This window comes from Sphingomonas montana (assembly GCF_001956315.1).
In the GTDB taxonomy this organism is placed as follows: domain Bacteria; phylum Pseudomonadota; class Alphaproteobacteria; order Sphingomonadales; family Sphingomonadaceae; genus Sphingomonas_R; species Sphingomonas_R montana.
Genome location: NZ_KV887140.1, coordinates 1 through 55,884, shown reverse-complemented (window position 1 = coordinate 55,884; position 55,884 = coordinate 1). Strand labels below are relative to the sequence as shown.

At 68.4% G+C, this 55,884-nt stretch carries 52 protein-coding genes, 1 tRNA gene and 1 pseudogene (1 of these 54 only partly in view); 17 read left to right on the top strand and 37 right to left on the bottom strand.

The window, feature by feature from the left end:
- A protein-coding gene (locus tag BKY59_RS01755) for a YciE/YciF ferroxidase family protein (RefSeq protein WP_076068377.1) crosses the window boundary here: on the bottom strand, nt 1–256 show its beginning. It extends 260 nt beyond the left edge of the window; the window shows 256 of its 516 coding nt (coding positions 1–256); its start codon is at nt 254–256; its stop codon lies beyond the left edge, outside the window.
- Between the two features lie 229 nt (nt 257–485).
- Between BKY59_RS01755 and BKY59_RS01750 the strand changes: the two genes are divergently transcribed.
- Nucleotides 486–1,598, top strand: coding sequence for a glycerophosphodiester phosphodiesterase (locus BKY59_RS01750; protein ID WP_076068376.1), 1,113 nt, complete (start codon nt 486–488; stop codon nt 1,596–1,598).
- A 78-nt stretch (nt 1,599–1,676) separates the two neighbouring features.
- On the opposite strand, the gene BKY59_RS01745 is transcribed toward BKY59_RS01750, so the two are convergent.
- Both BKY59_RS01745 and mtgA read right to left on the bottom strand, forming a co-directional pair.
- Nucleotides 1,677–2,144: a PaaI family thioesterase gene (locus BKY59_RS01745; RefSeq protein ID WP_240499916.1), complete on the bottom strand. Its 468-nt coding sequence runs from the start codon at nt 2,142–2,144 to the stop codon at nt 1,677–1,679.
- A gap of 19 nt (nt 2,145–2,163) precedes the next feature.
- Complete coding sequence (mtgA, locus tag BKY59_RS01740) at nt 2,164–2,895, bottom strand: monofunctional biosynthetic peptidoglycan transglycosylase (protein ID WP_083671820.1); 732 nt, start codon at nt 2,893–2,895, stop codon at nt 2,164–2,166.
- Nucleotides 2,896–3,012: 117 nt separating this feature from the next.
- On the opposite strand from mtgA, the gene BKY59_RS01735 reads away from it, so the two are divergent.
- Complete coding sequence (locus BKY59_RS01735) at nt 3,013–3,852, top strand: transporter (protein ID WP_076068374.1); 840 nt, start codon at nt 3,013–3,015, stop codon at nt 3,850–3,852.
- A gap of 84 nt (nt 3,853–3,936) precedes the next feature.
- Here BKY59_RS01735 and BKY59_RS01730 read toward each other — a convergent pair whose 3' ends face one another.
- A complete protein-coding gene (locus BKY59_RS01730) occupies nt 3,937–4,467 on the bottom strand; it encodes a hypothetical protein (protein WP_076068373.1) in 531 nt (176 codons plus the stop codon).
- Between the two features lie 79 nt (nt 4,468–4,546).
- Between BKY59_RS01730 and BKY59_RS01725 the strand changes: the two genes are divergently transcribed.
- Nucleotides 4,547–4,623, top strand: a tRNA-Arg gene (locus BKY59_RS01725).
- 62 nt (nt 4,624–4,685) lie between these two features.
- Here the strand turns inward: BKY59_RS01725 and BKY59_RS01720 are convergent.
- From BKY59_RS01720 to BKY59_RS01690, 7 genes are all read right to left on the bottom strand, one after another.
- Nucleotides 4,686–5,639: a glycoside hydrolase family 43 protein gene (locus BKY59_RS01720; RefSeq protein WP_240499915.1), complete on the bottom strand. Its 954-nt coding sequence runs from the start codon at nt 5,637–5,639 to the stop codon at nt 4,686–4,688.
- Nucleotides 5,636–6,898, bottom strand: a complete 1,263-nt coding sequence (locus tag BKY59_RS01715) for an N-succinylarginine dihydrolase (RefSeq protein ID WP_076068430.1) — start codon at nt 6,896–6,898, stop codon at nt 5,636–5,638. The genes BKY59_RS01720 and BKY59_RS01715 overlap by 4 nt, the downstream gene beginning before the upstream one ends.
- Entirely contained in the window at nt 6,885–7,898 is a 1,014-nt protein-coding gene (locus BKY59_RS01710; RefSeq protein WP_076068372.1) for an arginine N-succinyltransferase, read from the bottom strand. Before BKY59_RS01710 ends, BKY59_RS01715 begins: the two co-directional genes overlap by 14 nt.
- Entirely contained in the window at nt 7,895–9,091 is a 1,197-nt protein-coding gene (locus tag BKY59_RS01705) for a hydrolase (protein WP_076068371.1), read from the bottom strand. The genes BKY59_RS01710 and BKY59_RS01705 overlap by 4 nt, the downstream gene beginning before the upstream one ends.
- Before the next feature lie 212 nt (nt 9,092–9,303).
- On the bottom strand, nt 9,304–10,326 hold the full coding sequence (locus tag BKY59_RS01700; RefSeq protein WP_083671819.1) for a DUF481 domain-containing protein: 1,023 nt from the start codon (nt 10,324–10,326) through the stop codon (nt 9,304–9,306).
- 7 nt (nt 10,327–10,333) lie between these two features.
- Nucleotides 10,334–10,813 carry an RNA pyrophosphohydrolase gene (locus BKY59_RS01695; RefSeq protein WP_076068370.1) on the bottom strand — a complete coding sequence of 160 codons (480 nt, stop codon included), beginning with the start codon at nt 10,811–10,813 and terminating at the stop codon, nt 10,334–10,336.
- Nucleotides 10,814–10,815: 2 nt separating this feature from the next.
- Nucleotides 10,816–11,829, bottom strand: a complete 1,014-nt coding sequence (locus BKY59_RS01690) for an alpha/beta hydrolase (protein ID WP_076068369.1) — start codon at nt 11,827–11,829, stop codon at nt 10,816–10,818.
- Between the two features lie 40 nt (nt 11,830–11,869).
- Here BKY59_RS01690 and BKY59_RS01685 point away from each other — a divergent pair, with 40 nt between their 5' ends.
- The 3 genes from BKY59_RS01685 (at nt 11,870) to BKY59_RS01675 (ending at nt 15,674) form a co-directional block, all read left to right on the top strand.
- Entirely contained in the window at nt 11,870–12,769 is a 900-nt protein-coding gene (locus tag BKY59_RS01685) for a histone deacetylase family protein (RefSeq protein WP_076068368.1), read from the top strand.
- An 84-nt stretch (nt 12,770–12,853) separates the two neighbouring features.
- A complete protein-coding gene (locus tag BKY59_RS01680) occupies nt 12,854–14,248 on the top strand; it encodes a cryptochrome/photolyase family protein (protein ID WP_076068367.1) in 1,395 nt (464 codons plus the stop codon).
- A 172-nt stretch (nt 14,249–14,420) separates the two neighbouring features.
- The gene (locus BKY59_RS01675) at nt 14,421–15,674 is read left to right on the top strand and encodes an SAM-dependent methyltransferase (RefSeq protein ID WP_076068366.1); all 1,254 of its coding nucleotides are present in this window, start codon (nt 14,421–14,423) and stop codon (nt 15,672–15,674) included.
- Nucleotides 15,675–15,938: 264 nt separating this feature from the next.
- Here the strand turns inward: BKY59_RS01675 and dcd are convergent, their stop codons facing one another.
- Genes dcd through BKY59_RS01660 form a run of 3 tightly spaced genes read right to left on the bottom strand, consistent with a single transcriptional unit; the run spans nt 15,939 to nt 17,488 of the window.
- Entirely contained in the window at nt 15,939–16,493 is a 555-nt protein-coding gene (gene dcd, locus BKY59_RS01670; protein WP_076068365.1) for a dCTP deaminase, read from the bottom strand.
- 52 nt (nt 16,494–16,545) lie between these two features.
- Nucleotides 16,546–16,998, bottom strand: a complete 453-nt coding sequence (locus BKY59_RS01665) for a cytidine deaminase (RefSeq protein ID WP_076068364.1) — start codon at nt 16,996–16,998, stop codon at nt 16,546–16,548.
- A 7-nt stretch (nt 16,999–17,005) separates the two neighbouring features.
- Entirely contained in the window at nt 17,006–17,488 is a 483-nt protein-coding gene (locus BKY59_RS01660) for a UPF0262 family protein (protein ID WP_076068363.1), read from the bottom strand.
- A 134-nt stretch (nt 17,489–17,622) separates the two neighbouring features.
- Here BKY59_RS01660 and BKY59_RS01655 point away from each other — a divergent pair, with 134 nt between their 5' ends.
- On the top strand, nt 17,623–19,137 hold the full coding sequence (locus BKY59_RS01655; RefSeq protein ID WP_076068362.1) for a replicative DNA helicase: 1,515 nt from the start codon (nt 17,623–17,625) through the stop codon (nt 19,135–19,137).
- A 119-nt stretch (nt 19,138–19,256) separates the two neighbouring features.
- Here the strand turns inward: BKY59_RS01655 and BKY59_RS01650 are convergent, their stop codons facing one another.
- The 5 genes from BKY59_RS01650 to cobA all read right to left on the bottom strand — a co-directional run bounded on the left by BKY59_RS01650 (nt 19,257) and on the right by cobA (nt 23,414).
- Nucleotides 19,257–20,027, bottom strand: a complete 771-nt coding sequence (locus tag BKY59_RS01650; protein WP_076068361.1) for a phosphoadenylyl-sulfate reductase — start codon at nt 20,025–20,027, stop codon at nt 19,257–19,259.
- Nucleotides 20,020–20,388, bottom strand: a complete 369-nt coding sequence (locus BKY59_RS01645) for a DUF934 domain-containing protein (RefSeq protein ID WP_076068428.1) — start codon at nt 20,386–20,388, stop codon at nt 20,020–20,022. Before BKY59_RS01645 ends, BKY59_RS01650 begins: the two co-directional genes overlap by 8 nt.
- A 263-nt stretch (nt 20,389–20,651) precedes the next feature.
- Nucleotides 20,652–22,286: a nitrite/sulfite reductase gene (locus tag BKY59_RS01640; protein ID WP_076068360.1), complete on the bottom strand. Its 1,635-nt coding sequence runs from the start codon at nt 22,284–22,286 to the stop codon at nt 20,652–20,654.
- Between the two features lies 1 nt (nt 22,287).
- Entirely contained in the window at nt 22,288–22,626 is a 339-nt protein-coding gene (locus BKY59_RS01635; protein WP_076068359.1) for a DUF2849 domain-containing protein, read from the bottom strand.
- Nucleotides 22,623–23,414: a uroporphyrinogen-III C-methyltransferase gene (cobA, locus tag BKY59_RS01630; RefSeq protein ID WP_076068358.1), complete on the bottom strand. Its 792-nt coding sequence runs from the start codon at nt 23,412–23,414 to the stop codon at nt 22,623–22,625. Before cobA ends, BKY59_RS01635 begins: the two co-directional genes overlap by 4 nt.
- 140 nt (nt 23,415–23,554) lie before the next feature.
- Here cobA and BKY59_RS01625 point away from each other — a divergent pair, with 140 nt between their 5' ends.
- The gene (locus BKY59_RS01625; RefSeq protein ID WP_076068357.1) at nt 23,555–23,971 is read left to right on the top strand and encodes a hypothetical protein; all 417 of its coding nucleotides are present in this window, start codon (nt 23,555–23,557) and stop codon (nt 23,969–23,971) included.
- A 26-nt stretch (nt 23,972–23,997) separates the two neighbouring features.
- Here BKY59_RS01625 and BKY59_RS01620 read toward each other — a convergent pair whose 3' ends face one another.
- From BKY59_RS01620 to BKY59_RS01610, 3 genes and pseudogenes are all read right to left on the bottom strand, one after another.
- Nucleotides 23,998–26,274, bottom strand: a complete 2,277-nt coding sequence (locus BKY59_RS01620) for an ATP-dependent helicase (protein ID WP_076068356.1) — start codon at nt 26,272–26,274, stop codon at nt 23,998–24,000.
- A 313-nt stretch (nt 26,275–26,587) separates the two neighbouring features.
- Nucleotides 26,588–27,124 (bottom strand): annotated as a pseudogene (gene rsmD / locus BKY59_RS01615) (16S rRNA (guanine(966)-N(2))-methyltransferase RsmD); the annotation flags it as partial.
- 304 nt (nt 27,125–27,428) lie between these two features.
- The gene (locus BKY59_RS01610; protein WP_083671818.1) at nt 27,429–28,304 is read right to left on the bottom strand and encodes a pseudouridine synthase; all 876 of its coding nucleotides are present in this window, start codon (nt 28,302–28,304) and stop codon (nt 27,429–27,431) included.
- Nucleotides 28,305–28,423: 119 nt separating this feature from the next.
- Here BKY59_RS01610 and BKY59_RS01605 point away from each other — a divergent pair, with 119 nt between their 5' ends.
- Both BKY59_RS01605 and BKY59_RS01600 read left to right on the top strand, forming a co-directional pair.
- Complete coding sequence (locus tag BKY59_RS01605; RefSeq protein ID WP_076068354.1) at nt 28,424–28,840, top strand: response regulator; 417 nt, start codon at nt 28,424–28,426, stop codon at nt 28,838–28,840.
- A 60-nt stretch (nt 28,841–28,900) separates the two neighbouring features.
- Complete coding sequence (locus tag BKY59_RS01600) at nt 28,901–30,256, top strand: AmpG family muropeptide MFS transporter (RefSeq protein ID WP_129586159.1); 1,356 nt, start codon at nt 28,901–28,903, stop codon at nt 30,254–30,256.
- A 215-nt stretch (nt 30,257–30,471) separates the two neighbouring features.
- Here the strand turns inward: BKY59_RS01600 and BKY59_RS01595 are convergent, their stop codons facing one another.
- From BKY59_RS01595 to BKY59_RS01555, 9 genes are all read right to left on the bottom strand, one after another.
- Nucleotides 30,472–30,927 carry a DUF6628 family protein gene (locus BKY59_RS01595; RefSeq protein ID WP_240499914.1) on the bottom strand — a complete coding sequence of 152 codons (456 nt, stop codon included), beginning with the start codon at nt 30,925–30,927 and terminating at the stop codon, nt 30,472–30,474.
- A 72-nt stretch (nt 30,928–30,999) separates the two neighbouring features.
- Nucleotides 31,000–32,328: a bifunctional folylpolyglutamate synthase/dihydrofolate synthase gene (locus BKY59_RS01590; RefSeq protein WP_076068353.1), complete on the bottom strand. Its 1,329-nt coding sequence runs from the start codon at nt 32,326–32,328 to the stop codon at nt 31,000–31,002.
- Between the two features lie 119 nt (nt 32,329–32,447).
- Nucleotides 32,448–33,299, bottom strand: a complete 852-nt coding sequence (gene accD / locus BKY59_RS01585) for an acetyl-CoA carboxylase, carboxyltransferase subunit beta (RefSeq protein WP_076068352.1) — start codon at nt 33,297–33,299, stop codon at nt 32,448–32,450.
- Nucleotides 33,296–34,120, bottom strand: a complete 825-nt coding sequence (trpA, locus tag BKY59_RS01580; protein WP_076068351.1) for a tryptophan synthase subunit alpha — start codon at nt 34,118–34,120, stop codon at nt 33,296–33,298. The genes accD and trpA overlap by 4 nt, the downstream gene beginning before the upstream one ends.
- A gap of 43 nt (nt 34,121–34,163) precedes the next feature.
- A complete protein-coding gene (gene trpB / locus BKY59_RS01575; protein WP_076068350.1) occupies nt 34,164–35,396 on the bottom strand; it encodes a tryptophan synthase subunit beta in 1,233 nt (410 codons plus the stop codon).
- Nucleotides 35,393–36,028: a phosphoribosylanthranilate isomerase gene (locus BKY59_RS01570; protein WP_076068349.1), complete on the bottom strand. Its 636-nt coding sequence runs from the start codon at nt 36,026–36,028 to the stop codon at nt 35,393–35,395. The genes trpB and BKY59_RS01570 overlap by 4 nt, the downstream gene beginning before the upstream one ends.
- Nucleotides 36,029–36,266: 238 nt before the next feature.
- Nucleotides 36,267–36,941, bottom strand: a complete 675-nt coding sequence (gene pyrF / locus BKY59_RS01565; protein ID WP_076068348.1) for an orotidine-5'-phosphate decarboxylase — start codon at nt 36,939–36,941, stop codon at nt 36,267–36,269.
- Nucleotides 36,938–37,285, bottom strand: a complete 348-nt coding sequence (locus tag BKY59_RS01560) for a LapA family protein (RefSeq protein ID WP_076068347.1) — start codon at nt 37,283–37,285, stop codon at nt 36,938–36,940. Before BKY59_RS01560 ends, pyrF begins: the two co-directional genes overlap by 4 nt.
- 68 nt (nt 37,286–37,353) lie before the next feature.
- Nucleotides 37,354–39,615 carry a patatin-like protein gene (locus tag BKY59_RS01555; RefSeq protein ID WP_076068346.1) on the bottom strand — a complete coding sequence of 754 codons (2,262 nt, stop codon included), beginning with the start codon at nt 39,613–39,615 and terminating at the stop codon, nt 37,354–37,356.
- 142 nt (nt 39,616–39,757) lie between these two features.
- On the opposite strand from BKY59_RS01555, the gene radA reads away from it, so the two are divergent.
- The 5 genes from radA to BKY59_RS01530 all read left to right on the top strand — a co-directional run bounded on the left by radA (nt 39,758) and on the right by BKY59_RS01530 (nt 44,453).
- Entirely contained in the window at nt 39,758–41,131 is a 1,374-nt protein-coding gene (gene radA / locus BKY59_RS01550; RefSeq protein WP_076068345.1) for a DNA repair protein RadA, read from the top strand.
- Between the two features lie 10 nt (nt 41,132–41,141).
- Complete coding sequence (locus tag BKY59_RS01545) at nt 41,142–41,678, top strand: CvpA family protein (protein ID WP_076068344.1); 537 nt, start codon at nt 41,142–41,144, stop codon at nt 41,676–41,678.
- Nucleotides 41,679–41,887: 209 nt separating this feature from the next.
- Nucleotides 41,888–42,340: an iron-sulfur cluster assembly scaffold protein gene (locus tag BKY59_RS01540; protein ID WP_076068343.1), complete on the top strand. Its 453-nt coding sequence runs from the start codon at nt 41,888–41,890 to the stop codon at nt 42,338–42,340.
- 44 nt (nt 42,341–42,384) lie between these two features.
- Entirely contained in the window at nt 42,385–44,118 is a 1,734-nt protein-coding gene (locus BKY59_RS01535) for a monovalent cation:proton antiporter-2 (CPA2) family protein (protein ID WP_076068424.1), read from the top strand.
- On the top strand, nt 44,115–44,453 hold the full coding sequence (locus tag BKY59_RS01530) for a DUF423 domain-containing protein (protein ID WP_076068342.1): 339 nt from the start codon (nt 44,115–44,117) through the stop codon (nt 44,451–44,453). The genes BKY59_RS01535 and BKY59_RS01530 overlap by 4 nt, the downstream gene beginning before the upstream one ends.
- Before the next feature lie 299 nt (nt 44,454–44,752).
- Here the strand turns inward: BKY59_RS01530 and BKY59_RS01525 are convergent, their stop codons facing one another.
- The 3 genes from BKY59_RS01525 to parE all read right to left on the bottom strand — a co-directional run bounded on the left by BKY59_RS01525 (nt 44,753) and on the right by parE (nt 48,110).
- Nucleotides 44,753–45,160: a hypothetical protein gene (locus tag BKY59_RS01525; RefSeq protein ID WP_076068341.1), complete on the bottom strand. Its 408-nt coding sequence runs from the start codon at nt 45,158–45,160 to the stop codon at nt 44,753–44,755.
- A 286-nt stretch (nt 45,161–45,446) separates the two neighbouring features.
- Nucleotides 45,447–46,061: a TetR/AcrR family transcriptional regulator gene (locus BKY59_RS01520; RefSeq protein WP_076068340.1), complete on the bottom strand. Its 615-nt coding sequence runs from the start codon at nt 46,059–46,061 to the stop codon at nt 45,447–45,449.
- A gap of 60 nt (nt 46,062–46,121) precedes the next feature.
- On the bottom strand, nt 46,122–48,110 hold the full coding sequence (gene parE / locus BKY59_RS01515) for a DNA topoisomerase IV subunit B (RefSeq protein WP_076068339.1): 1,989 nt from the start codon (nt 48,108–48,110) through the stop codon (nt 46,122–46,124).
- Between the two features lie 117 nt (nt 48,111–48,227).
- Between parE and BKY59_RS01510 the strand changes: the two genes are divergently transcribed.
- A complete protein-coding gene (locus BKY59_RS01510) occupies nt 48,228–49,886 on the top strand; it encodes a M28 family peptidase (RefSeq protein WP_076068338.1) in 1,659 nt (552 codons plus the stop codon).
- 150 nt (nt 49,887–50,036) lie between these two features.
- Complete coding sequence (locus tag BKY59_RS17005) at nt 50,037–52,325, top strand: EAL domain-containing protein (RefSeq protein WP_165374782.1); 2,289 nt, start codon at nt 50,037–50,039, stop codon at nt 52,323–52,325.
- A 322-nt stretch (nt 52,326–52,647) separates the two neighbouring features.
- Here the strand turns inward: BKY59_RS17005 and BKY59_RS01495 are convergent, their stop codons facing one another.
- Genes BKY59_RS01495 through BKY59_RS01485 form a run of 3 tightly spaced genes read right to left on the bottom strand, consistent with a single transcriptional unit; the run spans nt 52,648 to nt 55,781 of the window.
- Nucleotides 52,648–54,537 (bottom strand): AsmA family protein, encoded by a 1,890-nt coding sequence (locus BKY59_RS01495; RefSeq protein ID WP_076068337.1) that lies wholly within the window; start codon nt 54,535–54,537, stop codon nt 52,648–52,650.
- Nucleotides 54,538–54,573: 36 nt separating this feature from the next.
- Complete coding sequence (locus BKY59_RS01490; RefSeq protein ID WP_076068336.1) at nt 54,574–55,116, bottom strand: NUDIX hydrolase; 543 nt, start codon at nt 55,114–55,116, stop codon at nt 54,574–54,576.
- Nucleotides 55,113–55,781 carry a TPM domain-containing protein gene (locus tag BKY59_RS01485; protein WP_076068335.1) on the bottom strand — a complete coding sequence of 223 codons (669 nt, stop codon included), beginning with the start codon at nt 55,779–55,781 and terminating at the stop codon, nt 55,113–55,115. The genes BKY59_RS01490 and BKY59_RS01485 overlap by 4 nt, the downstream gene beginning before the upstream one ends.
- Nucleotides 55,782–55,884: the final 103 nt, after the last annotated feature.

Here is a 55,884-nt window from a genome sequence, read left to right as displayed (position 1 = left end):
TGATGCCGTCGATCGCGGGGCAGGTGACGGCCTTCGGCTTTTCATCGTGCAGTGCAAACACCTGCTCCAGCCGGGCGACCTGCGTCTCGGTTTCGGCCACATGGGCCTCGAACGCCTGTTTCAGGTCGGGCGAGGTCGCCTTGGCGATCAGCTTCGGCAGGGCTTTCAGGATCTGGTGTTCGGCATAATAGACGTCCTGCAACTGATGGATGAACAGGTCGTCGAACGTCTTGATGTCGCTGCTGAAGAGACCCATGGCGCATTCCTCGTCTGCCGATGCCGGTGCGGCGGTCGGTTCGGGGGGCACAACGGCTCGCGCGACCGGAGGTTTCCGATTTCCTGCGCGCCGACGCCGTGTCACCGAACGGTCTTGCGTTCGTCATGCGACCGACACGGACGCGGGCGAAGCGCCGGGGACTGCGTTTCAGGGGGCTTGCCATGACAGACCGATTTGCCGTCCGGCAGCCGCTCGGGTTGAGCAACCGATGATCGCGTCCGGGTTCACGCGACGTGGCGCGATCGGCTCCGTCGCCGCGGGCTGTGCGCTGGCGCTCTCCCCCCGCGCGACGGCGGCGACGGCGGTGCCGCTGGTGATCGCGCATCGCGGCGCATCCGCGCTGCGCCCCGAACATACGCTGGCGGCCTATGCCAAGGCGATCGCGGACGGCGCGGACTATATCGAACCGGATCTGGTCGTGACGCGCGACGGCCTGCTGGTGGCCCGCCACGAAAACAACATCGCCGAGACGACCGACGTGGCGGGCCGCCCCGAATTCGCCGGGCGGCGGACGCGCAAGACGGTGGACGGAACCGCACAGGACGGCTGGTTCTGCGAGGATTTCACGCTGGCGGAACTGAAGACGCTGCGCGCGGTCGAGCGGCTGGGCGGGATGCGTCCGGTCAGCGCCGGTTATGACGGCCAGTTCCAACTCGCGACGTTCGAGGAGATCGTCGATTTCACCGCGGCCGAGGCGGCGGCGCGCGGGCGCACGATCGGGCTGATCCCCGAACTGAAGCATGGCAGTTATTTCGCCGGGATCGGCCTGCCGCTGGAGGACCGGTTCCTTGGCGTGCTGGCCGCGCACGCCTATACGCGCCGCGCGCCGGTGGAGGTGCAGTCGTTCGAGATCGCCAACCTGCGCTACCTGCGCACGCGGCTGGGCCGGCCTGCGAACGTCCGGCTGGCGCAGCTGATCGATGCGGGCGACGTACGCCCGGCCGACGTGGCGAAGGCGGGTGGCGACACGACCTATGCCGCGATGGCGACCGCCGCCGGACTGCGCACGATCGCGACCTATGCCGATGTCGTGGCGCCGGGCACGCGCGCGATCATCCCATTGCGCGCCGACGGGCGGCTGGGTGCGCCGACCCGGCTGGTCGCGGATGCGCATGCGGCCGGGCTGCTGGTCCATCCCTGGACGTTCCGACCGGAGAATCGCTTCCTTGCGGCCGATTTCCGCGATGGGGCTGGGGAAAATGCACGCAACCCGGCCGGTTCGATCGCAGAGATCCGGCGGTATCTGGCCACCGGGATCGATGGATTCTTCACCGACGACCCGGCCCTTGGGCGGGCTGCGCTACTGCCGGTCGGCGCTTGATCGACTCGATCTAGCCACTCATCCGTCTGGTTCGAACCAAACGGAGCTGAGCAAATGCTCGACCGGTGCGGTCGGGGCCTAGCCGGCCGGCGGCACCGGCAGGTCGAAGACGAGCAGCGTCGAGGTCGCCGATGCGCAGAGCCGGCCGGCGGCATCGGTCAGCGTCGCCTCCGCAAAGGCGGCGCGGCGGCCGATCGACAGGATCCGCCCCTCGGCCCGGACCGGCCCGCTCGCGTCGTTCAGCGGGCGGTGATAGGCGACCTTCAGTTCCAGCGTAGTGTAGCCCTGTTGCGCGGTCAGCCGCGAATGGACGGCGCATCCGCACGCGCTGTCGAGCAGCGTCGCTGCATAGCCGCCATGGACCGACCCGATCGGGTTGTAGACGCTGCGGTCCGGATCGCCCTGGAACACCGCGCGACCGTCTTCGATCTCGATCAGCGTGAACCCCAGCGTCACGCCGATCGGCGGCGGCGTGCCAGCATCCATCAGCGCGCGCAGCTGGTCGATCCCGCTCAGCGCGGCCGCATTGTTCCTGATGACGTCCAAGCCCGTTACCCCTCTGCGGTCAGAGACAGCTATAATAGCCCGCGCGCTGCATGCGGGGCACGCGCCGCGCGATGTTGGTGCCGTAGCGTCGGGTGAAGCCGGTCGGGGCGATCGCCCCACGCTTCTTGGGCAGCGGCAAGACGGCGGCGATCCGTGCGGCCTCCGTCATGCTGAGCCGCGACGCATCGTGGTGGAAATAACGGATTGCGCCGGCATTGACGCCGTAGGTGCCGATGCCGGTTTCGGCGATGTTCAGATAGACTTCCATGATCCGCCGCTTGGGCCAGGTCGCCTCGATCAGCACGGTGAACCAGGCCTCCAGGCCCTTGCGGAAGAAGCCGCCGCCCTGCCACAGGAACGCGTTCTTTGCGACCTGCTGGCTGATCGTCGATCCGCCGCGGAGGCGACGCCCGGCTGCATTGGCACGCATCGCCTGTTCGATCGCCGTGACGTCGAAACCCCGGTGGCGACAGAAATTGCCGTCCTCCGCGGCGATCGCCGCGCGTGGCATATCCGGATCGATCCGGCCGATCGCCATCCAGTCCTTTTCGATCCCGCGCCCCGCCGCCAGATCGCCCAGCATCGTGGCGGTGACGGGCGGCGGCACGAAGCGGTACGCAAGCACCCACAGGACCGACAGGACGACGAACAGCAGCACGGCGCGCAGCAGGAACCGCATGATCCGCCGGCCGCGCGATCGTGGCCGGGCCGGGGCCGGCGGGGATGCGGAGCGGGACTGCGGCCAGGTCATCCCTGCGCCCTAGCCGATCGGCGGTGCGCCGTCATCCCGCCCGCGCCGCAACGGCCGATACGCGCCGACGCCGTCTGGCCGCTTGCGTGCGCGCGGGCGTTGGGAGATGTCCGGGACATGAAATCCATATATTTCCGTAACGTCGCCCCAGCGATCGTCCTGGCTTCGCTGGCGTTGGCCGCGACACCCGCCGCAGCGCAGGATGCGACCGGTTCCGCCGCTGCGCTGCGGCCCTATTGCCCGACCCGGCCCAGCCTGGGGGCGGGCGCATGCATCGTCGATATCGGCCACCCCATGCTGGAAATGGGCATCGGCGACTGGCAACGGACTGAGGGCGAGGGCATGCAGACCGATGTGTTCGTCACCGGCGATGCGCTGTTGCGCGTGGCGCTGGGCGGGACGACGGAGGTGCAGGTCGGCTGGACCGCGGTGGGGCGCGAACGGGCGCGCGATGCGGACGGAATGGTCGCCCGGCGGACGCGGATCGGCGACGTGGCGCTGCGGCTCCGCCAGAACATCGTTCACCCGGACGGCAGCGGCTTCAGCATCGCGGTACAGCCGTTCGTCACCCTGCCGATCGGGCGCGAACCGATCGGCGCGGGGACATGGGGCGGGGGGGTGACCGTGCCCATGGGGTATGAAGTAAACGATGTCGTCCAGCTGCAACTGACCGCGGAGCTGGACGCGACGCCGGACGAGGACGGGCGCGGGCGGCACCGCTTCGTCTCGGCGATCGGTGGCATCGCGCTGGCGCTGAGCGATGCTGTGTCGACGACGGTCGAACTGTCCGCCGCGCGCGACCGCGACCCGGACGGGTTCTCCACCATATTGCTCGCCGCGCTGTCGGGTGGCTATCAGGTCAGCGACAATGCCCAGGTGGATGCCGGCACCGCGATCGGGCTGAACGCCGACAGCCCGGACGTGCGGGTATTCGTCGGGTTTTCGCGGCGGTTCTGAGGGTGGTTGCGACGTGCCAAGTCGATATCACGCGGGGCTAACCAAAAGAAGTCGGGGATATCGATCGACGTCATTCCGCCCTGCTCAAGCCCCCGGGAGCGCCGTCGACAGGGTGGTGAAGGTCGCGTCCTGCGCCTTACCCTGGGCGACCGCGGCGGCGAGGGCGCGGTCGAGGCGGGCGGTATCGGCGGGGCGGGCGCTTTCGGCCTGGGCGACGCGCAGGCGATCGAGCGCTTCGGTTGTCGTGGCGGTCCGTTCGCGAATGACCTCCAGTCGCGAAACCTGCTGCTGGGCCGCGATCCAGGCGTTGCTGCCGACCGCCGCACCGCGCGCGCGACCGACCGCCCCGCGGGTGATCGCGGCGGCGGCGGACCAGTCGGACACGGCGCTGCGCAGGTCGGCTTCCAGCGCGGCGACGCGGGCGTCCAGCGCGGGATCGGCGGCGGGGGCCGGGGCCGTTTCCGTGCGTTCGGGCTGGCGCGCAATGGTTTCGATCGGCCGCGGGGCAAGCGACGGGAATGCAGTGTCGCCCGCGCAACCGCTGAGCAGCGCCAGCGCGGTGCAGGACAGGACGGCGAGGCTGCGACGGACGGCGGGGCGGGTGCGATATGTCATGCCGCCTTATGCAGCATCAATTTCCTGTCGCAACGGGGTTGCGCGATCCGGATACGGTGGCTAGAGACCCTCCCACGGCGCACCCATAGCTCAGCTGGATAGAGCATCAGACTACGAATCTGAGGGCCGGGCGTTCGAATCGCTCTGGGTGCACCAACTCCAATCCGCCGGAAACGGCAGGGCCGGTCTCTTCGGAGGCCGGCTTTTTTGTTGGCCGCCTACCGCAGATCCGCGAGCGCGCCGGCGGGGGCATGGACGACGGTGCCGTGGCGTGCGCTGCGCGGCATGACGATCCGATCCGACACATCCTGCCATGTCACCAGATCGCGCGAGCGGGCGGCACCCCAGCCGCCGTCGCGGTACCGGTCGTAATAGACATAGGTCCAGCCGCCGGTCCGGATCGCGGTCGGCCCTTCCACCCAGGCGGGGGTGAAGGCGGGGGACAGCGCGCCGAACGGCCCGGTGGGTGACGCGGCGCGCGCGATGCGGAGATGCTTGCGTTCCGGCGTCAACGTCTCGTCCTTGACGATCAGATGCAGTCCGCCGGCCCGATCGGTCGTGAACGTCGCGTCGATGACGCTGAACCCGGGATCCCAGAGCAGTTCGGGCGGCGAGATGGTCACGAAATCGCGCGTCGTCGCATACCAGAGGCGGTGATTATACGCGTCTTCCGACGTGCCGGCGGTTTCGGGGAAGCGGCCGGTGACCGTGCTGGACCAGAACAGCATGAAATGGCCGGCGCGTGCGTCCCAGATCATCTCCGGTGCCCAGACGTTGCGCGTGCCGGGGATGGTGGCCATCACCGGGATGGCGCGTTGCGGCGACCAGTGGATCAGGTCATGGCTGGTCGCATGGCCCAGCGTCACCCCGGTCCAGCCGGTGGTCCACAGCAGGTGCCACGGATCGCCGGACCGCGGCCCGGGGGTCAGGAACGGATCGCGCAGCAGTCGGCTTTCGCCCACGGTGGGCGACAGCAGGACGCGGCCGCCCAGCACCGGATCGAACCGCAGGCCGTCCGTGCTGCGCGCCAGGCGGAGCCCGGCAGGATCGCCGCGCACGCCGGAGAAATAGGCGAACAGCAACGTCGCATCGGCCGGAGCGGACACCCGGCGCGCGGCGGCGAGCGCAGCCCCGCCGATCAGCAGTGCGAGTGCGGACCGACGGTCCGTCACGCCAGTTCGGTCAGGTCGAGTTCGGCCAGCAGCGCCGACCGGGCAGTCCGGATGGCGGCATGCAGCGCCAAATCGGCCAGCGTATCGGGCGCGATGCTGACCGGCCAATGCCGTTCGACCACCGCGGCAATCCGGTCCAGCCGGGCGTCGTCGACCAGGAAGCGCGGATCGACGGTCGACGGATCGCAGACGACGCGCAGGCGGAGGCAGGCCGGCCCGCCCCCATTGGCCATCGATTCGCGGACATCGACATGGTGGACGGCGCGGATCGGCCCGTTGCCGGCGATCAGGTCCGTCACGAAACCACGGACGCTTTCCACCCCCTGCGCCTCCTGCGGCAGGATCAGCGTCGGCACGCCGCCGGGCGGTTTCACGAGCTGCGCGTTGAATAGGTAGCTGCGGATCGCATCGGCCAGCGGCACGCGGGCGGCGGGCACCTCGACGATTTCGACCATCGGCAGCAGCGCGCGCAGATCGCGATAGGCCGCCGCCGGGTCCGCGAACGCCAGTTCATGCGCGAACAGGACCGCGCCGTCCGCCACCGCGACGACATCGTTGTGGAACGCCCCGGCCGCGATCGCCGCATCCGATTGCCGCCAGAACAGCGTGCGGGCGGGGTTCAGCCCATGACGGCGCGCGACGGCGCGGCTGGCCTGTTCGGCCTGCCGGGCGGGGAATGCGCCGCCGGGTCGGCCGTAGACGAAGATCTCGACCCCCGGCGACCCGTCCGACGCGGCGAGTCTCATGTGGTTGGCCGCGCCCTCGTCCCCGAATGGCGTGGGAACCGGGCCGTGGACCGCGAACGCCGGGTGCGCGAAGGCGATCCGCAACTGGGCCAGCGTGGCTGGCCATTCATGCGCGCGGTGCGGCATGGTGAGCAGGTTCGCGACGCTCAGGTGGCAGCGCGCGTCGGCGGTGTCGACGGCGGGTGAGACGGTCGCGGCGTTGGCGGCCCACATTGCCGATGCGCTCATCGCGTTCGCGATCAGCAACGGATCCGCGCCGGCCGCATCGGTGCTAAGCGCCGCCAGCCAGTCGGTATCGGGGCGCGGATGGGGCAGCAGGATGCCCTGCGTCAGGCCGAGCGCGCGGGCGGCGCGCATCTTGGCGATCCCTTCCAGCGCGGCGGCACGCGGGTGCGCCACGCGCCCGGCATTGCCCTGCGCCGCCAGATTGCCGATGCTGAGGCCCGCATAATTGTGGCTCGGCCCGACGATGCCGTCGAAGTTGATTTCCACGACGGCCTCAGCGCGCGACATGGACGAAGCCCCCGCCGACCGGCAGTTCCAGCGCCGCCGCCGCCGCCGGGGCGACCGCCATGCCATCCGTAGTCGGCGCGATCCGGCCCCAGGCGGCGCGGAACCCATCGAACCGGCCGGTGGCCAGCAGCGCGACCATGCCGTCCGCCGCGTCGCCCGCGGCGCGGATCGCGTCCACGGCCCCGCCGATGGTGGCGATCCGGTCGGTCTGCGCGGTCATGGTCGGCCCGCCGTCGAAGATGTCGACATAGCCTTCATAGCCGAAGCCTTCCTTTTCCAGCATCCGCATCGCGGCCCGGCCGGTGGGGTGGGGCAGGCCCAGCACATGCCGCGCCGGCTCGCTCAGCATCGCCAGATAGACCGGATGCTTGGGCATCAGGTCCGCGATGAACTGCGTGCCGTGGGTGGCGTTGAATTCGTCCGCGTCCTGAAACCCCATGCCGAAGAACTTGGCGCCCAGCCCGTCCCAGAAGGGGGAGCCGCCCGCTTCGTCGATCACGCCGCGCAGTTCCGCGATCACCCGGTTCGCGAACCGCGCACGGTGCTGGCGGATGAACAGATAGCGGCTGCGGGCGAGCAGCAGGCCGAGCCCGCCGGCGCGTTCGCGCGGATGGAGGAACAGCCCGCCGACCTCCGATGCGCCTTCATAGTCGGTGGTGAGCGACAGCATCTCCGCCTTGAACGTGCGGCCGAGCTCGCGGCTCGTCTGGCTGAGCGTTCCAAGGCGGTAGCTGTAGAAGGGGCAGGTCATCCCGACGCAGGCGAAGATCTGCGCAGTGCCGGCCACGCGGCCGTCCTCCGCATTTTCCAGGATCAGGACGAACAGGTCGTCGCCGGTCGCATCGTCGGTGCGGGCGAAGGCGGCGGCGGACCGCGCCAGTTTCGCCGCCAGCGCGGGCCGGTCGGGCGGCAGGTTGGTGAAGCCGCCGCCGGTCAGCTTGGCCATTTCGTACAGCGCATCGATGTCGTCGACACCCGACGGACGGACGACGAATGTCATGGGCGGAAGCCTTCCGTGGCCAGCCGATGCAGCACCAGCGCGGACAGCCGGGCGCGTTCGGCCAGGCTGTCGATCAGCAGATATTCCGCATCGCTGTGGATCGCGCCGCCGCGCGCGCCCATCGTATCGACCACCGGCACGCCGCAGGCCGCGATATTGTTGCCGTCGCACACCCCGCCGGTCGCGCGCCAGCCGATGTCGAGGCCGAGTTCGGTGCCGCACGCCCGCACCAGCGCGAACAGCCGTTCGGCGGCGGGATCCAGCGGCTTGGGCGGCCGGCCGAAGCCGCCGTGCAGGTGGATCGTCACGTCGTGGGCCGCCGCCACCATCGCGATCGCGGCATCGAGGTAGGACCGCGCGCGGGCTTCGTCGTCGGGCGTGGCGGGGCGCATGTTGATGCGCAGGATGGCATGGTCGGGCACGACGTTGTTCGGCCCGCCGCCGTCGATCCGCGCCGGATTGACCGACAGCCGCGGGCCGGCCGCCTTCGCCATGCGCAGCGCCAGATCGGCCGCGGCGACCACCGCGTTGCGGCCGTCCTCCGGATTGCGGCCGGCATGCGCGCTACGCCCGGTGATGATGGCGGAGAAATTGCCGCTGCCGGGGCGGGCGCCGGCCAGCGTGCCGTCGGGCAGTGCCGGTTCGTAGGTGAGCGCCGCCGCCTTGCCCTGCGCCGCCGCCGCGATGAGCGCCGCGGACCCGCCGGAGCCGACCTCCTCGTCCGCGTTCAGCACGACTTCGTACCCCAGCCGGTCGCGCGCCGGATCCCTTTCGATCGCCACGAGTGCGGCGAGCATGATCGCGATCCCGCCCTTCATGTCCGCCACGCCCGGGCCGTTCAGCCGGTCGGGGGCGATGCGGTGCGTCGCCTGGAACGGATGGTCCGCCCCGAAGACGGTGTCCATATGGCCGGTCAGCAGGATCTGGACAGGCGCATCGGGCCGGACGCGCAGGTGCAGGTTATGGCCGTGCGGCTGTTCGGCGCGGGTCCCGTCGGGGTGGACCGCGTCGACCGGATCGGGCGGCAGCAGGGCGATCGGACCGGGAAGGACGGAAAATGCGTCGGCCAGCATGGCGGCGATCGTCGCGAGACCGGGCAGGTTGCGCGACCCGCTGTTGACCGCGGACCAGGCGAGGACCTGGTCAAGCATCGGGGCGGCGGCGGCACGGTCGAGCAGGGCGATATGGGTCATCGCACGGATAGTAGGGCGGGAGCGGGCAGAGTGGAACCTGCGATCCGCGCTATGGCGCAGGGGGGATCATGTCGGTGGGCGGGACCAACCGCGAACGCCCGTCCATCCCGAGCGCAGCCGAGGCCACAGCGCCCCTCGGCTGCGCTCGGGGAGGTGCCTCGACTGCGCTCGGCATGGGCGGAATCAGAGGGGTGGACGGGATGGTTAGCCCGTCAGAACCCGTAGACCAGCGTGGCGCGGCTCAGTGTATCGACGGATCGATTGCGGGTCGGCGCGGCGCTTTCATACTGGACGTTGTACGAGAAGCGCGCCTTCAGCGATCCGATGATCGTCGTGTCGAGTGCGGTGACCGACGTGGCGCTGCGCGCGTCGGGTTCCAGGTACAGCGCGGCATTCTGGGTCAGGACCAGCTTAGGAGCGATCGTCCACGTCATCGCCATCGATCCGCGTCCGGCGATGCCGGTTTCGCCGGGCAATCCGACATAGTCGGTGCGGCGCAGCGCCGGCCCGCCTTCGAGGTCCAGCCGGGCCGGGCCGGTGCGGAACACGCTATACCCCATGCCGCCGCCCGCGGTGAGGCGGGTGGTGTAGCCGAGCAGCCGGTCGCGCTCATACTGGCCCAGGCCGTAGACGTAGAGCTGGTCGTCGATCTTGTAGTTCGGCTGGTAGCTGGCGTTGGCGCGTTCCGTGCTGGTGATGCCGCGGGTGCGCTGATAGTCGATCCGCGCGGACAGCTTGTGCCGCCAGTCGATCCCTTCGCGGTTCGCGGCCGCCGCGACGTAGACGCCCAGCGCATCGGTGTTGCCGGTCGACCGCGACGCGCCGAGTTCGACCTGCCCCTTCCAATAGTCGAGCGGCCCGGCGAGCAGCAGCGCGTCGCGTTTCTCGCGTGCTTCGCGGGCCTTGCGGGCCGCGACGCGCGCCAGATACGCCTCGTTGATGCGATCGATCTGGATCGCGGTTTCGGGGTTGGTGATCTTGGCGAACCGCACCACCGCCGCGACGGCGGCCGGATCGCCGCTGCCGACCGCTGCGGTCACGACGGCGCGGATCTCCTCCGGCAGGACCGGCGGGGCATCGGCCGGGCGACGCGGCGTGAGCAGCGGCAGCGGATCCGGCGGCGGCGGCAGGAAGAACACCAGCACGGGGGGCACGGGCGGCGGCGGTGCCGCCGGGTCCAGCAGTTCGGCCGGCAGGACGAGGCCCTGCACGGCGATCAGGATCAACGGGGTCATCGGCTACTCAAGTGACGGGTGGCAGGTAATCTGCGAACTCGCTTAGCACGTTGCGGTAGAGTTCCGCCTTGAACGGCACGATCATGTCGGGAAGTTCGCGCGCTTCGGCCCATTTCCAGGCGCGGAATTCCGGGTGCGGTGTTTCAATGTCGATTTCGCCGTCCGTGCCGAGATAGCGCATCAGGAACCAGACCTGCCGCTGCCCCAGGAAGCGCCCGCGCCACAGCGTGTCGGCAAGGGCGGCCGGCAGGTCGTAGCGCAGTTCGCCGCGCGACCGGGCGACGATCTCGACCAGCCGGGCGGGGATGCCGGTCTCTTCCTCCAGTTCGCGCAGTGCGCCGGCTTGCGGATCCTCGCCCGGATCGAGCCCGCCCTGCGGCATCTGCCAGGCGTCGAGCGTGGTATCGAGGCGTTGTGCGACGAACACGCGGCCGTCGCGGTTGAGCAGCATGATGCCCGCGGCGGGACGGTAGCGGTCCTGGTCCATCGTCACGAGGCCTGCGCCATGACGCGCGTGGCCTCCGCCTCGGCGATCATCGGTTTCAGGACGGCCAGGCAGCCGGCCAGATCGCCGACCGACGACGGGATCGCCCGGCGCAGGTTGATGAACCCGTGAATGTTGCCCACCGCCTCGCGGTAGATCGTCGGCACGCCGGCCCGGATGGTGGCCGCCGCATAGGCGCGCCCCTGGTCGCGGAGCGGATCGAGCCCGGCGGTGACGACCAGCGTGGCCGGCATGCCGACCTGCGACGCGATCAGCGGCGAACCGCGCCAGTGGGCGACGTCCGGCGCATAGCTCTCGTGGAACCACGACATGCCTTCGCGGGTCAGGAAATAGCCGTCGGCATATTCGTCGAATGACGGATATTCGGTCGCCTTGTCGACCGCGGGATAGATCGGCCACTGCGCCACCATCGGCACCGCGGCCGGCCGATCGCGCAGCGCGAGCGCGGTGACGACGGTCAGCGTGCCGCCCGCGCTGTCGCCCGCCAGCACGAGCGACGTAATGCCGAAGCCGAGTTCGGCGGGGGCGGACGCGACCCAGCGAGCCGCCGTCTCGCAATCGTCGGGGGCGGCGGGCCAGGGATGTTCGGGCGCGAGCCGATAGTCGACGGCGACGACGGGTATGTCGAGCACGCGGGCGATTTCGGCGCAGGCCGGGTCGTGCGTATCGAGATCGCCGATCACGAAGCCGCCGCCGTGGAAGAAGACCATCACCGGCCCCGGTGCGCGCGCGGGCCGCGGATCGTACAGCCGCAGCGGAAGTGTGGAGCCGTCGGCGCGCGGGCAGGACAGGTCGCGCAGCACCGCCAGTTCGCCGGTATCCAGATCGACCAGCGGCCGCGAATCGCGCATCTGCAGGCGGGCGGCCGCAGCGCCGATCTCATGGCTGCGCGGGCCGGGCAGCGCGTTCAGATAATCGAGGAAGGCGCGCACGTCGGGACGGACGGAAGGCGGCGCGGCGGCGGGTGGGCGGGTATCGAGCAGGGTCGGGTCGGTCATGCACTTCTCTCCACCGGGGCGCGTGCCTACCTAGTCCGCGATGCTGCACGTCGTCCACCACCCAGCCTATGTTTCGCCCCCGCCGCCGGGATCGACCTTCACCTTCGACAAATATGGTCTGGTGATGGAATTGCTGGCGACCGGCGGGCATCCGCATATCGTCCATTCGCCGGACCCGATGCCGCGTGACTGGGTGGAGGCCGTGCACGACCCAGCCTATGTCGAGGAAGTGCTGTCCTGCACCGTGCCCGCGGACAAGAGCCGGCGGATCGGTTTTCCGGTGACCGAACGCGTCGCCCGACGTGCGCTGCTGTCGCCGGGCGGTACGTGGCTGGCGGCCAAACTGGCCATGACGCACGGCTATGCCGCCAATGCCGCGGGGGGCAGCCATCATGCGCTGTACGATACGGGTGCGGGCTATTGCGTGTTCAACGACCTGGTCATCGCGGCGAACCGGCTGATCGCGGAGCGGGACGCGGACCGCATCCTGATCCTGGACCTGGACGTGCATCAGGGGGACGGAACCGCGGCGCTGACCGCCGGACGCGACGATATCTTCACGCTGTCGATCCATGCGGCGAAGAATTTTCCGGTCCGCAAGGCCGTGTCGTCGCTCGACATCGCCCTGCCGGACGGTGTGGACGATGCCGCCTATCTGGCGATCCTGGACGAACATCTGCCACGCGTGATCGACGGGTTCGCGCCGGACCTGATCCTGTACCAGGCGGGGGTCGACCCGCACCGCGACGACCGGCTCGGCCGGCTGGCGCTGAGCGACGAGGGGCTGGCCGCGCGCGAACGCTATGTGATGCGGGCCGCCATGGCGCGCGGGTTGCCGGTCGCCAGCACGATGGGCGGCGGGTACGGGAACGACCGGCTGGCGGTGGCGGCCCGCCATGTCGCGGCGATGACGACGCTGGCGGCGGCGCGCGACGGATAGAAGGCGCGGGGGATAGAAAGCGCTGGGGGATAGAAAATGCGGCATGGGACGTTCCCACCGCCTGTCGATACGGAGCCTGTCCCCATGCCCACCCCATCCATCGTCTGGTTCCGTCAGGACCTGCGGCTGGCCGACCAGCCGGCGCTGGCCGCCGCGGCGGAAGCCGGGCCGGTGGTCGCGGTCTATGTGCTGGACGATGCGGCGGCGGGCGCATGGGCGATCGGCGGGGCACAACGCTGGTGGCTGCACCACAGCCTGACCGCGCTGGCGGCCGATCTGGCGAAGCACGGCGTTCCGCTGGTCCTGCGGCGTGGCGATGCGGTGGCGGAGATCATGGCGGTGGCCGAGGCGGTAGGCGCGGACATGGTCCACGCGGTCCATCACTACGAACCCTGGTGGAAGGATGCGGAGGCGGCGCTGGCGGAGAAGCTGACGGTGACCCTGCATGGCGGGATGCTGCTGGCCGATCCGGATACCATCCGGACGGGGTCCGGTGGGCGATACCGGATGTTCACGGCGTTCTGGAAGGCACTGCGCGAACGGATGCCGCCGCCGGCACCGCTGCCCGCGCCGAAGGGCATGAAGGGTTTTTCGGGGAAGGTCGCATCGGACACGCTGGCGGACTGGAAACTGTTGCCGACAGCACCCGACTGGTCGCCCGGATTTGCGGACTGGACGCCGGGCGAGGCCGGGGCACAGGCGGCGCTGAAAGCGTTCGTGCCCAAGGTCGCGGCCTATGACCATGCCCGCAACCTGCCGTCCGAAGAGGGGACGTCGCGGCTGTCGCCCCACCTGCATCATGGCGAGATATCGCCGGCCGCGGTGTGGCATGCGGTGGCCAAGGCGAAGGGCGACGCCGAACCCTATCTGCGCGAAGTGGGCTGGCGGGACTTCACGTCGAACGTGATCGATATTTTGCCGGAATATGCCGACGCCAACGGGCGGGCGGCCTATGATGCGCTGCCGTGGCGGACGGGCACGCAAGCGGACGCCGATTTCAGGGCTTGGACGGAGGGGCGGACCGGTTATCCGCTGGTCGATGCCGGTATGCGGCAGTTGTGGAAACATGGCTGGATGCACAACCGCGTCCGCATGGTCGCGGCCAGTTTCGTCATCAAGCATCTGCTGATCGACTGGCGGCGCGGGGAGGCGTGGTACTGGGATTGCCTGATCGATGCGGACTACGGCAACAACAGCGTCAACTGGCAATGGGTCGCGGGGACGGGGATCGACTCCAACCCGTTCGGGCGGATCATGGCGCCGCTGACCCAGTCGCCCAAGTTCGATGCCGCCGGCTATATCCGGACCTGGGTGCCCGAGCTTGCCAAGCTGTCCGATGGCGTGATCCACGATCCGGAGGAGGCGGGGTGCCGGCCGAAGGGGTATCCGGCCAAGATCGTCGGCCACCGCGAGGCAAGGGAGCGGGCCTTGCAGGCGGCCAAGGCGGTAACGGGCAAGAGTACGATTCCGGACGACTGACGGGCAATCGGACGTCATCCCGACGGATGTCGGAATCCAAAATCACGACGGTCCCAGACACCTGCGCGCGTAATGAGAAAGGATCCAGACTGTCGTCAGGATGACGGTGGCAGTCGGCAAACCTGCGCCACTTCCGCTTGCATCGCGTCGCATGCGCCGCCACTGAGCCGCGATGCATGCCGATACCCCGCGCCGGGGCGACCATCTCTTGCGGGCCGATCGCGGGTTCTGGACCGGGGGCGGGCGGGCGTCGCGGTGGCTGGCCCCGGCGTTCCACCGCGTGCTGGACAGCGTGGACCGCGGGCTGGCGGAAGGCGCGATCGAGGCGACGTTGCCCGATGGACGGCGGCGGCAGTTGGGCGGGCGGCGGCCGGGGCCGGTCGCGGTCGTTACGCTGCACGACTGGCGGCCGCTGATGCGATTGATGCTGTCGGGGTCGGTCGGCTGGTATCGCAGCTGGGCGGACGGCGAATGGTCCAGCCCTGATCCGGTGCCGCTGTTCGACCTGTTCATGCGTAACCGCGTGTCCCTGGGCGCGACCGCGCGCGCCCGCGGGCTGGGGCGGATCGTCAACCGGATCGCGCATGCGTGGCGGCGAAACGACGCGCGCGGCGCGCGGCGCAACATCGCGTTCCATTACGACCTGGGCAACGACTTCTACGCCGCCTGGCTGGACCCGGGCATGACCTATTCCAGTGCGCTGTTCGGCCATCCGGACGAACCGCTGGAACAGGCGCAGCGTCGCAAGATGCGGGCGCTGCTCGACCGGTTGGAGACGCGGCCGGGCGACAGCCTGCTGGAGATCGGCTGCGGCTGGGGCGGTCTGGCCGACCTGGCGGGGCGCGACTACGGCCTGTCCGTCACCGGGCTGACCCTGTCCGCCGAACAGAAGACGTGGGCCGATGCGCGCGTGCCGGACGGCGTCACGATCGCGTTGCGCGATTACCGGGCCGAGACCGGGACCTACGACGCGGTCGCCAGCGTGGAGATGGTCGAGGCGGTGGGCGCGGAATATTGGCCGACCTATATGCGCGCGATCGCCCAGGCGCTGCGGCCGGGCGGGCGGGCGGCGATCCAGTATATCGCGATCGACGATGCGGTGTTCGACAGTTACGCGGCCAGCGCGGACTTCATCCAGACCTATGTGTTTCCGGGCGGGATGCTGATTTCGGAAAGCCGGTTCCGTGCCGCGGCCGAGGCGGCGGGGCTGGAATGGCGGGACCGCACGGGGTTCGGGCCGGACTATGCCGAAACGCTGCGGCAATGGCGCGTGCGGTTCGATGCCGCCGTGGCCGGGGGGCGTCTGCCGCCGGGCTTCGACGACCGGTTCGTGCGGCTGTGGCGCTATTATCTGATGTACTGCGAAGGCGGGTTCCGCGGGGGCGGGATCGACGTGGCGCAGGTGACTTTGGTGAAGATGGGGTGAGCTGGTTACGAACCTGGTCATCCTGACGGACGTCAGGATCCATTATCATTACGCTGGGAGGTGTCTCAACCGGCGTGATAATGGATCCTGACTTTCGTCAGGATGACGTGATGCGATTTTCGCGTTCCTTCGTCGTCCCGGACTTGATCCAGGACCCAGAGTCATAAGCGCTGCGTCTTGCGTCCCTGGATCCCGGATCAAGTCCGGGATGACGGGGTTAGGGTCAGGAAGCGGTTCGGGCGTCGGGTTGCGATGCGTCAGCCACTACAGCTTCGGCAAGGTCACCCCGCGCTGGCCCATATATTTGCCCGCGCGGTCGGCGTAGCTGACTTCGCAGGGTTCGTTGCCTTTCAGGAACAGGAACTGGCAAGCACCCTCATTGGCGTAGACCTTGGCCGGCAACGGCGTGGTGTTGCTGAATTCCAGCGTCACATGGCCCTCCCAGCCCGGTTCTAGCGGGGTGACGTTCACGATGATGCCGCACCGCGCATAGGTCGATTTGCCGAGGCAGATGACCAGCACGTCGCGCGGCACGCGAAAATATTCGACCGTGCGCGCCAGCGCGAAGCTGTTCGGTGGGATGATGCAGCAGTCGGTCCGGCGATCGACGAAGCTGTCCGGATCGAACTTCTTCGGGTCGACCGTCACCGAATGGACGTTGGTGAAGATCTTGAACTCGTCCGCCACGCGCGCATCATAGCCGTAGGAGGACAGGCCGTAGCTGATGCAGCCGTCGCGCCGCTGCGCCTCGACGAACGGTTCGATCATGCCGTGGGCCTCCGCCTGTTCGCGGATCCAGCGGTCGGATTGGACGGTCATGGGTCTCTTTCTTACTTAGCCATCTCCCCGAAGGGAGAGGGGGCGGGTTGCGCTACACCACTATCCCCAGGTCCTTCGGCCCGAAGGCGTAGGGGATGAGGTCCGACAGATGATGCCGCTCGATCTCGTCACCCGTCGCCGATCCGCAATAGACCAGCAGGTCTCGCCCGCCGATCTGGGCTGCCTCGTTCAGTACCTGGCGGCAGCGCCCGCACGGCCGGATTGGGGCGGTGCCCTCGATCGCGCCGCCGCGGATCATGCCGCCGACGATGCCGATCGCCACGACGTCGCGAAACCGCCCGGCGACGTTCACCGCGGCCAGCGCGACCGTTTCGGCACAGAGCGACAGACCGTAGCTGGCGTTTTCGAAATTGGTGCCGGGCACGATGCTGCCGTCGGTCAGCAGGACGGCGGCCCCGACCGCGAAGTTGGAATAGGGCGCATGCGCGTTTGCCGCGGCGATCCGCGCGGCATCGATCAGCACCTGGCCGGCGATTTCGGCCATCGCGACCTCAACCACGGATGTGCAGCACGCAGATGAGCGTGAACAGGCGGCGTGCGGTGTCGAAGTCCACGTCGATCTTGCCCTCCAGTCGTTCTTTCAAAAGCTCGGCCGCGTCGTTGTGGATACCCCGCCGGGCCATGTCTACCGTCTCGATCTGTTGCGGCGTCGATGCGCGGATCGCCTGGAAATAGCTGTCGCAGATCGCGAAATAATCGCGGATTGGCCGGCGGAACCGGGCCATGCCCAGCACCAGCGTTTCGAGCCGTTCGCCATTCTCCGCCTTGATGTCGATCGCCAGGCGGCCCTCCTCGGTCGCCAGCGCGATGCGGAACGGGCCGGCATAATCCTCTGGATAGGGCCGGAGCGGGCGGAAGTGATTGCTTTCGAGCAGGTCGAAGATCGCGATCCGCCGTTCCTGCTCGACATCCGCGTTGCGCCACAGGATGGTCTTTTCGTCCAGGTCGACGGCGATGATGCGGGGATCGGACATGACAGCCCGTCCGCCTAGCCGAGCGCGCGGCGCGCCGCAATCGCGCCACGGCTTATCCACAGGCGGGCGATAAGCTGTGGGCGCATGGGACCAAGCCGGTTGAGGGCGGGGCCGAAAGCGCCGATGATGCGCGGATGGCCACCGCATTCCCCTATCCCGTCGCATCCCCCGCGCCCGAACAGACGCTGCCCCACAATGTCGAGGCGGAGGCGGCGCTGCTGGGCGCACTGATGATCGACAACCGGTTGATGGAGGATGTGCAGCTGAAACTGCGGCCCGACCATTTCTACGAGTCGCTGCACGGCCGGATATACGAAGCGATCATTCGGATGGTCGACAAGAACATGATCGCCAACCCGGTCACGCTGCGCCCGTTGTTCGACGCGGACAGCCAAATGCGCGAGCTGGGCGGGCCGGGTTATCTGGCGCAGTTAACGGGGTCCGGCGCGGCGCTGATCGGTGCGCGCGATTTCGCGGCGCAGATCTACGATCTGGCGCTGCTCCGCGCGCTGATCGGCGTCGGGCGCGAGATGGTCGAGACCGCGTTCGACACGAGCGAGTCGGTCGATCCGAAGAGCCAGATCGAAGAGGCGGAGACCGCGCTCTACAAAGTGGCGGAGGAAGGCGGCGAGCAGGGGTCGGTCAAGACGTTCGCACAGGCGACGCGGATGGCGGTGGAAACCGCGGAACGCGCGCTGCAATCGGGCGGGCACCTGTCGGGCATCACCACCGGACTGGACAGCGTGAACAGCAAGATGGGCGGTCTGCACCGGTCCGATCTCATCATCCTGGCCGGCCGTCCGGGCATGGGCAAGACGTCGCTGGCGACCAACATCGCGTTCAACGCGGCGATGCGGCTGGTACGTGATCGGCTGGACGGGATCGAGGATGCCAAGTCGGTCGGTGCCGCGGTCGCGTTCTTCTCGCTCGAAATGTCGTCGGACCAGCTTGCGACGCGCATCCTGTCCGAACAATCGGGGATCAGTTCGGAAAACCTGCGCATGGGCAAGATCAGCCAGCAGGATTTCCGCAACCTGGCGCGTGCGGCGGCGGAGCTGGAGAATCTGCCGCTCTATATCGACGACACGCCCGGCCTGACGATCGCGGCACTCCGCACCCGCGCGCGGCGTCTGAAGCGGCAGCGCGGCATCAACCTGATCGTGGTCGATTATCTCCAGCTGCTGCAGGGGTCGGGCAAGTCGAGCGACGGCAACCGGGTGCAGGAGATTTCAGAAATCAGCCGCGGTTTGAAGACCTTGGCGAAGGAACTTCATCTGCCTGTCATCGCGTTGTCGCAGCTCAGCCGCGCGGTCGAGAGCCGCGAGAACAAGCGGCCGATGCTGTCCGACCTGCGCGAGTCCGGCTCGATCGAGCAGGACGCCGACATGGTCTGGTTCGTGTATCGCGAGGAATATTACATCAACTTCGCCAAGCCCAAGGAAGCGAGCGCGGGCGAGGGCGACAGCCTGGCCTCGGTTGCCGATTTCGAGGACTGGCAGCGCAAGATGGCCGAGGCGCACGGCAAGGCCGAACTGGTGATCGCCAAGCAGCGCCACGGCGCAACCGGCACGGTGACGTTGAAGTTCGAGGCGAATATCACGCGATTCTCTGACCTTGCGGACGAGAGTTATCGGTCCTTGGAAGAGTAGGGTTCGCTCAACTCACGCAAAAGGTCGTCATCCCGGACTTGATCCGGGATCCAGAGTTACGGAGGGCAGCACCTGCGTCCCTGGATCCCGGATCAGGTCCGGGATGACGGGGAAGAGCCTCAGAACGCCGGTTCTTCGCCCGGCAGTTCGGTGACGTGGATACCGCATTCCATCTTGTCCCAACCGCGCCAGCGGCCGGCGCGGGGGTCCTCGCCGGGCCGGACCTTGCTGGTACAGGGCGCGCAGCCGATCGATAGATAACCCTGTTCGACCAGCGGATGCGGCGGCAGCCTGTGTTCGGCGAAATAGTCGTCGAGGTCGGCCTTGGTCCAGCTTGCCAGCGGATTGATCTTCAGCCGGCCATAACCGTCCGTCTCGTCATGTTCGAAGCGGGGGAGTGCGGTGCGGGTCTTTGCCTGGAAGCCCTTGCGGCCGCTGATCCACGCGTCGAACCCGGCCAGCGCGCGGGCAAGTGGTTCCACCTTGCGGATTTCACAGCAGCCGTCGGGATCGTAGGACCAGCGCAGGCCGGTCGCGTCGCGCGCCGCGATCAGCGCCGGGTCGGGCCGATAGACTCGCAGGTCGGTGAAGCCGAGCTGTTCGGCCAGCGCGTCGCGGTAGGCGAGCGTTTCGCCGAACATCTTCTGCGTATTGGTGAACACCAGCGGCACGGTGCGGTCGATGCCTGCGACCAGATGCAACAGCACGGCGGACTCCGCGCCGAACGAGGAGACGAGCGCGATCCGGCCGGCAAGGTCGCCGGTCAGCAGGTCGCGCAACATGTCCGCCGTCGATACGCCCTCATAATGCGCGTTCATCGCCGCGACGTCCGCCGCGGTGAAGGCGGGAGCGGTGTCGATCATGTCGATCCGCCGTGCGGGTTCACCCATGACGCAAGGCCCACACGGGGGGGCGGCCGTCGGCGGCCTTTTGATACACGTCGGGATAGCGATCGAGCGCGCGGGCGAGGGCCGTTTCGTCGAGCGGGACGTCCGGCACGAAACTGTCGAAGCCGCAGCGCCGCATCAGGGGCAACTGGTCGATCAGCACATCGCCCTGCGCGCGCAGTTCGCCGGTGTAGCCCGCTTCGCGCAGGATCCGCCCGGCACTAAACCCGCGGCCGTCGCGGAATTTCGGGAAGGCGACCTCGACCAGCGCGATCCGGTCGAGATGCGGCAACAGCGCGCGCGCGTCGTCGGTCGGTTCCAGCCGAACGGCGGTGGCGTTGCTCTGTCCGATGAACTCCGCCAGCGGGGTGGCNGTTCCAGCCGAACGGCGGTGGCGTTGCTCTGTCCGATGAACTCCGCCAGCGGGGTGGCGGGCGCGTCGTGCGGGGTGTCGGTGCGGAAACGGATCATGCGCGCTGGCCTGTTCTAAGCCCCTCCCCTTCAGGGGAGGGGTTGGGGTGGGGGCTACGGCTCCACAACCTTGATGTTGTTGGGTTGAAGCGGTCAGCCCCACCCCAACCCCTCCCCTTCAGGGGAGGGGCTTCTGACCTGTTCTGCTGGACAAGCTTACCCATAGATCGCGGCCTTGAACGGTTGCAGGCCGACGCGGCGATAGGTGTCGAGGAAGCGTTCGCCCGGCTCGCGCAGGCCGCGATAGGTTTCGACCGCCTTCTCGACCGCATCGACCACGCCGTCCTCGGAGAAGCCGGGGCCGATGATCTTGGCGATACTGGTGTCCTCGGCCGCCGATCCGCCGAACGAGAGCTGGTAATTCTCCTCGCCCTTCCGATCGACGCCCAGAATGCCGATGTGGCCGGCATGGTGGTGGCCGCAGGCGTTGATGCAGCCGCTGATCTTCAGTTTCAGTTCGCCGATGTCGCGTTGCCGGTCCGGATCGGCGAACCGTTCGGTGATCTTCTGCGCGACCGGGATCGAGCGCGCATTGGCCAGGCTGCAATAATCCAGCCCGGGGCAGGCGATGATGTCGGTCACCAGATCGAGGTTCGCGGTGGCGAGGCCGGCCGCGACCAGCGCATCCCAGATCGCGCGCAGGTCCTGCTGCTGGACATGCGGCAGCACGACGTTCTGACTGTGCGTGATGCGGATCTCGTCGAAGCTGTAGCGTTCGGCAAGGTCCGCGATCAGGTCGATCTGGTCCGCGGTGGCGTCGCCGGGAATGCCGCCGGTCGGCTTCAGGCTGACCGTCACGATCGCATAGCCCGCCGCCTTGTGCGCGGCTGTGTTCTGGTCGACCCAGTGCGCGAAGCCCGCGTCGCTGCGGTCGATTTCAGTCGGCAGGCCTTCCGCGAACGCGGGCGGGGCGAACTGCGCGGCGATCCGGTCATATTCGGCCTGCGGCGGATCGAGCCCGAGCGTCTTGACGTGCGCCCATTCCTCCTCGACCTGGCGCGCATATTCGGGCGCGCCGAGTTCGTGGACGAGGATCTTGATCCGTGCCTTGTAGATATTGTCGCGCCGGCCGTAGCGGTTGTAGACGCGTAGGCACGCCTCGACATAACTCAGCAGGTCCGCCGCCGGGATGAAGTCGCGGATCACCGAACCGATCATCGGCGTGCGGCCCATGCCGCCGCCCACCAGCACGCGGAAACCGAGTTCGCCAGCGTCGTCGCGGCGCATCTGGAGCCCGATGTCGTGCAGCTGGATCGCGGCGCGGTCCTGTTCCGCGCCGATGACGGCAATCTTGAACTTGCGCGGCAGGTAGCTGAACTCGGGGTGGAAGCTTGACCACTGGCGCAGCAGCTCCGCCCAGGGCCGCGGATCGCCGACCTCGTCGGCCGCCGCACCTGCATATTGATCGGACGAGATGTTGCGGATGCAGTTGCCCGAGGTCTGGATGGCATGCATCTCGACCGTCGCCAGCCTGGCGAGGATTTCAGGCGTATCCTCCAGCTTGATCCAGTTGAACTGAAGGTTCTGCCGCGTGGTGAAGTGGCCGTAGCCGCGGTCGTAGTCGCGCGCGATCGACCCCAGCATGCGCATCTGCCGGCTGTCGAGCGTTCCGTAGGGGATCGCGACGCGCAGCATATAGGCGTGGAGTTGCAGATAGAGCCCGTTCATCAGCCGGAGCGGCTTGAACTGGTCCTCGCTCATCTCGCCGGACAGGCGGCGCGCGACCTGATCCCCGAAATCGGCCACACGCGCGTCGACAAGGGCCTGATCGTAGGTGTCGTAACGATACATATCAGTTCGCCTTCACTTCGGACGGGGCGTCGGCGTTGGACTGGTGCCGCGCGGGCGTCTTCAGGATCGGAATTTCGGGATGGATCGCAAAGGCGGGATGCACGGTCGGGCCGGCGGCGCGGATGCGATCCTTGATGTGCGCCGGCATCGGTCCGTCCGCGGTCTGGACCGCGTCGATCACATAGGGGACGTTGACGCGCAGCGCCTTTTCCTCGGTCGCGGCGATGGCGGCACCCGTTTCGCCCACGTCGACCGCGTCGAACAGGTGCAGCGACCAGCCGGAGCCGGTCCACCAGACGACATCACCGGACGCCAGGTTCTGGCCGGTCAGGATCTTCATGCGAACGTCTCCGCGGCCCGCAATGCGATCCGGTGCAGCCGGTCCTGCGCGTCGGACAGCAACACGACCTGCCCCACCACGATGATCGCCGGGCTGGCGATCCGTTCGCGCACCGTCATGTCGCCAAGGTCGGCGAGCAATGTGCGGAGCGCGCGCGACCCGGGCAGGGTGCCGCGTTCGAGCACGGCCACCGGCATGCCGGGCGATACGCCGTCGGCCATCAGCTTGTCCGCGATCGCGGTCGCGTTGGCGATACCCATGTAGATCACCAGCGTGCGGCCTGCGCCCGCCAGGCCGGCCCAGTTCTGATCCGACAGCCCCTTGCACTGCCCCGCGACGAAGCTGACCGCGGACGACCAGTCGCGGTGCGTCAGCGGCAGCATCGCCTCCGCCGCACAGCCTAGCGCCGCCGACACGCCGGGCACCACGTCGACGCGCAGGCCGGCGGCACGGACGGCCTCGACCTCCTCGCCACCGCGGCCGAACACGAACGGATCGCCGCCCTTCAGCCGCACGACCACGCTGCCTGCGCGGACATGCGCCACGATCAGCGCGTTGATCCCGTCCTGCGGCACGGTATGGCGGCTGCGCTGTTTCGCGACGGAAATGCGCTGTGCCGACGGCGGCGCGTAATCGAGGACGCGTGGGTCGATCAGCCCGTCATGCACGACGACGTCGGCCGACCGCAGCGCCTCCACCGCACGCAGCGTGAGCAGGTCCGGATCGCCGGGCCCTGCGCCAACCAGAATGACGCGCCCGCGCGCGGAAGGATCGAGAAGACTTGCCATGGACCGGAGATGGCCCCGTACCGCGGGTGCTACAATCGGCGATTGCTTGGCGGCCACAAAGCTGCGCTTCCGAACGCGCCGGCCGCGTGCGGTTTCGGTTGCGGACGCCCATATCATCAGCGGAAGAAGAGGAGCCGGTGATGCGGAAGTTCATGTTGGTGTGCGGCGCTGTGATGACCCTGGCGACGAGCCCGGCCGTAGCCGGGCCGAACGAGACGGTGGCCGAACGCGGGAGGGCCGAACTGGCCACCGCGCTCAAGGGACTGGTGCCGGGCAAGCCGGTCCGCTGCCTGCCCTTCGCGTCGGTTCAGTCGACGCAGGTCATTCCCGGGGTCGGCCTGCTCTACGATGTCGGTGGCGGACGCCGGTATCTCAACCGGCCGCAAGGTGGCCTGGCCTCGCTCCGCCGGGACGCAATTCCGGTGACGAGCGTTACCGGTGGTTCGATCTGCCGGATAGAGTCGGTGCAGTTGCTCGATCGCGTGACGCGGATGCCGGCCGGCTTCGTGATTCTCGGCGACTTCGTGCCCTACTCGCGGCCTGACAGGATGCGCTGAGATGGCGTATCGTTATCGGGCCGGGATCATGCAGGCTGGATGAAGCTGTCCAGCACGCGCTTCCGGCCGGACTGTTCGAAGTCGATGTCGAGCTTGTTGCCGTCAATCGTCGCCACCGCGCCGTAGCCGAACTTGGTATGGAAGACGCGCATGCCGACCGCGATGTCGGCGCGCGGCTTGGCGGCGAAGCTGGTGGGCGAGGTCCGCGCCTCCACCACGCGGGCCGGGCGCAGGTCGACGCCGGTGGCGGCCGCCCGCTGCCAACCGGGGCCGCGCCCTTCGCTGCGCCCCAGATGGGCGAACGGGTCCTGATGTTCGGACCATTGCGCGCGCCACAGCGACTCACCGCCCGACATCGTCGTTTCCTGATCGACATGGTCGGCGGGCAGCTCGCCCACGAACCGCGAGGGGATGGACGAGGTCCACTGTCCGTAGATCCGGCGGTTCGCGGCGTGGAATATGAAGCATTTCCGCCGGGCCCGCGTGATCGCGACATAGGCCAGCCGGCGCTCCTCCTCGACCGCGGCCGTCCCGCCTTCGTCCACCGCGCGTTGCGACGGGAACACGCCTTCCTCCCACCCGGCCAGGAACACCGTGTCGAATTCCAGCCCTTTCGCGGCGTGGATCGTCATGATCGTCACCTTCGCCTCGTCTGCGGCGGCGTCGTTGTCCATCACCAGGCTGACATGTTCGAGGAACGCGGACAGCGTCTCATATTCCTCCATCGCGCGCGCCAGCTCGGTCAGATTCTCCAGCCGCCCGGCCGCCTCCGCGGAGCGATCCGCCTGCAGCATCGCGGTGTAGCCGCTTTCATCGAGCATCTGCCGGGCCAGTTCCGCATGGCCGAGCGAGCCGAGCCGGTCCCGCCAGCGCGCGATATCGCCGACCAGATTGCCCAGCGACTTGCGTGCCGCGCCGGTCAGTTCGTCCGTGTCGAGCAGCCGCGCGGCCGCGAACGAGAGCGGCAGCCCTTGTGCGCGCGCGACCATGTGGATCTTGGCAACCGCCTTGTCGCCCAACCCGCGTTTCGGCACGTTGACGATCCGTTCGAACGCCAGGTCGTCCGCCGGCTGGCTGATGACGCGCAGATAGGCGAGCGCGTCGCGGATTTCGGCGCGTTCGTAGAAGCGGAAGCCACCGACGATGCGGTAGGGCATGCCGATCGCGATGAAGCGGTCCTCCAGCTCGCGCGTCTGGAACTGCGCGCGCACCAGGATCGCGCACTGGTCGAGCGTGCCGTGCCCACGCTGATGCCCCTCGATCTCCTCGGCTATCCGGCGTGCTTCCTCCGGCCCGTCCCAGACGCCGACGACCTTGACAGGATCGCCCTCGGCCTCCTGCGTCCACAATGTCTTGCCCAGCCGCCCGCCATTATGCGCGATCACGCCCGATGCAGCGGCCAGGATATGCGGGGTCGACCGGTAATTCTGTTCCAGCTTGATGATCGCCGCGCCGGGAAAATCCTTCTCGAACCGCAGGATGTTCTCGACCTGCGCCCCGCGCCACGAATAGATCGACTGGTCGTCGTCCCCCACGCAGCACAGGTTGCGGCGTTCCTGCGCGATCAGCCGCAGCCAGAGATACTGGCTGCTGTTGGTGTCCTGATACTCGTCGACCAGCACATATTTGAAGCGCTGCTGGTACAGCTCCAGCACGTCGCGATGCGTCTTCAGGATGACGAGCATGTGGAGCAGCAGGTCGCCGAAATCGCACGCGTTCACGCCGCGCAGCCGCGCCTGATAGGCGGCGTACAGCTCCGCCCCGCGGCCGTTGGCGAACGCTTCGGATTCCGCGGCGTCGATGTCGGCCGGGACCCAGCCCTTGTTCTTCCAGCGGTCGATCAGCCCGGCGAGCATCCGCGGGGTCCAGCGCTTCTCGTCGATCTCCGCCGCGACGATCAGTTGTTTCAGCAGGCGCAGCTGGTCGTCGGTGTCGAGGATCGTGAAATTGCTCTGCAACCCGACCAGTTCGGCATGACGGCGCAGCATCTTGGCGGCGATCGAATGAAAGGTGCCGAGCCAGGGCATTCCCTCCACCGCATCGCCCAGGATCCGGCCGATCCGCTCGCGCATCTCGCGCGCCGCCTTGTTGGTGAAGGTGACGGCCAGGATCTCGGACGGCCAGGCGCGGCGGGTCGCGACCAGATGCGCGAGTCGCGCGGTGAGCGCGGACGTCTTGCCGGTGCCCGCGCCGGCCAGCACCAGCACCGGACCTTCGGTCGTCAGCACCGCCTCGCGTTGCGGCGGGTTGAGCCCGCGCAGGTAGGCGGGATCGGCGGGCGAGGGAGCAAGCGACTGGTTCACCCGCGAACAGGTAGGGAACGCGGCGCCCGGGGGCAAGTTCGTTGGGGGCGTTGGTTGGGCACTCGGCCGACGTAAACGAAACCTAAGCCCCTCTCCTTTAGGGAAGGGGTTGGGGTGGGGCTGACCGCTTCAGACCGGTGAGATCATAGTTGTGGCGCTGTTGCCCCACTCCAACCCCTCCCCTGAAGGAGAGGGGCTAATGGGGCCGCACTCAGTCCTTCGCCTCGTCCTCTGCAACGTCGCCCTCAGCGGCGTCGTCTTCCTCTACAACGTCAGCCTTCGCAGGAACCGGAGCTTCGTCACCCCCGACCCATCGCAGCAAGGTCAGCTTGGCCTTCCCATGCACCCGGTCCGTATCCTGTTCGAACCCCTTGGCCGCCACGATTTCCGCCTTGCCCGTTTCCACCGACACAAGCGCACCCGGCGCGAACCAGCCCAGCCGGGCCAGCCGTTCGAGCAACGCCCCGCCGCCGCCGGATTGATAGGGCGGGTCCATCAGCACCAGATCGTACCGCGGCCCGTACAGCGGCCCGAGCGCCTCGACCCCCTGGCCGCGGACATCGGTCGTGCCCGGCGCGGCAAGCTTGGCGACGTTGACCTTCAGCACGTCGAGCGCCTGTCGCTCGCGTTCCACGAACGTCGCGTAGGCGGCGCCGCGCGAGAGCGCCTCGAGCCCCAGCGCGCCGGTGCCGGCGAACAGGTCGAGCACGCGGATGCCCTCGAAACTGCCGAACCGGCTGGCGAGCATCGAGAACAGCGCCTCGCGCGTCCGATCGGACGTAGGACGCGTGTCGTCGCCCTTGGGGGATGCGATGGAACGGCCGCGCCAGCTGCCGGCGATGATGCGCATGGGTGGAGTATCCGATGTAAAAGCGAGGCCCATACGCCCTACTGTACGTCGTGAGTAGGGGCTGGGTTTGGTCAAGGGCGTGACACAGAGCGCCACGCTCGCACCAAGTACGGCAGGACAGCGGACTCCCGACCCCAATCCCGCGTCCATCCCGAGCGAAGTCGAGGGACCCTTCGAGCAAAGTCGAGAAGCCAACAGCACCCCTCGGCTGCGCTCGGGGAAGGTCCCTCGACTTCGCTCGGGATGGACGGGATGGGCTGGCTAGATGGGTAGGGCGGTGGGCTGTCGCACACCCACCCAAGCCTCAGTCTTTCAAAATCTTTCGAAACGCGACCAGATCATGCTGCTTGATCTCGTCGATATAGCCGGCCGGCAGGTCGTCGAGCGGAAAAGGTCCGTAGCTCGTCCGGATCAGGCGACTGACCTGGAGTCCCAGAAACTCCAGCACGCGCCGGACCTCACGGTTCTTGCCTTCGCGCAGGCGCATCTCGACCCAGCCGTTGCGGCCGGTGCGGCGTTCCAGGTTCGCGTCGATCGATCCGTAGCGGATGCCCTCGATCTCGATCCCGTGGATCAGTTCCTCGAGCTGCTTCTGACTGATGTCGCCGAACACGCGCGCGCGGTACGTCCGCTCGACGCCCGTCGCGGGCAGTTCCAGCTGGCGTTTCAGGCCGCCGTCGGTGGTCATCAGCAACAGCCCCTCGGTATTCAGATCGAGCCGCCCGACCGGCACGAGCCGCGGGAGGCCTTCGGGCAGCCGGTCGTAGATCGTCGGGCGGCCCTTGGGGTCGCGCTCCGCGGTCAGCAGCCCGGCCGGCTTGTGATAGCGGAACAGCCGGGTGGGGGCGGGTGCCGCCACCTGCTTGCCGTCCACCGTCACGCCGACAAGTGAGGTGAGGATCGTGGCCGGCGTCTCGATCGCCACGCCATCGATCGCGATACGGCGTTCGTCGATCATCCGTTCGATCTCGCGACGCGACGCGACGCCGGCGCGGGCCAGCAGCTTGGCGATGCGTTGCGGATCGCCAGCCTGCTTCTTCAGCGCGCGATCGGGTTCGCGGGCCGGCTTGGGCGTGGGGGCCTGGGCGGCAGTGCCGGGGGGCGGGGCAGTGGGCGCGGCAGTGGGCGCGACTGGGGCCTGGGCGGGGGCCGCGGGGCCGGGTCGGCGGGGAGTGCGCAAGGGTCAGGTCGTCCGATCTGGAAACAGGTATGAAGGCCGGAAATAAACCGGAACTGAAACGTTCGCCAGACCGTCTGATAAACTTCGGACTCTGGGACTTTGGGGGGCGTAACGGTCAGATGCTGTTCGGCAAGCGCAAACGCACGATCAATCGCATCCTGATCGTCGAGGACGAGCCACTGGTCGCGTTCGACAACGAACATTTCCTGCGCGAAGCCGGATTCGACATCGTGGCTACCACCGACCGGGTGGAGGAGGCGTTGCGCTTCATCGACAGCGAGGGGCTGCATCTGGTGCTGGCCGACATCCGCCTGTCGGACGGCAGCGGGCTGGACGTCGCGCGGGCGGCGCGGGACCGCGGCATCCCGTTGCTGTTCGTGACCGGGCAGTGCCCGCCGGAAGCGCGCGAACTGGCGCTGGGCGTCCTCAACAAGCCCTATGGCAATCGCGACTTGGTGGCCGCGATCGACACGATCGACGCGAAGATCGCCGGCCGAACGGTGAAGCGGCTGCCGCCGGGGCTGGACCTGTTCTGATCGACCGGACGGGCGGCGGCGGGGACTGGTAATCCGGCGACCGGCTTATATGGTCGCGCGATGAATGATCCTTCGCCAGCGACGAGCCCGGACTCCATACCGCGGCCGCACCGCCTGTCGCCGCGGTTGCTTGCGCCTTATCTGCGACCGCGGCCGCTGGCGGCGTTGCTGCTGGGGATATCGAGCGGATTTCCGCTTGCGCTGCTTCTCGCGACGATGACGTTCTGGCTGGCCAAGATCGGGCTCGACAAGAAGACGATCGGTTTCGCGATCGGGCTGACGACGCCCTACACGCTGAAATTCTTGTGGGCGCCGCTGGTCGACCGGGGGCAGTTGCCAGTGCTGACCGGCTGGCTGGGGCAGCGGCGGGCGTGGCTGCTGCTGATCCAATTGCTGTTGTTCGGGGCGGTCTGGATGCTGGGCGGCAGTGATCCGGCGCGGCATTTGGGGGTGTTCGCGCTGTGGGCGATCGTGACTGCGTTCCTGGCCGCGACGCAGGATATCGTCATCGATGCGTACCGGATCGAGATATTGGCGGCGGACGAGCTGGTGTACGGAACCGCCAACAACCAGTTCGGATATCGGATCGGCAATTTGATCGCGGGGGTCGGCACGGTGTGGCTGGCGTCCAGCGAGGGGGCCGGGCTGGGTTGGGCGCTGGCTTACGGCCTGACCGCATTCTGCGTGCTGCCGGGGATGATCGCCGCCGCCTGGGCGGGGCCGGGGCGGCATGACGCGACGGTTGTCCGCGATGCGGGCGCGCCGCCGGTGCGGTGGTTGCAGGATACGATCGTCGGGCCGTTCCGCGAGTTTCTCGGCCGGCGGGGTGCAGTGCTGATCCTGTTGTTCGTGCTGGTCTACAAGCTGGGCGATGCGATGGGGCAGGGGATGCTCAATCCGATGATTGTCGAACTCGGCTTTTCCGACACGGAGTTTCTGGCGATCAACAAGATTATCGGCTTCTGGGGGCTGATCGCCGGGACCGCGCTGGCGGCGCCGTTCCTAGCGTGGCTGGGCATGGGGCGCGCGCTGTTCGTTTCGGGGCTGTTGATGATGGTCAGCAACCTGGCGTTCGTGATGCTGGCGATGGCGGGGCACAGCGTAGGCTGGCTGACCACCGCAGTCGCGATCGAACAGGTGACGAGCGGGATCGGGCTGACGGTGTTCGTCACCTACCTGTCGGGCCTGTCGAACCTGGCCTATACCGCGACGCAGTTCGCGCTGCTGTCCTCGGTTGCGGCGGTCGGGCGGACCTGGCTGGCGACGCCGGCGGGCTACCTTGCGACCGCGCTCGGCTGGGCCGGGTTCTGGGTGATGACAATGGTGGTCGCGGTGCCAGGGATGGTGCTGCTGTGGATCCTGTGGCGGCGGGGGTTCGTGGTGGATAGTTTGCGGCAGGCGAAAGAGGTGGGTTGAGTGCTGTATAAGCCCCCCCCCTTCAGGGGAGGGGTTGGGGTGGGGCTGAACTCATCAATCCTACCATGTTGTTGGTCTGGTGCTGTTGCCCCCACCCCAACCCAGTTTCGATCACTGTCGGGTAAAACATGCCCTCGGCATGTTGCAGGTTGCCGGAGACAATCCCCACCTGGCGGTGATCGAAACTCCTGACGGGGAGAGGCTTTAGAGTTGTCTCACCCAACAACCGCCAGCGGGTGGCCCAAGTCGCGGAACGCATCGTCCAACGCGCGCATGGTTTCGCCGGCGACGTGGCAGTGGCGGACGCCCAGGTGGCGGGCGAGCCGGTCGTGCGCATCGCGCGGGTCATGGACCGCGCCGGCGATCGCCGAGAGGAGGCCATGTTCGTCCGCGGTGATGCGTGGGCAGCAGCAGGGTGCCACCATCAGCGAACGGGCCGACACGCGCGACACCTCCGCGATCGTCGCGCGCAGCAGCACCAGGGGGCGACGGAACCCGCGGCCGAAATGGTTCAGCATCGCGTTGGAGGCGTAGGCATCGTCGATTCCGGCCTGTGCCATGCGGCGGATCGCGAACAGCAGCAGGCGGTCCGCCGATCCGGCCGGCATGGCATGGGGCAGCATCCGCGTAGTGGCGGTGGATTCGGCCGTGAGATTGGATCGGGACGTCATCGCGCACTCCATCGTCGTCAGGAGCACAATGAAGCACCGTCGCTATTGCAAGTCAATCGCATTAGCATGAGTTCAGTCGGGTGGTGTTCCGTTCGCGGCGAGGACGGTGCCAGCCAGGTAGAGCGACCCGATGACGACGACGTGCGGCGGCCGGTCCGGGGCTGCTTCCATCGCGATTCGCAGGATAGCGGCGCCGATATCGGATACGGCATCCGCTGCGATGCCCGACCCGCGTGCGGCCGCTGCCAACGTGGCGGGATCGTGGGTGGCATGACCGGGCACCGGCACGGCGATCAGCCGGTCCACCACGCCGACAAGCGGGGCGAGGACGCCGGCGGCATCCTTGTTCGCCAGCAGCCCGGCGACCAGCACCAGCGGCCGACCGTCACCGCGCAGCGCGCGCAGGTGCGGGGCGACCGCGCGTGCGGCGGCGGGGTTGTGCGCGCCATCGATATGCAGGTCCGCCCCGGCGGGCAGCCGGTCGAAGAGCGTGCCCCGGCGGATGCGCTGCATCCGTGCGGGCCAGCGTGCGGCGGGCCCGGCGGCGACGAGCGCGGCATCGGGCACGGCGACCTGCCGCTGATGCCGCAACATCGCGACCGCCAGAGCAAGGTTGCCGGGCTGATGCGGCCCGTCCAGCGCGGGCAGGTCCAGCCGCAGCGTGCCACGGTCGTCGGTATAGCGCACCGCGCCCGGCTCGACCATGAACGACCACGCATCGCCGGCGGGCAGCAGGGGCGCACCGGCGGCCAGTGCTACATCCGCGACGCGGGACGCGAGGGCGGCGGGATAGGCCATGGTGACGAGCGGCACGCCGGGCTTGGCGATACCGGCCTTTTCGGCGGCGATATCCTCGATCCGGTCGCCAAGGAACGCCTGATGGTCGATGCCCAGCTGCGCGATGCCGCACGCCGCCGGGCCGGCCAGCACGTTGGTCGCGTCCAGCCGCCCGCCCAGGCCCACCTCCACGATGCAGGCGTCCGCCGGCGTCCGCGCAAAGGCGAGAAACGCGGCAGCGGTGGTGATTTCGAAAAAGCTGGGTCCGATATCGCCCGCGCAATCGAGCACCTCCGCGAGCAGCGCGGCGAGCAGCGCATCATCGATCAGCGTGCCGGCCAGCCGGATCCGTTCGTTGAACCGCACCAGATGCGGACTGGTATAGACGTGCGCGGTCAGCCCCGCGCCCTCGACCGCGGCGCGCAGGAAGGCGCAGGTCGATCCCTTGCCGTTCGTGCCCGCGACATGCAGCACCGGCGGCATCTTCAGATGTGGATCACCGAGCCGAGCCAGCAAGGCGACGATCCGCTCCAGCCCGAGGATGTCCGCGCCGGGCGACAGCGACGCCAACCGATCGAGCTGCGCCTGCACCGCAGGATCGGACGAGATTGCATGATCGACCATCGGTGTTGCGCTCCGGAAACGCGTCAGTATCCCGGCGCAGGCCGGGGCCCAGGTGCAGCGCTTGTCCCTAGCCCCGACCTATGCCGGGGCACGATATGCTGCTGCGGCGTTGCCCGGCCTTAAGCCACGGCGTCCACGCAGAGATAGCCGATCAGGCGCGCCAGTTCGGCACGCATGGCGTGGCGGTGGACGACCATGTCGAGCATTCCGTGGTCGAGCAGATATTCGGCGCGCTGGAACCCCTCCGGCAGTTTTTCGCGGATCGTCGATTCGATGACACGCTGCCCCGCAAAGCCGATGAGCGCGCCGGGTTCGGCCAGCTGCACGTCGCCGAGCATCGCATAAGATGCCGTGACGCCGCCGGTGGTCGGGTCCGTCATCACGACGATATAGGGCAGGCCCGCCTCGTGCAGCATCGCGATCGCGACGGTCGTCTTGGGCATCTGCATCAGCGACAGGATGCCCTCCTGCATCCGCGCGCCGCCGGCCGCGGTGAAGATGACATAGGGGCAATGATCGGCGATCGCGGCTTCGACGCCGGTCAGGAAGGCGGCGCCGACGCCCAGGCCCATCGACCCGCCCATGAAGGCGAAATCCTGAACGCCGACGACCGCGCGTCGGCCCTCGATCGTGCCACGCGCGTTCATCAGCGCGTCGTTTTCGCCGGTCGCAGTGCGCGCGGCGCGAATCCGGTCGACATAGCGTTTGGTATCGCGGAACTTCAGCGGATCCTCGCGCACCGACGGGATCGGCAGCGGGGTGTATAGCCCGCCGTCGAACAGCGCGTCGAACCGCTCGTCCGGCCCGATGCGGCCATGATGGTCGCATTTCGGGCAGACCGACTGGTTCTCCTCATATTCCTTCTTGAACACCATCTGCCCGCAGGACGGGCATTTGTGCCAGAGCTCCTCGTCCGTCTCGCGCTTGGCGACGAAGGGAAGCGAGTGGCGGACGCGGTCGATCCAGCTCATTTCGGGGCATCCTGGCGGGCGCTGCGGACGGCGGCGGACAGTCCGCCGACATAGGCCATGATCGCGGCAGCCGGATCCTGGCCGGCGGCATAGGCGGCGGCGATCGTCTCCACGATGGCGGAGCCGACGACGACGCCGTCTGCGGTACGCGCGATGGCGGCCGCCTGTTCGGGCGTGCGGACACCGAAGCCGACCGCAACGGGCAGGTCGGTCGCCGCCTTGAGCCGGGCGACCGCCGCATCGATCGACGCGGACGCCGCCTGCTGCTTGCCGGTGATGCCGGCGACAGAGACATAATAGAGAAAGCCCGACGCGTTGGCGAGAACCTGCGGCAGGCGGACGGCGTCGGTGGTGGGGGTGGCCAGCCGGACGAGATCGATCCCGGCGGCGCGCAGCGGGATGCCGAGCGCAGCGTCCTCCTCCGGCGGAATGTCGACGCAGATCACGCCGTCCACGCCGACGTCGCGGCACCGGTCGGCGAACCAGTCCGGCCCACGCCGCACCATCGGGTTGGCATAGCCCATCATCACCAGCGGAACGTCCGGGTGGCGGGTGCGGAAGTCACGCACGATCTCGAACAGCGCGGCGGTGGTCGTCCCGCTGCCCAGTGCGCGCAGGTTGGCGAGCTGGATCGCGGGGCCGTCCGCCATCGGATCGGTGAACGGCATGCCCAGTTCGATCACGTCGGCCCCCGCCGCGACCAGCGCGTCGAGGATCGCCGGCGTCGCGGCGGGGGCGGGGTCACCGCCGGTGACGAAGCAGACCAATGCGGCGCGGTTCTGCGCGGCGCAGGCTGCGAAGGTGGTGGCGAGGCGGGTCATATTCCCCCCTCCCTAGAAAGGGAGGGGGAGCAGGCGGGCGCGATCACAGTTTGACCCCCAGCGCGTCCGCCACGGTGAAGATGTCCTTGTCCCCGCGGCCGCACAGGTTGGCAATGATGATCTGGTCCCGCGGCATCGTCCGTGCGTGACGGACGACAGCGGACAGCGCGTGGGCGGGTTCCAGCGCCGGGATGATCCCTTCGGTGCGGCAGAGAAACTGGAACGCGTCGAGCGCATCCTTGTCGGTGCAGCTTTCATATTGCACGCGGCCGGTTTCGTGCAGCCAGCTATGTTCCGGGCCGATGCCGGGATAGTCGAGCCCGGCCGAGATCGAGTGACCTTCGGTGATCTGGCCGTCCGCGTCCTGCAGCAGGTAGGTGCGGTTGCCGTGCAGCACGCCCGGTTCGCCGCCCGCCAGCGAGGCGGCATGTTCGACGGTGTCTAGCCCATGGCCCGCCGCCTCGATCCCGACCATCTTCACGTCGGCATCGTCCAGGAACGGATGGAACAGCCCGATCGCATTCGATCCGCCACCGATGGCGGCGACCAGCAAGTCGGGCAGACGGCCTTCGGCCTCCATGATCTGCTCGCGCGCTTCACGCCCGATCACCGATTGGAAATCGCGGACCAGTTCCGGATAGGGGTGCGGGCCGGCGGCGGTGCCGATGATGTAGAATGTGTCGTCGACATTGGCGACCCAGTCGCGCAGCGCCTCGTTCATCGCATCCTTCAGCGTCTGCGCACCGGCCGTGACAGGCACGATCTCCGCACCGAGCAGCTTCATGCGGAACACGTTGGGCTGCTGCCGCACCGTATCGCGCGCGCCCATGTAGATGGTGCACGGCAGGCCGAAGCGCGCCGCGACCGTCGCGGTGGCGACGCCGTGCTGGCCCGCGCCGGTCTCCGCGATGATCCGCGTCTTGCCCATCCGCTTGGCCAGCAGGATCTGGCCGATGCAGTTGTTGATCTTGTGCGCGCCGGTATGGTTCAGCTCGTCGCGCTTCAGATAGACCTTCGCGCCCATCCCGTCTGGCGCGTCTGCACGCACCGCCTCGGTGAAGCGTTCGGCATAATAAAGCGGGCTGGGGCGGCCGACATAATGTTTCAGCAGCCAGTCGAGTTCGGTCTGGAACGCCGGATCGGCCTGCGCGGCGCGATATTCGCGTTCCAGGTCGAGGATCAGCGGCATCAGGGTTTCGGCGACGTAGCGGCCGCCGAACTGACCGAAATGGCCGTCTGGCGATGGCTGCGCACGGTAGCTGTTCTGTATGGTCATGACCGGGCGACCGATTGCAGGAAGGCGGCGATCTTGTCCACATCCTTGACGCCCGGGGACAATTCGACCCCCGACGAAATATCGAGCAGCGTGGCGCCGGTGACCTGCACCGCCTCCCCCACGCTGGCGGCGTCGAGCCCGCCCGAGAGCGCCCAGGGCAACGGGTGGACATGCCCCTGCAACAGTCGCCAGTCGAACCGCAGGCCCATGCCGCCGGGCAGGTCCGCGCCGCGTGGCGGCTTGGCATCGTACAGGATCAGATCGGCCGCCTGCCGGTACTGGTGGGCGGTCGCGAGGTCGGCGCGGGTGCGGACCGGCACGGCCTTCCACACTGGAATGCCGTGGCGCGCCTTGACCGCGGCGACGCGGTCCGGTGTTTCGTGGCCGTGCAGCTGGATGGTGCCGATCCCGGCGGCGACGGCATGGTCGAGCAGCGCGTCGTCCGGATCGACGAACACGCCGACCGCGCCGACCCGCGGCGGCACGCGGCGGATCAGCGCCGCCGCCTTTGCCGGGTCGATGTCGCGCGGGCTCTTGGGAAAGAACACGAAGCCGACATGCGACGCGCCATGCGCGATGGCGGCGTCGAGCGTGGCCTCTGTCGAGAGGCCGCAGATTTTTGCGGTGGGCATGGGGTGTATTTAGCGAAGCGGTCGCTGCTTTGTTAGCCCTTGCGCCCGGCCGGGGGGTGGCGACGTTTCACCAAGCCACAGCCCCTCTCCCCAACTCTCCCCGGAGGGGCGAGGGGGCTCTGTCGCCCTCTGTTACGAGCAACCGCCTCACCGGGGCTGTCAGAAAAGCCCTCTTCCCAACGGGGAGAGGGTTGGGAGAAGGGGCGCCACACGCGCTGCCCCCCCCGAAGGTCAGCGACTAAAGCGTCGCCTCGATCGCGCGTGCCGCGGCGTCGGGGTCTTCGGCGCCGGTGATCGGCCGGCCGATCACCAGGATCGATGCCCCCGCGCGCCGGGCCGCCGCCGGGGTCATCATCCGTTTCTGGTCGCCGGCGTCGCCGCCCGCGGGGCGCACGCCCGGCACCACGAAGAAGCCCTGCGGCCACAGCTTCTTCGCTGCCGCCACCTCCGCGCCGGAACAGACGATGCCGTCGATGCCCGCATCGCGCGCCAGCAGCGTCAGCCGCGCGACCTGCGCCTGCGGATCGTCGGGGACGCCGATCGCGGCCAGGTCGCTGCCGTCGAGCGAGGTCAGAACGGTGACCGCGACCACCTTGGTGCCCGGCGGGGCGGCGGCCTTCGCATCCTCCAGCATCGCGCGGCCACCGGCGGCGTGGACCGTCAGGATCGCGGGGGCCAGCGGGCGGAGCGCCTGGATCGCCTTTGCGACGGTATTGGGAATGTCGTGGAATTTCAGGTCGAGGAATATCGGCAGGCCGAGTGCCGCCATCTCGCGCACCCCGGCCTGACCGTTGGCCATGAAGAATTCGAGGCCCAGCTTGATCCCGCCGACATGGTTGCGGACCTTGCCCGCAAGATGGCGCGCCGCGGCCAAGTCCGGCGTATCGAGCGCGACGTAGATGCAGCCGCTCATGCCTGCGGCCCCATGACGGGCGGCGGAGTGTAGGCGGTGGGGCTGAGCGGTTCGACCGGGTCCCCGGGGACCGTGGCGGCAGGTGCCACCGGCGTCGGCCGCAGTTCCGCGATCGTGCGTTCCGCGCTGTCGATGCGGCGGCGTAGCCGCCAGCGGTTGGCCTGATACAGGATCGACGGCGGTAGCAGCCCGGCCAGGAACGCGATCAGCAGCAGGACCGGCAGCTTCACGTCCGCCACGATCCCGCCCCACAGATTGACCTGCGCGGTCGTCCAGTTCTTCGTGGCGAAGATCACCGCGATCACCGCGAGGACCACCCAGAACAGGGTTCTCAGGAATTGCATGGCATGGCCCTCCGCGTCATCGCCCTTCTTCTACGGCGGTGGGGCGGCAGGGCAAGTGGCGTGGAACCTTACCCCACTTCGCGGTCCAGCGTGGCGAACAGTTCGGGGATCGCGGTCAGGCGGCTGCGTTCCTCCGCCAGCACGGCGCGGAAGGCGCGCGTCTTGAGCATCGCGACATGGCCGGGCGGCAGCGTCGATCCGGCGGGCAGGGTGGAGATCAGGATATCGATCAGCCGGTCGATGCCGTGCAGCCGCCCCCACAGATAGTCGTTTTCCCGCCAAGCACGGCTGAAGAACGCGCCGAAGCTGTTGAAGTTGATGCCCTTCAGCGTCGCCTCCGCGCCGCCGGGGCGGATCCCGTTCGCGTCGTCCGGCGCGATCCGATCGACCTTGACCGGATAGAGTTCGTCGCCCTGATCGGTCCGCACCAGCGGCAGCGTGGCGATATCGTAGAAGGGGAAGCCCAGATAGGCGAGCAGGATGCGCCGCCGTTCGGCACGCGACAGCGGCAGCAGCGCGGCACAGAGCGTCGCATCCGCACGATCGTCGGTCGCGCGCAGATCGGTCGCCGCCGCAAGGGCGGCCAGCGCCGCGGACGGATCGGTCAGCGGATCGGGCATGTCCGCGATACCGGCGCGCTGCCGGTCGAGATAGGGCGCGAGTGCCGCGAACAGGGCGGTCCGCATCCCTTCGATCGCGGCGACCGTGCAGCCGGGCGGCGGCACGTCCGGCACCTGTTGCGCCACGAACCGCAGCCGGCGGATGCGAAACCCCAGGTCGTGCGCGCGCAGGAACGGGACGATATCGGCCGCGGCACCCGCGCCGTCGGTCGCACGGACATGCGCCCACAGGGCGGCCCGGATCGCGGCGGGATCGCGACCCGCCTGCCCGAACGTGGCGGTCAGCCGATCGATCACCGACGCCAGTTTCAGGTGTGCATAGCCGGCATGGGTGAAGCCGGCGGCGCGTGCGGCCAGCAGGTTGGCCCTGGCCCGCCAGCCCGCGATCCGCGCCGGCGTCGGCCGGGTCAGGAATATGGTGCCGCCCAATGCCGCGTCGATCGCGGCCTCCACTTCCGGCCGGATGGCGGCGATCGTGGCCGCGACGTCGGCAATCCGGGCGGAGCGGGCGGCGATCGCCTCCAGATTGTCGCGGATCGGCTGTTCGCGCGGGATGTCGGACATCGCGCCGAGGATCGTCTGGAAGAAACCGGGCGGTGCGGTGCCGTCACCGCCCGTCATCTGCACCGACCGGATATTGGGTTTGGGGTCTATATAGACGAAGCGACGGTCCACCTCGCGCGCGGCGGGGCGATCGCGCAAGGCCTCGATCGCCGGGCGGAACGGCGCGTTGCTCAGCACCGATCCGTCGATCAGGACCGCGCTTTCGGCCGCGCCGATCGCGGCCAGCCGGGGCAGGGCACGCGCCAGGAACGCCGTCCGCCCCGACCAGCCCTGTGCGCGCGTCCTGAGCACGCCGTCCAGTTCGGCCACGGTGAAGGGCGGGAACGCGCCGGGGAAGCTGGCGGTGGCCCGACCGGCGAAGACCAGGTCCGGGACCGCGCCGATCGATGCGCCATCCCCGTCGCGGTTGGAGAAGGCGAGTGTCAGGCGATGCTCGGTCTCGACGATCTCGGTCGGGGAATGGAGCGCGAGCCGTTCGGGGTGGCCCCGGAAATCGGTGACAGTCACGAACAGGTCGAGCGGATGGCGGTCGGGCAGCAGCGCCCGCCCGTCGCCCGTGCCGGCCATCGCACCCAGCGCGTCGAGCAGCAACGCGGTGAAGCGTGGCCCGCCGAACGGCGGCGCGAACCAGCGTGCCTGGACGAACCGTGTCAGCTTCGCCCGGACCTCCGCCTGCACCCCTGCCTGCACTGCCGGGTCCAGCCCGTCGGTTGCGGTCCGGCCGGCGGCGTAGCGGGCGATCGGTGTGGCCCAGAGCCGCGATATCCGACGCGAGATGGCGCCGGATGCCCGGTCGTCGTCCATCAGCCGATCGACATCGGCATTGTCCAGCCAGAGCGCGGTCAGTGGATCGAGCGATTGTCCGGTCGCGATCGCCTGCGCCAGGAAGATGCCGTTGATGCCGCCCGCGCTGGCGCCTGCCACGATATCGACCAGGACACGCAACCGGGTGCCGGTCGCCGCCTCGATCTCGCCGATCAGATCGCGATAGACCGCTTCGCTGGACCCGGTCGCCGGTTCGTCCGCATGATAGGCGCGGCTGGCGCGGGCGAGGTGCCAGATCTCGCGCGTGATGCCGTGCATGTACACCGCCAGGCTGATCCCGCCGTAGCAGACCAGTGCCAGCCTCAGTTCCTTCTCCCGCATGGGCGGAGGGTGGCATGACGGGGGCGGAAGTGGAAGGCGGGAAAGAAGGCCGTCTCCCGACCCTCTACCGCCCGGACGGGAGAGGGCTAGAAAGACGGGCGAGAGCGCGCTACGTTCCTATTTCGTTCTTTGTGGAGTACCGATGGCCAAGCCGCAGAAGCGTTATGTCTGCCAGTCCTGCGGGGCGGTGGCGAACAAGTGGCAGGGGCAGTGCGTCGACTGCCTGCAATGGAACACGCTGGTCGAGGATGCGGGCGGGGCGAAGACGCCGTTTTCCGCCAAGCACAACCTGCGCGGCGGCGGCAACCTCGTGATGATGTCCGCGCTCGACACCGATGTCGCACTGCCCGAGCGGATGCCGACCGGGATCGCGGAGTTCGACCGGGCACTGGGCGGCGGGTTCGTCGCCGGGTCCGCGACGCTGATCGGCGGCGATCCGGGGATCGGCAAGTCGACGCTGCTGCTGCAGGCGGCGGCCAAGCTGGCGCTCGCGGGCAAATCGGTCGCCTATGTTTCGGGGGAGGAGGCGGCGGATCAGGTGCGGCTGCGCGCGCGGCGGCTGGGCTGCGGCAACGCGCCGGTGCAACTGGGGGCCGCGACGTCGGTGCGCGATATCCTGACCACGCTGGAACGGGGCGAGGCGCCCGACATGCTGGTCATCGATTCGATTCAGACAATGCACAGCGACCTGATCGAGGGCGCGCCGGGCACGGTCAGCCAGGTTCGTGCATCGGCGCATGAACTGGTACGGTACGCCAAGGAAAGCGGCTGTGCGCTGGTCCTGGTCGGCCATGTCACCAAGGACGGGTCGATCGCAGGGCCACGCGTGCTGGAACATATGGTCGATACGGTGCTGTCGTTCGAGGGCGAGCGCAGCCACCAGTACCGCATCCTGCGCGCGATCAAGAACCGGTTCGGCGGCACGGACGAGATCGGCGTGTTCGCGATGGCGGAGGCGGGGCTGGACGAGGTGTCGAACCCGTCCGCGCTGTTCCTTACGACGCGCGGCGAGTCGGTATCGGGTGCGGCGGTGTTTCCGGCGATCGAGGGGACGCGGCCGGTGCTGGTCGAAATCCAGGCGCTGGTCGTGCGGCTGGCGTCCGGGGCGACGCCGCGCCGCGCGGTCGTGGGCTGGGATTCGGGGCGGCTGGCGATGATCCTGGCGGTGCTGGAGGCGCGCTGCGGGCTGAGTTTCTCGACCGCGGAGGTCTATCTGAACATCGCAGGCGGATACCGCGTGATCGATCCCGCGGCAGACCTGGCGGTGGCGGCGGCGCTAGTCTCGGCGCTGGCGGAACAGCCGATCCCGTCCGAGATGGTCGCGTTCGGCGAGGTATCGCTGTCGGGCGAGGTCCGGCCGGTGGCGCATGGCGGATTGCGGCTGAAGGAGGCGGCCAAGCTGGGCTTCACGCAGGCGCTGGTGCCGGCGTCGCTGACCGAGTCGCCCGCCGGCCTGTCGATGCGCGGCTATGCGACGCTCGCCGCGCTCGTTGACCGGCTGCTGGGTCGGGGGTAGCGATCGGGGCATGCCCGCGCTCACCGCCCTCGATATCGTCGTGATCCTGCTGGTGGGGGGCGGGGCGGTGCTCGGCATCCTGCGCGGGTTCGTGACGGAGATATTGTCGCTGTTCGCCTGGGTGGCGGCGATCCTGGCGCTGAAGTTCTTTCACCCCGCGCTCGCGGCGCTGCTGGTCGGGCCGGTCGGTACGCGGGCCGGGGCAGCGGTGGCCGCGTTCGCGATACTGTTCCTCGTCGTGTTCACGGGCGGCAAGCTGGTCGCGCGCGCGCTGGGGCGGCGGACGCGGCAGTCGGTGCTGGGGCCGCTCGACCGAATCCTGGGGTTCGGGTTCGGTGCGCTGAAGGGGTTGATCGGCGCGACCCTGCTCTTCCTGGGCGTCACGCTGGTCTATGACACGCTGTACGGCGGTGCCGCGGCGCGACCCGACTGGATCCGTGATTCGCGCAGCTACGCTCTGCTGAACGCCAGCGGCAAGGCGATCGTGGACTATGTCGCGGCACGGCGGCAGCTGGATGCGAAGCCGGCGAGGGCGGAGGCGAACTAGCGCTTCTGCTCCCTTCGACCATCGGGGGGGGGGCTTCGGCTGAGGGCAACGCAAGTTCGAAGTGCGGTCCAGTAAGAAAAAGTGAACGTCGGACTGGTCTGGCTCCTGGGTGTGGTGAGAGATACCGCCCGGCCAAGCCCCCCACCGACCCCTCCCCCCGGTGGGGGGAGGGCTATGCGGTCCCGCTCGGAACTCCTACATAGCGAGCTATGTCAGCACCGCTTTACAACCAGACCATCCTCCGGCTCGCGACGAGTATTCCGCATCAGGTACGGCTCGACGCGCCGCAGGGCAGTTCGGAGAAACGCTCGCCGGTGTGCGGCAGCCGGATCATCGTCGATGTCGCGCTGGGTCCAGACGGACGCGTCGCGGCGATCGGTCAAGAAGTGCGCGCGTGCGCGCTGGGACAGGCGTCGGCATCGCTGATGGGCGCCGCGGCGGTGGGGCGGACGGCGGCCGAGCTAGAGCGCGCGCGCGCCGACCTGACCGCCTATCTGGCCGGTGTCGCCGATACGCCCGGCGACTGGCCGGGGCTGGAGATCTTCGAGCCCGCGCGGCCCTATACCGCGCGCCACGCCTCGATCCGGCTGGCGTTCGAAGCGGTGGCCGATGCCGCCCGGCAGGCCGCCGACGTGCCGATCCACGCGGAAAACGTCGCGTGAACGAGGCGCACAGCGCGGCCAACTGGGTGCATGACGGTGTCATCATGCTGGGTGCCGCGCTGCTGTTCGTGCTGTTGTTCCGGCGGCTCGGCATCGGTGCGGTGCTGGGTTACCTGGTTGCGGGCGCCGTCATCGGGCCGCAGGGACTGGCGCTGATCGGCGACGTGGAGGGCAAGTTCGGGATCGCCGAGCTGGGCATCGTCCTGCTGCTGTTCCTGGTCGGGCTGGAACTGCATCCGACGCGGCTCTGGCGGTTGCGGCGCGACATATTCGGGTTCGGTTTCGGGCAGGTCGTGGCATGCGGCCTCGCGATCAGCGGCATCATCCTGGCGGTCGCGGGGTTCAGCTGGGAAGCGGCGCTGGCGCTTGGCCTGCCGCTGGCGCTGTCGTCGACCGCGCAGGTGCTGCCGATGCTGCGGTCCGCGGGGCGCATGAATACGCCGTTCGGGGAACGCGCCTTTTCGGTGCTGCTGTTCCAGGACCTGTCGATCGTACCGTTGATAACGATCGTGGCGGCCCTGTCGCGCGCGCCGGCCGATCCGGCGGCACCGCCGGGCTATATGCTGGCGCTGTACACGGTGGGGGCCGTCGTCGGGCTGGTGCTGGCGGGGCGTTATCTGCTGAACCCGCTGTTCCGGCTGATCGGGCATCTGGGGGAACGCGAACTGTTCGTCGCGGCGGCGCTGTTCACCGTGCTGGCGGCAGCGGGGGTGATGGAGGCGCTGCACCTGTCGACTGCGCTGGGTGCGTTCATCGCCGGCGTGATGCTGGCGGACTCGCCGTATCGGCATGAACTGGAAGCCGATGTCGAGCCGTTCCGTACGATTCTGCTCGGGCTGTTCTTCCTGTCGGTCGGCATGATGCTGGACCTGAACGTCGTCATGGCGCGGCCGCTGTTCGTGATCGGGCTGGCGGTCGCAGTGATCACGGTGAAGTCGGGCGTGATCTTCGGGCTGGCACGACTGTTCGGGGTGGAGGCGCGGCCTGCGCTGGCGCTCGGCCTGCTGCTGAGCCAGGGCGGGGAATTCGGCTTCGTGCTGTTCGCGCAGGCGCGGGCGGCGCAGCTGATCGAGCCTGAGGCGGCCAGCCTGTTCGGCGCGGTGGTAACGTTGTCGATGGCGACCACGCCGTTCCTGATGATGATCGCGCGGCGGTTCAACAAGGAAGGCAGCGGCCCGGAACGCGACGACCTCGAACGGCCGAGTGCCGCGATGCCGGCCAGCGCCATCGTGGTCGGTTATGGCCGGTTCGGCCAGACAGTGTCGCAGATGCTGATGGCCAAGGCGGTATCGGTGACGCTGATCGACGTGTCCGCGACGCAGATCGACCGGAGCAGCGCGTTCGGGTCCAAGGTCTTCTACGGCGACGGGACGCGGATCGACCTGTTGCGGCAGGCCGGGGCGGACGAAGCACGGACGATCGTGTTCTGCATGGATGGCGATCCGGTCTCGCCCGAAACGCTGAAACCGGTGCTGGAGGCGTTTCCGCACGCCGCCGTGCTGGTGCGGGCCTTCGACCGCACACATCTCATCAGGCTCGACAGGCTCGATCTGGCCGGCGTTACCCGCGAGGTGTTCGAAAGCGCGGTATGCATGGGGCGCAAGGCGCTGGAGGCGGTGGGCATCAAGCCGGAGAATATCGACCGGGTCGAGGCCGAGTATCGCAAGCGCGACACGTTGCGCCTGAGGCAACAGGGCAAATCGGGCGACCTGCATTCGGGCAAGGAAATGATGTTCACCCCCGAACGATCGCTGAAGACGGGACGGCCCGACGCATGAACATAATCGGTCTGCTGGCGGCGCTGTCCGGCGCGGCGGCGGTCATGGCGGGTGCCCGCGGTGCGCATGGCGCGGTAGGGGAGGCGGCGGAATGGCTGCGCACCGGATCGCACTATCAGATGGTCCATGCGGTGGCGGCGCTGGTCGTGATGGGACTGCCCGGTGGGCGCTGGCCGGCGGCCTTGTTCGTGGCGGGCGCGGCGTTGTTCGCCGGGTCCCTCTATGCGATGGCCTATGGCGTGCCGGCACGGGCGATCTGGTTCGTGACGCCACTGGGCGGTCTGGTACTGATCGCGGGCTGGCTGTGGCTGGCGGTGGGGATGTTGCGGGGGTAGCGGAGGCGCCGAGCGATGCGGCGCCGAGCGATCGATGTACGGCGTATAGTTTACTCAAAGTGCCACGATTTTAGGTTGATATGCCCGGTCTTTTCAGTTGGTTCGAGCTTCGTTGAGCGCGGTCCCGCTCGGCGGGTATCGTCGTTCAGGTCTGATAATTCACCCTGACATCCCGGACTTGACGCGGTGTTGAACCTGATCGGTCTCGATCTTGGAGTGCATTGCTACAGAAGCCAATTGCGCCGAGCCTAGTCGGGTCGCGCTGATGCCCGCCTCGACTAGGCTTGGGGCGATCAGGCTCAGGCCTTGGCTGCGCGCTTATTGGTGTCGACGCGCATGCCGGTGACGCTGACGACCAGCGTTTCGATCTGCGCTTCCACGAAGCCCGCCGAAAGGAAGCGCTCGATTTCCGCCAGCGGCAGCGCGAAGCCGCGGTGCCAGGCGTAGACCGCCAGCCGGCGCAGCGCCTCCAGCCGTGGATCGGCCAGCCGTGATGGCGCGTCCTGACCGAACAGCGCACCCATTGCGCGCGACAGCCGGCTGGGTTCCCCGAGGCTGCGCAGCGTGTCGCGTTTCGCCAGCGCGATCACGCTCCATTCCAGCGCGCGGAAACCGGCCCCCGCCGTCCCTGCTTCGACCTGATCGGGGGTCTGGACGGTGGTGCGGTTGGCAGGTGCGAACATGTCGTCGAGGTCCAGATAGGCCATGGGAATCCCCTTTTCGGTCGAGGGCGTGCGGGGCGGTCACCGACGGCGGATCCGTCGGCGTCCCGCCGGTCGGCGGACATGAGCCGGCTCTGCGCGAACCCAAATGGGTCGCGTCTTCATCGGTCATTTTAAAGCTGAACGGCCGAAGCCGGCGTGGTCAGGTGATGCAGATCGTCATTGCTGCGGGTCCCCGGTGGTCCTCCCCAACCGGGAAGTTTTTCAGTACCAGACGGTATATAAAGGCTGCGTACAGCCCGTCAATCGACTTTCATACCGGCCGGTATTATTATTTGGTCGGCCAGACCTGAAGGCTGGTTTCGACCAGCTGGCACAGTTCGGCACAGGTCGCGCCCGACCCGCCCTGCAACGCCAAGCCCTGCATCAGCGCGAACAGGTAGCGGACCAGTGCCGCGGGTTCGAGGCCGTCGGGAAACTCACCGGCAGCCTTCGCTTCCTCGAACCGCTTGACAATCGCGGCCTCCGACGAAGCACGTCGCTTCACCACTTCCGCCTTGATCGGTTCCGCTTCGGCACCGCAGGCAGCCGCGCTGATGACACCCAGGCATCCCTTCGGATCGCAGGTGCTCGTCTGCATCTGCAACGCCCCGCGCAGCAGCCGTTCGGCCACCGCCCGCGCGGTCGGCGCTTCCAGCGCGGATGTCATATAGGCCAGCTTCTCGCGCTCGTAGAGGTCGAGCGCCTTGTGGAACAACGCTTCCTTGTTGCCGAACGCGGCATACAGGCTGGGCTTGGTGATGCCCATCGCGGCCGTCAATTCGGCCATCGACGCGGCCTCATAGCCGTTGCGCCAGAACACGCGCAGGGCGGCCGCGAGCGCTTCGTCGAGATCGAACGCGCGCGGGCGACCCTTGCAGACCGACACTTTGGAAAGGATATTCATACCGATTGGTATATAGGGCTAATGCGCCGGGCGTCCAGAGCGGTGGCCTAGGCCCCCGGATCAGGCGTCGATCGCGTCCTCGTCCAGCTTCGCGGCATTCGCCTGGATGAAGGCGAAGCGATGTTCCGCATGCTTGCCCATCAGCCGGTCGACAAGGTCGCGGACCGCCGAGCGTTCTTCGTAGTCGGCGGGCAGCACGATTTTCAGCATCGACCGGCTTTTCGGGTCCATCGTCGTTTCGCGCAGCTGTTGCGGGTTCATCTCGCCCAGGCCCTTGAAGCGCGAGACGTCGACCTTCTTCCCGCGAAAATCCTTGCCTTTCTCCAGCAGCGCGCGGTGCGCATCGTCGCGGGCATAGGCGGACTTGCCGCCCGCGGTCAGCCGGTACAGCGGCGGTTGCGCCAGATGGAGATGCCCGCGCCGGACGAGATCGGGCATTTCCTGGAAGAAGAAGGTCATCAGCAGCGTCGCGATATGCGCGCCGTCGACGTCGGCGTCGGTCATGATGACGATGCGTTCATACCGCAGCAGCGTCGGGTCGCACGTCTTGCCGGTGCCACAGCCGAGCGCCTGGATCAGGTCGCCAATCTCGCTGTTCGCGCCGATCTTGGCACGGTTGGCGGATGCGACGTTCAGGATCTTGCCGCGGATCGGCAGCACGGCCTGCGTCTTGCGGTCACGCGCCTGCTTGGCGGAACCGCCGGCGCTGTCGCCTTCCACGATGAACAATTCGGTGCCGGCCGGGCTGTCCGATGCGCAGTCGGTCAGCTTGCCGGGCAGGCGGAGCGAGCGTTTCGAGGTCGCGGTCTTGCGCTTCACCTCGCGCTCTGCCTTCCGGCGCAGGCGGTCGTCCATGCGGTCGAGCACGAAACCCAGCAGCGCGCGACCGCGGTTCATGTCGTCGGTCAGATAATGGTCGAAATGGTCGCGCACCGCATTCTCGACCAGCCGGGCGGCCTCCGGACTGGTCAGCCGGTCCTTGGTCTGGCTCTGGAACTGCGGATCGCGGATGAAGACCGACAGCATGAGTTCGCAGCCGACCGCGATGTCCTCCGCCTGGATCTCGGTCGCCTTCTTCTGACCGACCAGCGCGCCGAACGCGCGGATCCCCTTGGTCAGCGCGGCGCGCAGGCCCTGTTCGTGCGTGCCGCCGTCGGGCGTCGGGATGGTGTTGCAATAATAGGTGTAGGACCCTTCGGACCATAGCGGCCACGCGACCGCCCATTCGACACGGCCCGCGGTGCCGGGAAAATCCTGCTTGCCCGCGAAAAAGCTGGTCGTCGCGGTTTCGCGATCGCCCAGCTGTTCGGCCAGATAGTCGGACAGCCCGCCCGGAAACTGGAACGTCGCCTCTGCCGGCGTCTCGTCGGACAGCAAGGCGGGATCGCAGCGCCAGCGGATTTCGACCCCGGCGTAGAGATAGGCCTTCGACCGGGCGAGACGGTAGAGTCGCGCGGGCTTGAACCCGGCGGCGTCGCCGAAGATCTCGGTGTCGGGCGTGAACGCCACGCTGGTGCCGCGCCGGTTGGGCGCGCCGCCGACCTCGATCAGCGCACTGGTGGGCAGGCCGCGCGAAAAGGTCTGGCGGTACAGCGCGCGGTTACGCGCGACCTCGATCACCGTGTCGGACGACAGCGCGTTCACCACCGACACGCCGACGCCGTGCAGGCCGCCCGAAGTGGCATAGGCCTTGTCGCTGAACTTGCCGCCCGAATGGAGCGTCGTCAGGATGACTTCCAGCGCGGACTTGCCGGGGAATTTTGGATGCGGATCGACCGGGATGCCGCGGCCGTTGTCGACGATCGTCAGCCGGTTGCCCGCAGCCAGCGCCATGTCGATGCGGTTCGCGTGGCCGGCGACCGCCTCGTCCATCGCATTGTCCAGCACTTCGGCCGCCAGATGGTGGAAGGCGCGCTCGTCCGTGCCGCCGATATACATGCCGGGGCGGCGGCGCACCGGTTCCAGGCCTTCCAGCACCTCGATCGACGACGCGTCGTACGTGTCGGATCCGGTGGCGGGGGCGGCAGCGAAGAGATCGTCGGCGGACATCGAGGGGGACCATAGCGGGAACGGAACGCGCTGTCAGCCTTTCGCATCGGGCATCAACGGGCTGGCGCGAACCGGGTCGGGGGCGCTACCGACGGCCGGACGGCAGACGAGGAAGACATGATGGCGGACGGATGGCGCACGGGCGCGGCAGTGGCGGCGATACTGACGGCGACGGGCGGACAGGCTGCGACGCCTTCGCCGACGCAGATCTCCGGCGCACGCATGTCGGCGTCGGTCAAGGTGCTGGCATCGGACGCATTCGAGGGGCGCGCGCCGGGCACCGCGGGTGAAACCCGCACGATCGACTGGCTGATCGCGCAGTTCAAGACGATGGGCGTGCAGCCTGGCGGCCGGAACGGATCCTGGACGCAGGCCGTGCCGCTGGTCCGCACGCAGATCGCGCCCGGCGGGACGATCGCGGTGTCGGGCACGCCGATGGTGGCGGGCCGCGATATCTATGTCAGCACGCTGCGCGCCGTGGACCGGGTCACGATCGCGAACGCGCCGATGGTTTTCGTCGGGTACGGCGTGCATGCGCCGGAGCGCCAGTGGGACGATTTCAAGGGTATCGACCTGAAGGGCAAGATCGCCGTTTTCCTGGTCAACGACCCGGATTTCGAGGCGGTCGCGGGCGATGATGCGAAGGGGCGGTTCGGCGACCGGCGCATGACCTATTATGGGCGCTGGACCTATAAATATGAGGAAGCGGCGCGGCGCGGCGCGATCGGCGCGCTGATCGTCCACGACACCGCCGGCGCGGGCTATCGCTGGGACACGGTCGTGGCGCCGGGCGGCGGCAATTACGATATCGTGCAGGCCAAGCCGGACGCGCGCGTCGCCTTGCAGGGCTGGATCTCGGGCAAGGCGGCGGCCGCCCTGTTCGCGCGTGCCGGGCTCGATCTGGCGGCGGAGCGGGTGCGGGCGCGGTCCAATGCGTTCCGTGCCAAGCCGATGGCGGCGCTGACGTTCAGCGCCAACCTGCCGGTGACGCAGTCGCGGGTCGAGAGCCGCAACGTGCTCGCCCGGATCCCCGGCCGGACGCGGCCGGACGAGACGGTGATGATCGGCGCGCACTGGGATGCCTATGGCCAGGGTACGCCCGACGCGCAGGGCCGCACCGTGCGGCCGGGGGCGAACGACGACGCGCTGGGCGTTGCAGGCGTGCTGGAACTGGCGCGTGGGTTCGCCGCGAGGCCGGCACCCGCGCGCAGCCTGGTCTTCGCGCTCTGGAGCGGGGAGGAACGCGGACTGCTGGGGTCCGAAACCTATGCGGTCGATCCGATCTATCCGATCGACCGGACCGTGGCGAACCTGACGCTGGACGTGTTGCAGACCGCGGGGCCGGCGCGCGACGTGATTCTGGTGGGGCAGAAGCAGAATGCGCTGGAAGATGATCTGGCGCGCGCGGCCGCCGGGCAGGGACGGCGGATCACGCCGGAGACGCTGCCGGAACGCGGGCTGTTCTACCGCGCGGACCATTTCTCGCTGGCGCGGCGGGGCGTGCCGACCATCCTGCTGATGGCGCTGGGCGGCGGCCCCGACCTGGTAAGGGGCGGGCGCGCGGCCGGCGATGCGTGGCTGCGCGGCTACATGGCCTGTTACCACCAGACGTGCGACGCATGGGACGCGGGATGGGACCTGCGCGGTGCGGTCGCGGATACCGAACTGGTGCGGGTCATGGCCGCGGACCTGGCCAATGGCACGCGCTGGCCGGAATGGCGCGCGGGATCGGAGTTCGATGCGGTGCGGCGGGCGAGCGCTGCCCGCCGGCAGTGAGCGAACGGCTGCCCGATGGGTCGTGAAGTCTTCTGACAGCAGGCTCGCACCGCATTGATAGGGCCCATTGATGGTTTGATAACCAATGTCGGGCATCGGTGGACTATGAACCGGGCACCCACTTGGCGATCAGTTTTGCGAACCGGCGATATGCAGCGCGGCGCCGGTCGCCGCGCGCTGCTCTGGATCACCCTCGGCTGCCTGCTGTTCGGGCTGCTGGAAGCCGGTGCGCCTCTGGAACATGTGCTGCGCAACCTGCGGGATCGGGCGCGGCAGCATGCCGCGTCGGGGCAGATCGTGGTGGTCGGCATCGACGATCGAACCGTGGATGCGGTGATGGAATGGCCGCTCCAGCGGCGCTACTATGCAAGACTTGTCGATCGGTTGAACGTCCTTGGTGCCCGCCGGATCTTCATCGATCTGAACTTCACGACCCGTTCGACGCCGGGCGACGACCGGTTGCTCGCCGATGCGATGCGGCGGTCGCGCGCCATCATCGTGCTGCCCAGCGGATTTTACGTCGATCCGGCGACCCGGGAGCGCCGCGAATTCGCACCGGCCGCGATGTTCCGTCCCTATGCCCAGGTCGCCAACATCAATGCGAGCTTCGACGCGGAAGGCGTCGTCCACCGGCTTCCCTTCGTGATGCGGAACGGGACCGAGGTTCATCCTTCCTTTTCGGCCCTGCTGGCGGGCCGCACGGGCGGGGGCGGCCGCGTCTATCCGATCGACTATTCGATCCGGCTGGCATCGGTGCCGGTGGTCAGCGCGGACGCCGTGATGACAGGATCGTCCGCGGCCGGCGACGTGGCGGGCAAGGACATCGTCATCGGGCTGACGTCGCTGCGGCTGGGCAGCAATTTCATGGTGCCCAATGTCGGCCTGACCTCCGGCATCTTCCTGCACGTCATGGGGGCCGAGACGCTGCTCAGCGGAATATCCAGCGAAGTGCCGTGGTTCGTCCCGTTCGCGCTGGCCGTACTTGTCGTCTGCGTCGGATTATTCGTGCGACGGCGGCTGCTGCGCGTCGTCGGATATGTGCTGGTAACGATCGGTGCGACGGCGCTTCCCTTCTTCCTGGACGCGCATCTGATATTCACCGAGATTATTCCGACGCTCGTCTTCCTGGGTGCGGTCGGGACGTATGCGCTCTGGTCGCAATATCGCACCGCGTTCCGCCAGCGTGCCGTGGTGAACGTCGTCTCCGGCCTGCCCAACCTGAATGCGTTGCGGGCCGTGGCGGGGGAGCCGGACGTCGCGCTGGTCGCCGCCCGCGTACGCAATTTCCCCGAAGTGAGCGCATCGTTGCCCGCCGACAAGGAACGCGCGCTGGTGGAACAGATCGCGCGCCGGCTCGCGCTCGGCAGTGGTGGTGCCACCATCTACCAGGGTGACGAAGGGATCTTCGCCTGGCTGATGCCGTGCGAGACGGTGTCGTTCACGTCGGACCAGTTCGATGCGCTGCACGCGCTGTTCCGCAATCCCGTGGCGATCGGCGACCGGCATGTCGATCTGGCGATCACGTTCGGCCTTGCGTCCGATCCCGACCTGTCGCCGTTCAACCGACTGGGCGGCGCGTTGATGGCGGCGGACGCGGCGGCGGAGGCGGGGCTCCACTGGAAACTGCACGAACCCGCGCAGCAGAGCGATTCGGCATGGCGGCTGTCACTGCTCGGCCGGCTCGATGCGGCGATCGACTCGGGCGAGATCTGGGTCGCCTACCAGCCCAAGATCGATCTCGCCTCGGGCCGGATCGTCGGCGGGGAAGCACTGGTTCGCTGGAGCCATCCGGAGAAAGGGCCGATCAGTCCGGTCGATTTCATTCCGATGGCCGAACAGCAGAACCGGATCGGCAAGCTGACCTACCATGTGATGGAAACGGCGATCCGCGCGGCGGCGGCGATCAACGGTCACGGCATGGAATTCGGCATCGCGGTCAACCTGTCCGCCCGGTTGCTCGACGATCCCGTTCTGGTCGAACGGGTGGCGGAGTTGCTGGCCGACCATGGTCTGGCGCCGCGGTTGCTGACGCTGGAGATTACCGAGACGGCCGCGCTGTCCGACGGCAGCCAGGCCATCGCCGTCCTGAACGCGTTGCGCGAAGTCGGTGTGGGTCTGTCGATCGACGACTATGGCACCGGATTCTCCAACCTGGAAAATCTGCGGACGATCCCGGCGACGGAGATCAAGATCGACCGAAGCTTCATCGACGCGATCGATCACAGCCGGAGTGATGCGGTGATGGTGCGATCCACGATCCAGATGGCCCATTCGCTCGGCCAGACCGTCGTGGCGGAAGGCGTTGAGCGGGCGGAAACGCTGCGGGCCTTGCGTGTCATGCGATGCGACATGGTGCAGGGATATCTGACCGGCCGCCCGATGAAGTTCGCCGCACTCAGCCGGATGCTGCTCACCGAACGGCGCAGGACCGCCGCTTAATTGGTTAATTTGTTGGTAACCATATTGTTTTTCTCCTAGAAATTTCCCCGTCGTTGCGAGTCGGTCGCACGGCAATTCAGGGGAATACGCATGAGCAATGCAAACAAGCCTACCCGTGGCATCTGGGACTGGTACTACGGCGAAGGCACGTGGGGCATCGGCGGCGGCGCACAGGCCTAAGTCGACGGAAGCCCCGGCCATATGGCCGGGGCTTCTTGCAGGTGCGTCGGACGCCGGCCTTCAGTCCGGTCCAAACGGAATAATCGACAGAGCCGCAGCCGACGTCCGGGCTGAATTAAACTATTCGTTTTATTGAATCCGTTTACCGCAGCGCCAGATCCTCAAGGCGGGCGCAATCCGCATCGGGCGCGCGAACGCCGCGACCGGCATCGCCCCGCGTCCGGATGGTTTTCAGGAACGCACCGACCTTTGCGAACAGGCCCTGCCTGCGGCCGGTCGGGTCGGGCGGGGTGACATCCAGCCGTGGGTCGGCGAGGGTCCCGGATATGCGGACCGGCGCTGCGGACTGGATCAGGTCGGGGCGTTTCGACCGTCCGGTGAAGATCAGCGCGAGCCGCTCGGTCGCGAGATCCACGCTGCCATGTCCGTCCGCCCGCATGACCGGTGTATCGATCAGCAGGGGCGCGGGCGAGAGCCGGCCGCCGCGCACCGTGAACCGCCCGATCAGACAGCGGATCGGCACCGTCGTGTCGGACTTGCCGATCGCCAGGGCCGCGCCGCGCAACAGGTCGCCTGCCGCCAGCGTCGCCAGCGTGCGGGCGACGTGCCCCTCCCGCGCGACCAGGCCGATCGTGCCGGACGATGCGGCGATCGCGGCACGCAGGGTCGGACCGCTGCCGTCCAGTGCGATCCTGCCGGACAGCGGCCCGGACGCTTCCGATACCCGGGTCAGCACATCCTCGATCCGCGCGCCACGCATGCGCAACCGCATCGTCAGACGGGGTTGCGTGCTGGCGCGGTGATCGACGAGCATGCTGCCGGACAGCGCACCGTGGGTCAGGCCGACGTGCAACGGATCGACGACCAGCCGGCGGTGGTCCAGCGTCAGGGTGGCCGACAGGCTCCTGAACCGGCTGCCGGGTGGCATGAGCAGGCTGTCGGCGACGAAACGGAGCCGCCCGTCGGTATGGTCGAGCTTGTCGAGTCGGATGCGCGTGCCGGGCAGCACCCGCCGCCCGATCGCGCGATCCCGCGCAGCCGCACGGGCACGCGCGGCGTCGGACGAAAGATCGTCGAAATCGAACCGTCGCGACCGGATGTCCGCGTCGAGGAAGGTGCGCCCTTCGCGTTTCGTGACGGTCAGCGTGCCTGCCAGGTCGGAGCGGCCGAGCATCCCGGACAGGCGCGTGAACGCCCAGCCGGGCGCGTCGCGGCGCAGGTTTGCGCGCAGGCGATATTGCTGCGTCGCCGGAATGCCGGCCTGCACGATCGCATCGAGCGATTTCAGGTCGTCGCCGTGCGATGTGACGCGGGCGGAGAAATGACCGAGGTCGAGCGGCCGGTCCATCGTCCCGTCGGCAGACAGCGTCACGGCCGGCGACGCGATCGTCAGCCCGAACGGATAACGGGCCGCCGGGTCGAGGTCGTTCAGCGCGCCGCCGTGCGCCGTCACCCGGATCGACGATCCGCGGAGCGTACCGCGGCCCGAAACCCGGACGCCCGACCGTTCGTCCGCCGCCAGCGACGCCTCCAGATCGAGCCGCCGGCGCGCATCGACGATGCGAACCCGGCTGTCCGCGATACGCAACTGGCGGATGCGCGGGATATCGTCGGCAGCGTCGTCGTCACCGCCGCTGTTCTCATAGTTCCAGCGTCCGGCGGCGTCGCGGACCAGAACCAGCCGCAACCCGGAGACATCGAGCGCGGTTGGCAAAAGCTTTCCGCGCAACAGCGGGAGGAGCGGGATGCGGACCGTCGCCTGCGCCACGCGCAGCATGTCGCCGCGACCGAGCCGGCCCGGCTGTGGAATGCGGACGTCGGTGATGCGCAGGGTGGGCGTGAAGCCGAAGCCGTCGACGCGGTCGATCGCGCCGATCGTGGCCGGCCGGCCGAGCTGCGCCGACATGCGGCGTTCGATCGGTGCGCGCAGCAAGCCCCAGGGAAACGCGCCTACCGCAAGCACGCCGGACGCGGTTATAATGGCGGTGCCGGCCAGCAGGCGACCGGAACGGGGGAAGCGGGGGGAGGTCATAGGATGGGAGGACGCAGCGCGCATCCCGACGTTCCGTCAATCCACGAGCAGGCCGGCACCCAGCAGCAACAGGAGTTTCACGTCGATGACGGTTCCGGCCACCCGCGCGGCATCGACGAACTGGGCGATCTGCGTCAACGGCACGCGGTGGACGACAATATCCTCGCCTGCGACGCCGCCGCCGTCCGAAACCCGGACCAGCCCGGTCGCACGGACCAGCATGAAGGTTTCCGATACCATGCCGGGGGAGGAGGCGAACCGCCCGAGCGAGGCGACATGATCGGCGCGGTAGCCGGTCTCCTCCTCCAGTTCACGCGCGGCCGCGACCTCGACCGGTTCGTCGTCCGTCTCGTCGCCGACCAGCCCGGCGGGCAGTTCCAGGCAGCGTGCCTGCATCGGCACGCGATATTGTTCGACCAGCAGGACATGGCCGTCGTCGATCGCCAGGATGACCGCGGCCCCGATACCGCGTGCACGGCCGACATATTCCCATGGCCCACGACGGCGGACGGTGATGTAGCGGCCCTCCCACATCGTTTCGACGGGGTCGACGGCGGGGTCGGCGGGATGGTCGTTCATAGCTGGATCAACCTGTCGGGCAGTTCGGGCGCGTCACCGCCGGAACGGGGGAAGTGGGCGGCAAGCACGGTGCCGATCGCCGCGATCGCCGCGACCATGCCGTCGGCGGTGCGACCCGCCCGAACCTGCGCGAGCAGATCGGCGAGGACATCGCCCCAGAGTTCGGCGGGCACGCGCGCGTGGACGGCGGCATCGGCCACGATTTCGGCACGCCGTTCGGCGATCGAGAGGTAGAGCAGCACGCCGTTGCGGCTGGCGGTGTGGGTCTGCACGCCGACGCGGAACAGATCGACCGCGCGGCGACGCACGCGGCGCGCCGTGGTCGCGCCGGGAGTCAACCGGTAGCGGAGCGGCGACCGGCCGATCGCGAAGGTGACCAGCAGGAAGATCAGGACGACCGCGAACAGCAGGATGCGCAGGCGCGGGGCGACGCCGCTCGACCAGCCGCCGGTCATCGCGACATGAACGGCGTCGAGCCAGCCGGGCCAGGCGGCGGCGACCGCGATCGTCGCCAGCATAGCAAGCAGCGCCCAATGCAGCACCACGTCGGCATAGCTGTCCGACCGGGCGGCGATGATTGGCACGATCTCGCCGTCGGTCGCGGTCTCTGCCGTGGTGACCGCCTGCGTGATGCGGGCGCGATCCGTTGCGGTGAGGGGGGGCATCACCACCGGCCCGATGCCCCGCCGCCGCCGAAGGACCCGCCGCCGCCGCCGGTGAAGCCGCCGCCCATCCAGCCGCCGCCGGAACCGCCCCCCGAGCCACCCC

Coding starts and splice junctions, on each gene's coding strand:
- BKY59_RS01690 (WP_076068369.1), bottom strand. CDS start 11,829: ATGACCGACCCGACCCTGCTCGATACCCGCCCACCCGCCGCCGCGCCG.
- BKY59_RS01595 (WP_240499914.1), bottom strand. CDS start 30,927: ATGACGTCCCGATCCAATCTCACGGCCGAATCCACCGCCACTACGCGG.
- cobA (WP_076068358.1), bottom strand. CDS start 23,414: ATGGCAAGTCTTCTCGATCCTTCCGCGCGCGGGCGCGTCATTCTGGTT.
- BKY59_RS01675 (WP_076068366.1), top strand. CDS start 14,421: ATGCATGCCGATACCCCGCGCCGGGGCGACCATCTCTTGCGGGCCGAT.
- pyrF (WP_076068348.1), bottom strand. CDS start 36,941: ATGAGCGGCTGCATCTACGTCGCGCTCGATACGCCGGACTTGGCCGCG.
- BKY59_RS01730 (WP_076068373.1), bottom strand. CDS start 4,467: ATGACATATCGCACCCGCCCCGCCGTCCGTCGCAGCCTCGCCGTCCTG.
- BKY59_RS01605 (WP_076068354.1), top strand. CDS start 28,424: ATGCTGTTCGGCAAGCGCAAACGCACGATCAATCGCATCCTGATCGTC.
- BKY59_RS01490 (WP_076068336.1), bottom strand. CDS start 55,116: ATGAACGACCATCCCGCCGACCCCGCCGTCGACCCCGTCGAAACGATG.
- BKY59_RS01510 (WP_076068338.1), top strand. CDS start 48,228: ATGATGGCGGACGGATGGCGCACGGGCGCGGCAGTGGCGGCGATACTG.
- BKY59_RS01655 (WP_076068362.1), top strand. CDS start 17,623: ATGGCCACCGCATTCCCCTATCCCGTCGCATCCCCCGCGCCCGAACAG.
- BKY59_RS01705 (WP_076068371.1), bottom strand. CDS start 9,091: ATGACCCATATCGCCCTGCTCGACCGTGCCGCCGCCGCCCCGATGCTT.
- BKY59_RS01710 (WP_076068372.1), bottom strand. CDS start 7,898: ATGACATTCGTCGTCCGTCCGTCGGGTGTCGACGACATCGATGCGCTG.
- BKY59_RS01700 (WP_083671819.1), bottom strand. CDS start 10,326: ATGACCCCGTTGATCCTGATCGCCGTGCAGGGCCTCGTCCTGCCGGCC.
- BKY59_RS01520 (WP_076068340.1), bottom strand. CDS start 46,061: ATGAATATCCTTTCCAAAGTGTCGGTCTGCAAGGGTCGCCCGCGCGCG.
- BKY59_RS01735 (WP_076068374.1), top strand. CDS start 3,013: ATGAAATCCATATATTTCCGTAACGTCGCCCCAGCGATCGTCCTGGCT.
- accD (WP_076068352.1), bottom strand. CDS start 33,299: ATGAGCTGGATCGACCGCGTCCGCCACTCGCTTCCCTTCGTCGCCAAG.
- BKY59_RS01525 (WP_076068341.1), bottom strand. CDS start 45,160: ATGGCCTATCTGGACCTCGACGACATGTTCGCACCTGCCAACCGCACC.
- BKY59_RS01540 (WP_076068343.1), top strand. CDS start 41,888: ATGTCAGCACCGCTTTACAACCAGACCATCCTCCGGCTCGCGACGAGT.
- BKY59_RS01695 (WP_076068370.1), bottom strand. CDS start 10,813: ATGGACCAGGACCGCTACCGTCCCGCCGCGGGCATCATGCTGCTCAAC.
- BKY59_RS01560 (WP_076068347.1), bottom strand. CDS start 37,285: ATGCAATTCCTGAGAACCCTGTTCTGGGTGGTCCTCGCGGTGATCGCG.
- dcd (WP_076068365.1), bottom strand. CDS start 16,493: ATGACCGTCCAATCCGACCGCTGGATCCGCGAACAGGCGGAGGCCCAC.
- BKY59_RS01685 (WP_076068368.1), top strand. CDS start 11,870: ATGCTGCACGTCGTCCACCACCCAGCCTATGTTTCGCCCCCGCCGCCG.
- trpB (WP_076068350.1), bottom strand. CDS start 35,396: ATGACCATACAGAACAGCTACCGTGCGCAGCCATCGCCAGACGGCCAT.
- BKY59_RS01570 (WP_076068349.1), bottom strand. CDS start 36,028: ATGCCCACCGCAAAAATCTGCGGCCTCTCGACAGAGGCCACGCTCGAC.
- parE (WP_076068339.1), bottom strand. CDS start 48,110: ATGTCCGCCGACGATCTCTTCGCTGCCGCCCCCGCCACCGGATCCGAC.
- BKY59_RS17005 (WP_165374782.1), top strand. CDS start 50,037: ATGCAGCGCGGCGCCGGTCGCCGCGCGCTGCTCTGGATCACCCTCGGC.
- BKY59_RS01535 (WP_076068424.1), top strand. CDS start 42,385: ATGCTGGGTGCCGCGCTGCTGTTCGTGCTGTTGTTCCGGCGGCTCGGC.
- BKY59_RS01625 (WP_076068357.1), top strand. CDS start 23,555: ATGCGGAAGTTCATGTTGGTGTGCGGCGCTGTGATGACCCTGGCGACG.
- BKY59_RS01485 (WP_076068335.1), bottom strand. CDS start 55,781: ATGCCCCCCCTCACCGCAACGGATCGCGCCCGCATCACGCAGGCGGTC.
- trpA (WP_076068351.1), bottom strand. CDS start 34,120: ATGACCCGCCTCGCCACCACCTTCGCAGCCTGCGCCGCGCAGAACCGC.
- BKY59_RS01640 (WP_076068360.1), bottom strand. CDS start 22,286: ATGTATCGTTACGACACCTACGATCAGGCCCTTGTCGACGCGCGTGTG.
- BKY59_RS01530 (WP_076068342.1), top strand. CDS start 44,115: ATGAACATAATCGGTCTGCTGGCGGCGCTGTCCGGCGCGGCGGCGGTC.
- BKY59_RS01650 (WP_076068361.1), bottom strand. CDS start 20,027: ATGGGTGAACCCGCACGGCGGATCGACATGATCGACACCGCTCCCGCC.
- mtgA (WP_083671820.1), bottom strand. CDS start 2,895: ATGACCTGGCCGCAGTCCCGCTCCGCATCCCCGCCGGCCCCGGCCCGG.
- BKY59_RS01600 (WP_129586159.1), top strand. CDS start 28,901: ATGAATGATCCTTCGCCAGCGACGAGCCCGGACTCCATACCGCGGCCG.
- BKY59_RS01680 (WP_076068367.1), top strand. CDS start 12,854: ATGCCCACCCCATCCATCGTCTGGTTCCGTCAGGACCTGCGGCTGGCC.
- radA (WP_076068345.1), top strand. CDS start 39,758: ATGGCCAAGCCGCAGAAGCGTTATGTCTGCCAGTCCTGCGGGGCGGTG.
- BKY59_RS01555 (WP_076068346.1), bottom strand. CDS start 39,615: ATGCGGGAGAAGGAACTGAGGCTGGCACTGGTCTGCTACGGCGGGATC.
- BKY59_RS01750 (WP_076068376.1), top strand. CDS start 486: ATGATCGCGTCCGGGTTCACGCGACGTGGCGCGATCGGCTCCGTCGCC.
- BKY59_RS01715 (WP_076068430.1), bottom strand. CDS start 6,898: ATGTCGCGCGCTGAGGCCGTCGTGGAAATCAACTTCGACGGCATCGTC.
- BKY59_RS01665 (WP_076068364.1), bottom strand. CDS start 16,998: ATGGCCGAAATCGCCGGCCAGGTGCTGATCGATGCCGCGCGGATCGCC.
- BKY59_RS01545 (WP_076068344.1), top strand. CDS start 41,142: ATGCCCGCGCTCACCGCCCTCGATATCGTCGTGATCCTGCTGGTGGGG.
- BKY59_RS01495 (WP_076068337.1), bottom strand. CDS start 54,537: ATGACCTCCCCCCGCTTCCCCCGTTCCGGTCGCCTGCTGGCCGGCACC.
- BKY59_RS01660 (WP_076068363.1), bottom strand. CDS start 17,488: ATGTCCGATCCCCGCATCATCGCCGTCGACCTGGACGAAAAGACCATC.
- BKY59_RS01590 (WP_076068353.1), bottom strand. CDS start 32,328: ATGGTCGATCATGCAATCTCGTCCGATCCTGCGGTGCAGGCGCAGCTC.
- BKY59_RS01635 (WP_076068359.1), bottom strand. CDS start 22,626: ATGAAGATCCTGACCGGCCAGAACCTGGCGTCCGGTGATGTCGTCTGG.